Annotated in this window: 56 protein-coding genes (1 of these 56 only partly in view); 39 read left to right on the plus strand and 17 right to left on the minus strand. The window is 60.6% G+C overall.

The window, feature by feature from the left end; genetic code table 11:
* Window positions 1-49: 49 nt before the first annotated feature.
* On the minus strand, window positions 50-1,231 hold the full coding sequence (locus M5B43_RS12120) for a CaiB/BaiF CoA-transferase family protein (protein ID WP_248750338.1): 1,182 nt from the start codon (window positions 1,229-1,231) through the stop codon (window positions 50-52).
* 158 nt (window positions 1,232-1,389) lie between these two features.
* Between M5B43_RS12120 and tusD the strand changes: the two genes are divergently transcribed.
* The 6 genes from tusD (at window position 1,390) to M5B43_RS12150 (ending at window position 4,826) form a co-directional block, all read left to right on the plus strand.
* Complete coding sequence (tusD, locus tag M5B43_RS12125; RefSeq protein ID WP_248750339.1) at window positions 1,390-1,782, plus strand: sulfurtransferase complex subunit TusD; 393 nt, start codon at window positions 1,390-1,392, stop codon at window positions 1,780-1,782.
* A 1-nt stretch (window position 1,783) separates the two neighbouring features.
* The gene (tusC, locus tag M5B43_RS12130) at window positions 1,784-2,134 is read left to right on the plus strand and encodes a sulfurtransferase complex subunit TusC (protein WP_248750340.1); all 351 of its coding nucleotides are present in this window, start codon (window positions 1,784-1,786) and stop codon (window positions 2,132-2,134) included.
* The gene (gene tusB / locus M5B43_RS12135) at window positions 2,134-2,412 is read left to right on the plus strand and encodes a sulfurtransferase complex subunit TusB (protein WP_248750341.1); all 279 of its coding nucleotides are present in this window, start codon (window positions 2,134-2,136) and stop codon (window positions 2,410-2,412) included. The genes tusC and tusB overlap by 1 nt, the downstream gene beginning before the upstream one ends.
* A complete protein-coding gene (locus M5B43_RS12140) occupies window positions 2,409-2,744 on the plus strand; it encodes a TusE/DsrC/DsvC family sulfur relay protein (RefSeq protein WP_248750342.1) in 336 nt (111 codons plus the stop codon). Before tusB ends, M5B43_RS12140 begins: the two co-directional genes overlap by 4 nt.
* The gene (locus M5B43_RS12145; protein WP_248750343.1) at window positions 2,741-3,742 is read left to right on the plus strand and encodes a glycosyl transferase family protein; all 1,002 of its coding nucleotides are present in this window, start codon (window positions 2,741-2,743) and stop codon (window positions 3,740-3,742) included. Before M5B43_RS12140 ends, M5B43_RS12145 begins: the two co-directional genes overlap by 4 nt.
* 88 nt (window positions 3,743-3,830) lie before the next feature.
* Window positions 3,831-4,826, plus strand: coding sequence for a glutathione S-transferase family protein (locus M5B43_RS12150; RefSeq protein ID WP_248750344.1), 996 nt, complete (start codon window positions 3,831-3,833; stop codon window positions 4,824-4,826).
* Between the two features lie 23 nt (window positions 4,827-4,849).
* On the opposite strand, the gene M5B43_RS12155 is transcribed toward M5B43_RS12150, so the two are convergent.
* On the minus strand, window positions 4,850-5,623 hold the full coding sequence (locus M5B43_RS12155) for a helix-turn-helix transcriptional regulator (RefSeq protein WP_248750345.1): 774 nt from the start codon (window positions 5,621-5,623) through the stop codon (window positions 4,850-4,852).
* 74 nt (window positions 5,624-5,697) lie between these two features.
* Between M5B43_RS12155 and M5B43_RS12160 the strand changes: the two genes are divergently transcribed.
* Together M5B43_RS12160 and M5B43_RS12165 are read left to right on the plus strand one after the other, a co-directional pair.
* Window positions 5,698-6,858 (plus strand): cytochrome P450, encoded by a 1,161-nt coding sequence (locus tag M5B43_RS12160; protein ID WP_248750346.1) that lies wholly within the window; start codon window positions 5,698-5,700, stop codon window positions 6,856-6,858.
* Entirely contained in the window at window positions 6,855-7,202 is a 348-nt protein-coding gene (locus M5B43_RS12165) for an antibiotic biosynthesis monooxygenase (protein WP_248750347.1), read from the plus strand. Before M5B43_RS12160 ends, M5B43_RS12165 begins: the two co-directional genes overlap by 4 nt.
* 146 nt (window positions 7,203-7,348) lie before the next feature.
* On the opposite strand, the gene cysG is transcribed toward M5B43_RS12165, so the two are convergent.
* The 6 genes from cysG to M5B43_RS12195 are packed head-to-tail and all read right to left on the minus strand — an operon-like array spanning window position 7,349 to window position 14,851.
* Window positions 7,349-8,743: a siroheme synthase CysG gene (gene cysG / locus M5B43_RS12170; RefSeq protein WP_248750348.1), complete on the minus strand. Its 1,395-nt coding sequence runs from the start codon at window positions 8,741-8,743 to the stop codon at window positions 7,349-7,351.
* Window positions 8,744-10,024 carry a serine--tRNA ligase gene (gene serS / locus M5B43_RS12175; RefSeq protein WP_248750349.1) on the minus strand — a complete coding sequence of 427 codons (1,281 nt, stop codon included), beginning with the start codon at window positions 10,022-10,024 and terminating at the stop codon, window positions 8,744-8,746.
* A 16-nt stretch (window positions 10,025-10,040) separates the two neighbouring features.
* Window positions 10,041-10,415, minus strand: a complete 375-nt coding sequence (crcB, locus tag M5B43_RS12180; protein WP_248750350.1) for a fluoride efflux transporter CrcB — start codon at window positions 10,413-10,415, stop codon at window positions 10,041-10,043.
* On the minus strand, window positions 10,415-11,737 hold the full coding sequence (locus tag M5B43_RS12185) for a replication-associated recombination protein A (protein WP_248750351.1): 1,323 nt from the start codon (window positions 11,735-11,737) through the stop codon (window positions 10,415-10,417). The genes crcB and M5B43_RS12185 overlap by 1 nt, the downstream gene beginning before the upstream one ends.
* Window positions 11,738-11,764: 27 nt before the next feature.
* A complete protein-coding gene (gene lolA / locus M5B43_RS12190) occupies window positions 11,765-12,388 on the minus strand; it encodes an outer membrane lipoprotein chaperone LolA (RefSeq protein ID WP_248750352.1) in 624 nt (207 codons plus the stop codon).
* Between the two features lie 54 nt (window positions 12,389-12,442).
* Complete coding sequence (locus M5B43_RS12195) at window positions 12,443-14,851, minus strand: DNA translocase FtsK (protein ID WP_248750353.1); 2,409 nt, start codon at window positions 14,849-14,851, stop codon at window positions 12,443-12,445.
* 506 nt (window positions 14,852-15,357) lie between these two features.
* Here M5B43_RS12195 and aat point away from each other — a divergent pair.
* From aat to infA, 3 genes are all read left to right on the plus strand, one after another.
* Entirely contained in the window at window positions 15,358-16,038 is a 681-nt protein-coding gene (gene aat / locus M5B43_RS12200) for a leucyl/phenylalanyl-tRNA--protein transferase (RefSeq protein WP_248750354.1), read from the plus strand.
* Between the two features lie 56 nt (window positions 16,039-16,094).
* Window positions 16,095-16,802, plus strand: a complete 708-nt coding sequence (locus M5B43_RS12205; protein WP_248750355.1) for an arginyltransferase — start codon at window positions 16,095-16,097, stop codon at window positions 16,800-16,802.
* A 100-nt stretch (window positions 16,803-16,902) separates the two neighbouring features.
* The gene (infA, locus tag M5B43_RS12210) at window positions 16,903-17,121 is read left to right on the plus strand and encodes a translation initiation factor IF-1 (RefSeq protein ID WP_002553999.1); all 219 of its coding nucleotides are present in this window, start codon (window positions 16,903-16,905) and stop codon (window positions 17,119-17,121) included.
* A gap of 188 nt (window positions 17,122-17,309) precedes the next feature.
* Here infA and clpA read toward each other — a convergent pair whose 3' ends face one another.
* Both clpA and clpS read right to left on the minus strand, forming a co-directional pair.
* The gene (gene clpA / locus M5B43_RS12215) at window positions 17,310-19,580 is read right to left on the minus strand and encodes an ATP-dependent Clp protease ATP-binding subunit ClpA (protein WP_248750356.1); all 2,271 of its coding nucleotides are present in this window, start codon (window positions 19,578-19,580) and stop codon (window positions 17,310-17,312) included.
* Window positions 19,581-19,609: 29 nt separating this feature from the next.
* Complete coding sequence (clpS, locus tag M5B43_RS12220; protein WP_010567912.1) at window positions 19,610-19,978, minus strand: ATP-dependent Clp protease adapter ClpS; 369 nt, start codon at window positions 19,976-19,978, stop codon at window positions 19,610-19,612.
* A 218-nt stretch (window positions 19,979-20,196) separates the two neighbouring features.
* On the opposite strand from clpS, the gene cspD reads away from it, so the two are divergent.
* A complete protein-coding gene (gene cspD, locus M5B43_RS27255; RefSeq protein ID WP_283099462.1) occupies window positions 20,197-20,466 on the plus strand; it encodes a cold shock domain-containing protein CspD in 270 nt (89 codons plus the stop codon).
* Between the two features lie 76 nt (window positions 20,467-20,542).
* Here the strand turns inward: cspD and icd are convergent, their stop codons facing one another.
* Window positions 20,543-21,799, minus strand: a complete 1,257-nt coding sequence (icd, locus tag M5B43_RS12230) for an NADP-dependent isocitrate dehydrogenase (protein ID WP_248750357.1) — start codon at window positions 21,797-21,799, stop codon at window positions 20,543-20,545.
* Window positions 21,800-22,292: 493 nt separating this feature from the next.
* Here icd and M5B43_RS12235 point away from each other — a divergent pair, with 493 nt between their 5' ends.
* The 22 genes from M5B43_RS12235 to nuoN all read left to right on the plus strand — a co-directional run bounded on the left by M5B43_RS12235 (window position 22,293) and on the right by nuoN (window position 48,472).
* The gene (locus M5B43_RS12235; RefSeq protein ID WP_248750358.1) at window positions 22,293-24,518 is read left to right on the plus strand and encodes an NADP-dependent isocitrate dehydrogenase; all 2,226 of its coding nucleotides are present in this window, start codon (window positions 22,293-22,295) and stop codon (window positions 24,516-24,518) included.
* A gap of 143 nt (window positions 24,519-24,661) precedes the next feature.
* Entirely contained in the window at window positions 24,662-25,108 is a 447-nt protein-coding gene (locus M5B43_RS12240) for an NUDIX hydrolase (protein WP_248750359.1), read from the plus strand.
* A gap of 59 nt (window positions 25,109-25,167) precedes the next feature.
* Window positions 25,168-26,292 carry a tRNA 2-thiouridine(34) synthase MnmA gene (gene mnmA, locus M5B43_RS12245; protein ID WP_248750360.1) on the plus strand — a complete coding sequence of 375 codons (1,125 nt, stop codon included), beginning with the start codon at window positions 25,168-25,170 and terminating at the stop codon, window positions 26,290-26,292.
* Window positions 26,289-26,912, plus strand: coding sequence for a high frequency lysogenization protein HflD (hflD, locus tag M5B43_RS12250; RefSeq protein WP_248750361.1), 624 nt, complete (start codon window positions 26,289-26,291; stop codon window positions 26,910-26,912). Before mnmA ends, hflD begins: the two co-directional genes overlap by 4 nt.
* 125 nt (window positions 26,913-27,037) lie before the next feature.
* Complete coding sequence (purB, locus tag M5B43_RS12255; protein ID WP_248750362.1) at window positions 27,038-28,408, plus strand: adenylosuccinate lyase; 1,371 nt, start codon at window positions 27,038-27,040, stop codon at window positions 28,406-28,408.
* 84 nt (window positions 28,409-28,492) lie between these two features.
* Window positions 28,493-29,659: a cupin domain-containing protein gene (locus M5B43_RS12260; protein WP_248750363.1), complete on the plus strand. Its 1,167-nt coding sequence runs from the start codon at window positions 28,493-28,495 to the stop codon at window positions 29,657-29,659.
* Window positions 29,652-30,074 (plus strand): GNAT family N-acetyltransferase, encoded by a 423-nt coding sequence (locus tag M5B43_RS12265; RefSeq protein WP_248750364.1) that lies wholly within the window; start codon window positions 29,652-29,654, stop codon window positions 30,072-30,074. The genes M5B43_RS12260 and M5B43_RS12265 overlap by 8 nt, the downstream gene beginning before the upstream one ends.
* Window positions 30,075-30,307: 233 nt before the next feature.
* Complete coding sequence (locus M5B43_RS12270; protein ID WP_248750365.1) at window positions 30,308-31,045, plus strand: secretin N-terminal domain-containing protein; 738 nt, start codon at window positions 30,308-30,310, stop codon at window positions 31,043-31,045.
* A gap of 493 nt (window positions 31,046-31,538) precedes the next feature.
* Window positions 31,539-32,864, plus strand: a complete 1,326-nt coding sequence (gene aceA, locus M5B43_RS12275; RefSeq protein WP_016969250.1) for an isocitrate lyase — start codon at window positions 31,539-31,541, stop codon at window positions 32,862-32,864.
* Between the two features lie 658 nt (window positions 32,865-33,522).
* Entirely contained in the window at window positions 33,523-33,936 is a 414-nt protein-coding gene (locus tag M5B43_RS12280; protein WP_003219575.1) for an NADH-quinone oxidoreductase subunit A, read from the plus strand.
* Between the two features lie 10 nt (window positions 33,937-33,946).
* On the plus strand, window positions 33,947-34,621 hold the full coding sequence (locus tag M5B43_RS12285; RefSeq protein ID WP_012724951.1) for an NADH-quinone oxidoreductase subunit B: 675 nt from the start codon (window positions 33,947-33,949) through the stop codon (window positions 34,619-34,621).
* A 72-nt stretch (window positions 34,622-34,693) separates the two neighbouring features.
* A complete protein-coding gene (gene nuoC, locus M5B43_RS12290; protein ID WP_248750366.1) occupies window positions 34,694-36,478 on the plus strand; it encodes an NADH-quinone oxidoreductase subunit C/D in 1,785 nt (594 codons plus the stop codon).
* Window positions 36,479-36,480: 2 nt separating this feature from the next.
* Window positions 36,481-36,978, plus strand: a complete 498-nt coding sequence (gene nuoE, locus M5B43_RS12295; RefSeq protein WP_003174721.1) for an NADH-quinone oxidoreductase subunit NuoE — start codon at window positions 36,481-36,483, stop codon at window positions 36,976-36,978.
* The gene (gene nuoF, locus M5B43_RS12300; protein ID WP_248750367.1) at window positions 36,975-38,330 is read left to right on the plus strand and encodes an NADH-quinone oxidoreductase subunit NuoF; all 1,356 of its coding nucleotides are present in this window, start codon (window positions 36,975-36,977) and stop codon (window positions 38,328-38,330) included. The genes nuoE and nuoF overlap by 4 nt, the downstream gene beginning before the upstream one ends.
* 137 nt (window positions 38,331-38,467) lie before the next feature.
* Window positions 38,468-41,182 carry an NADH-quinone oxidoreductase subunit NuoG gene (gene nuoG / locus M5B43_RS12305; RefSeq protein WP_248750368.1) on the plus strand — a complete coding sequence of 905 codons (2,715 nt, stop codon included), beginning with the start codon at window positions 38,468-38,470 and terminating at the stop codon, window positions 41,180-41,182.
* Window positions 41,179-42,186 (plus strand): NADH-quinone oxidoreductase subunit NuoH, encoded by a 1,008-nt coding sequence (gene nuoH, locus M5B43_RS12310; RefSeq protein WP_248750369.1) that lies wholly within the window; start codon window positions 41,179-41,181, stop codon window positions 42,184-42,186. The genes nuoG and nuoH overlap by 4 nt, the downstream gene beginning before the upstream one ends.
* An 11-nt stretch (window positions 42,187-42,197) precedes the next feature.
* The gene (gene nuoI, locus M5B43_RS12315) at window positions 42,198-42,746 is read left to right on the plus strand and encodes an NADH-quinone oxidoreductase subunit NuoI (RefSeq protein WP_003174725.1); all 549 of its coding nucleotides are present in this window, start codon (window positions 42,198-42,200) and stop codon (window positions 42,744-42,746) included.
* Window positions 42,747-42,755: 9 nt separating this feature from the next.
* Complete coding sequence (gene nuoJ, locus M5B43_RS12320) at window positions 42,756-43,259, plus strand: NADH-quinone oxidoreductase subunit J (protein ID WP_017527176.1); 504 nt, start codon at window positions 42,756-42,758, stop codon at window positions 43,257-43,259.
* A 2-nt stretch (window positions 43,260-43,261) separates the two neighbouring features.
* Window positions 43,262-43,570 (plus strand): NADH-quinone oxidoreductase subunit NuoK, encoded by a 309-nt coding sequence (gene nuoK / locus M5B43_RS12325; RefSeq protein WP_003174727.1) that lies wholly within the window; start codon window positions 43,262-43,264, stop codon window positions 43,568-43,570.
* Entirely contained in the window at window positions 43,567-45,420 is a 1,854-nt protein-coding gene (gene nuoL / locus M5B43_RS12330; RefSeq protein WP_248750370.1) for an NADH-quinone oxidoreductase subunit L, read from the plus strand. Before nuoK ends, nuoL begins: the two co-directional genes overlap by 4 nt.
* A 48-nt stretch (window positions 45,421-45,468) precedes the next feature.
* A complete protein-coding gene (gene nuoM, locus M5B43_RS12335; protein ID WP_106579875.1) occupies window positions 45,469-47,001 on the plus strand; it encodes an NADH-quinone oxidoreductase subunit M in 1,533 nt (510 codons plus the stop codon).
* A gap of 7 nt (window positions 47,002-47,008) precedes the next feature.
* Window positions 47,009-48,472 carry an NADH-quinone oxidoreductase subunit NuoN gene (gene nuoN, locus M5B43_RS12340; RefSeq protein ID WP_003192122.1) on the plus strand — a complete coding sequence of 488 codons (1,464 nt, stop codon included), beginning with the start codon at window positions 47,009-47,011 and terminating at the stop codon, window positions 48,470-48,472.
* Between the two features lie 292 nt (window positions 48,473-48,764).
* Here the strand turns inward: nuoN and M5B43_RS12345 are convergent, their stop codons facing one another.
* A complete protein-coding gene (locus M5B43_RS12345; protein ID WP_248750371.1) occupies window positions 48,765-49,520 on the minus strand; it encodes an outer membrane beta-barrel protein in 756 nt (251 codons plus the stop codon).
* A gap of 125 nt (window positions 49,521-49,645) precedes the next feature.
* Window positions 49,646-50,479, minus strand: coding sequence for an arylamine N-acetyltransferase (locus M5B43_RS12350; RefSeq protein WP_248750372.1), 834 nt, complete (start codon window positions 50,477-50,479; stop codon window positions 49,646-49,648).
* A gap of 120 nt (window positions 50,480-50,599) precedes the next feature.
* Between M5B43_RS12350 and M5B43_RS12355 the strand changes: the two genes are divergently transcribed.
* Window positions 50,600-50,836, plus strand: a complete 237-nt coding sequence (locus tag M5B43_RS12355) for a DUF6555 family protein (RefSeq protein WP_248750373.1) — start codon at window positions 50,600-50,602, stop codon at window positions 50,834-50,836.
* 31 nt (window positions 50,837-50,867) lie between these two features.
* Here M5B43_RS12355 and M5B43_RS12360 read toward each other — a convergent pair whose 3' ends face one another.
* Window positions 50,868-51,062 carry a DUF6021 family protein gene (locus tag M5B43_RS12360; RefSeq protein WP_248750374.1) on the minus strand — a complete coding sequence of 65 codons (195 nt, stop codon included), beginning with the start codon at window positions 51,060-51,062 and terminating at the stop codon, window positions 50,868-50,870.
* 14 nt (window positions 51,063-51,076) lie between these two features.
* Window positions 51,077-51,256: a hypothetical protein gene (locus M5B43_RS12365; RefSeq protein WP_248750375.1), complete on the minus strand. Its 180-nt coding sequence runs from the start codon at window positions 51,254-51,256 to the stop codon at window positions 51,077-51,079.
* A gap of 126 nt (window positions 51,257-51,382) precedes the next feature.
* Between M5B43_RS12365 and M5B43_RS12370 the strand changes: the two genes are divergently transcribed.
* Window positions 51,383-51,904: a DUF3087 domain-containing protein gene (locus M5B43_RS12370; protein WP_248750376.1), complete on the plus strand. Its 522-nt coding sequence runs from the start codon at window positions 51,383-51,385 to the stop codon at window positions 51,902-51,904.
* A 31-nt stretch (window positions 51,905-51,935) separates the two neighbouring features.
* Here M5B43_RS12370 and M5B43_RS12375 read toward each other — a convergent pair whose 3' ends face one another.
* Complete coding sequence (locus M5B43_RS12375) at window positions 51,936-53,300, minus strand: MFS transporter (RefSeq protein ID WP_248750377.1); 1,365 nt, start codon at window positions 53,298-53,300, stop codon at window positions 51,936-51,938.
* Window positions 53,301-53,503: 203 nt separating this feature from the next.
* Between M5B43_RS12375 and M5B43_RS12380 the strand changes: the two genes are divergently transcribed.
* Both M5B43_RS12380 and M5B43_RS12385 read left to right on the plus strand, forming a co-directional pair.
* Window positions 53,504-54,226 carry a carbonic anhydrase gene (locus M5B43_RS12380; protein ID WP_248750378.1) on the plus strand — a complete coding sequence of 241 codons (723 nt, stop codon included), beginning with the start codon at window positions 53,504-53,506 and terminating at the stop codon, window positions 54,224-54,226.
* A gap of 227 nt (window positions 54,227-54,453) precedes the next feature.
* Entirely contained in the window at window positions 54,454-54,930 is a 477-nt protein-coding gene (locus M5B43_RS12385; RefSeq protein WP_248750379.1) for a hypothetical protein, read from the plus strand.
* A 107-nt stretch (window positions 54,931-55,037) separates the two neighbouring features.
* Here the strand turns inward: M5B43_RS12385 and M5B43_RS12390 are convergent, their stop codons facing one another.
* The gene (locus M5B43_RS12390; RefSeq protein ID WP_248750380.1) at window positions 55,038-55,913 is read right to left on the minus strand and encodes a Dyp-type peroxidase; all 876 of its coding nucleotides are present in this window, start codon (window positions 55,911-55,913) and stop codon (window positions 55,038-55,040) included.
* A 138-nt stretch (window positions 55,914-56,051) separates the two neighbouring features.
* Here M5B43_RS12390 and M5B43_RS12395 point away from each other — a divergent pair, with 138 nt between their 5' ends.
* On the plus strand, window positions 56,052-56,790 hold the 5' portion of the coding sequence (locus M5B43_RS12395; protein ID WP_248750381.1) for an NADP-dependent glyceraldehyde-3-phosphate dehydrogenase. It continues 878 nt past the right edge of the window; only the first 739 of its 1,617 coding nucleotides appear in the window; it begins with the start codon at window positions 56,052-56,054; the stop codon falls past the right edge of the window.

A 56,790-nucleotide genomic window follows, 5' to 3' on the forward strand; every position in this document is an offset into this window, starting at 1 on the left:
ACAGCGCTGCAGGTGAGGGAGCTTGCTCCCGATCACGTCCGCCCCGCCACTACATAATCACCTTGGCGCTGCGCAACGCGCTGATTCGCTGCGGGCTCACGCCCAACTCCGTCAGCACTTCATCGGTGTGCGCACCGACGGCAGCACCGATATGCCGAGGTTTTGGCAAACCTTCGGAAAATTTCAGCGGACAGGCGATTTGTGCCTGGGTCGAGCCATCGCCCCTGGGGACCTGGCTGACCAACTCCCGCGCTTTTAACTGTGGGTGCTCCAGCGCTTCGCTGAGGCTCAATACAGGCTCCACGCACGCATCCACCCCGGCAAACAGCGCGCACAGTTCATCAAAGCTGCGCTTTTCAAACTCAACCTGCAGCGCCAGCTTGAGGCTGTTTTGCTGCTCGGGTTGCGGTGACAGGCCCTGTGCCACCAACTCCGGCCGCCCTAATGCCGCGCATAATTGCTGCATGAAGGCCGGCTCCAGGCTGCCAACCGACATCCAGCGCCCATCACGGGTACGGTAGTAATCGTAGAAACTGCCGCCATTGAGCACATGGTTTTCGCGCTCCGGCTCTACCCCGCACGCCAAGTAACCCGCACCCGCCATGGCGTTAAGGCTGAACGAGCAGTCGGTCATGCTGACATCCAGGTATTGACCCACCCCGCTCTGCTGCCTGGCGATGACCGCGGCCAGCAAACCCACCACCGCATGCAACGAACCGCCGCCAACATCCGCCAGTTGCACCCCCAAGGGCAATGGCCCGCCGTCCCGACGGCCGGTGTGACTGGCTACGCCGGCCAACGCCAGGTAGTTGATGTCGTGCCCGGCGCGATCCTTATAGGGGCCGGTTTGGCCATAGCCGGTGATCGATACGTAGATCAGGCCAGGGTTGATCGCCTTCAACGCCTCATAGCCCAGGCCCAGGCGCGCCATCACCCCGGGACGGAATTGCTCCAGCACGATGTCGTAGTCCTTGACCAGCTCACGCACCAACTCCAACGCAGCGGCCTGCTTGAGGTCCAGCGCCAAACTGCGCTTGTTGCGATTGAGGTAGGCATGGCTGGCCGATGTGCCGTGATCATGGGGCGGAAGCACGCGCAACAGGTCCAGGCGCGTGGGCGATTCGATACGCAGCACTTCGGCGCCCATGTCCGCCAGCATCAAGGACGCAAACGGGCCGGGCAGCAAGGAGGAAAAATCCAGCACTTTGAGGGACGCCAAGGGACCTGACATGGAGACTCCGCTTCCGATTCGACTGGCCACAGCGTAGTCAGCCTTGTGCGGTTACGGCAATCGTCAGAACGATCATCCACAGTGACCGTTTTGATCACGGCGGGCTTTTTCGCGGCAGCGGCTTTATCATTGGCCCACGTTTGCTTGCAGAGTGTTCCATGAAGTTTGCAATTGCTTTGTTTTCCGCCGCCCATGCGCCCTCCTCGCGCCGCGCCTTGCTGTTCGCCCAGGCGCTGCTTGCCGGCGGGCACGAGATTGTGCGGCTGTTTTTTTATCAGGATGGCGTATACAGCGCCGCCAATAACGTCGTCACGCCCCAGGACGAACAAGACATCGCCCGCCAGTGGCGCGAGTTTGTAGACCAGCACCAGCTCGACGGTGTGGTCTGCATCGCCGCCGCGTTGCGCCGGGGCGTGCTCAACGGCGAAGAAGCTGCGCGCTATCAACGCAGCGCCGTCAACCTGGGCGCGCCCTGGGCATTGTCGGGCCTGGGCCAATTGCACGACGCGATCCAGGACGCCGACCGCCTGATCTGTTTTGGAGGGCCGTGACATGTCCAAATCCTTACTGGTGATCAGCCGCCAGGCTCCGTGGTCCGGGCCCGGTGCACGGGAAGCGCTGGATATCGTCCTGGCAGGTGGCGCGTTTGATCTGCCGATTGGCCTGCTGTTCCTCGATGACGGCGTGTTCCAGTTGGCGCCGCATCAGGACGCCAAGGCCCTGCAACAAAAGGACCTGAGCGCCAACCTGCAGGCACTGGGGCTGTTCGGCATTGACGAGGTGTTCGCCTGCCACCACAGCCTGGCCGAGCGCGGTCTGGCCGCCCCTGCCAGTGCCCAGTCGCTGAGCAGTGAGCAGATCTCCCAGCTGATTGACCGTTACGACCAGGTGATAACCCTCTGATGTCGACTTTACATATGGTGTCTCACTCCCCTTTTACCGATAGCCGCCTCGACAGTTGCCTGCGCCTGTGTGGCACCGAGGATGCAATCCTGCTCTGCGGCGACGGCGCGTATGGGCTGCGCCATGCGGCGCTGCAACTCAAGGGCATCAAGGTCTTTGTGCTGGCCGAAGACCTGCAGGCGCGCAACCTGCCACTGCCCGACTGGGCCGACTGTGTGGATTACCCAGGCTTCGTGCAGCTATCGATCGACTACGACAAGGTCAATACCTGGCTATGAACACCCTGACCGTCGGCGCACGCACCCTGGAGCTGGACAAAGACGGCTACCTCGTCGACCTCAATGACTGGTCCAGCGAGGTGGCCAACGCCCTCGCCGCTGCCGAGGCCCTGGAACTGACCCCGGATCACTGGGAAATCCTCGAGCTGCTGCGTGGCTTCTACAACGAGTTCCAGCTATCCCCGGCCACGCGCCCGCTGATCAAGTACACCGCCTTGAAGCTGGGCCCGGAAAAGGGCAACAGCCTGCACCTCAACAAACTGTTCAACGGCACTCCCGCCAAACTCGCCGCCAAGCTGGCGGGCCTGCCCAGGCCGACGAATTGCTTATGACCGACTTTGCCCCCCTGACCCTTGAAACCCCGGCCGAGCATCCGTTTGCGCAGTTCGTGCGCATCCTGGGCAAAGGCAAACGTGGCGCCCGCAACCTCACCCGCGAAGAAGCGCGCGAGGCCATGGGCATGCTGCTCGACGAAAAGGTTGAAGATACCCAGCTCGGCGCCTTCCTGATGCTGCTGCGCCACAAGGAAGAAAGCCCGGAAGAACTCGCCGGGTTCACCCAGGCCGTGCGCGAGCGCCTTGACGCGCCGGCGCTGAACGTGGATATCGATTGGCCGACCTACGCCGGCAAGAAACGCCACCTGCCGTGGTTTCTGCTGGCGGCCAAATGCCTGGCGCAAAACGGTGTGCGCATCCTGATGCATGGCGGCGGTGCCCACACGGCAGGTCGGCTCTACACCGAGCAATTGCTGGCGTCTTTGCAGATTCCCCTTTGCCGCAACTGGCAGCAAGTCGAAACGGCGTTCGAGCACGGCAACCTGGCGTTTATTCCGCTGGGCGACTGGGCACCGCAACTGCAACGCATGATCGACCTGCGCAACACCCTCGGCCTGCGCTCACCGATCCACTCGCTGGCACGCCTGCTCAACCCGCTGAATGCCCGCTGCGGCCTGCAAAGCATCTTCCACCCGGGTTACCAGGGTGTGCACCGTGACGCCAGCGGCTTGCTCGGCGACAACGTGATTGTGGTCAAGGGCGACGGTGGCGAAATCGAGATCAACCCCGACACGCTCAGTCACTTGTATGGCACCACCGGCGGCGAAAGCTGGGACGAAGAATGGCCGGCCCTCTCCGACCAGCGCCACGTCAAACCGGCAACGCTTGAGCCCGAACATCTGAAGGCGCTATGGCGCGGCGAGGTCGAGGACAGCTACCCACAACTGGCCCTGATCGCCACCATGGCCCTGGCCTTGCGCGGCCTCGGCCACCCGCGGCAACAGGCGTTCGAACTGGCGCAGCAATACTGGGCCGCGCGGGACAAATCGATTTAATCGATCATTCACGCCCGGTCTTTGCGCTTTTAGTTCGAACTCATCCGACTAGACTGGGCTCCAACGCTTATTAGCCAAGGAGCCCGCCATGGGTTTGCTGATCGAAGGGCACTGGAAAGACCAGTGGTACCAAAGTAGCGCAGATGGCGCTTTCCAACGCGAACAGGCGCAACGCCGCCACTGGGTGACCGCCGATGGCCAGCCCGGCCCCAGCGGCGAGGGAGGCTTCAAGGCCGAAGCAGGCCGTTATCACCTCTATGTCTCCCTTGCCTGCCCCTGGGCTCACCGCACCTTGATCATGCGCAAGCTCAAGGGCCTGGAAAGCCTGATCGACGTCTCGGTGGTCAGTTGGCTGATGCTGGAAAACGGCTGGACCTTCGACAAAACCCACGGCTCCACCGGCGACACGCTGGATGATTTCGCGTTCATGCATCAACGCTATACCGCCGACACGCCCGACTACACCGGTCGCGTTACCGTGCCGGTGCTGTGGGACAAGAAGCTCAAGCGCATCGTCAGCAATGAGTCGGCGGAGATCATCCGCATGTTCAACAGCGCGTTCGACGAACTGACGGGCAACACCCTGGATTTCTACCCCGAAGCACTGCGCCCGACCATCGACGCACTCAACGAGCGCATCTACCCAGCGGTGAACAACGGTGTGTACCGCGCAGGCTTCGCGACCTCGCAGCCAGCGTATGAAAGCGCCTTTGATGATGTGTTCAGCGAGCTGGAGCATTTGGAACAGCATCTGGGCAGCCACCGCTATCTGGCCGGTGAGTACCTGACCGAAGCCGATGTGCGACTGTTCACCACGCTGATTCGCTTTGACGCGGTGTACTACAGCCACTTCAAATGCAACCTGCGACGGATTGCCGATTATCCGAACTTATCGAACTGGTTGCGGGAGCTGTATCAGTGGCCGGGCGTGGCCGAGACGGTGGATTTTGCGCATATCAAGGGGCATTACTATGCGAGCCACCGGACCATCAACCCCACGGGGATTGTGCCGAAGGGGCCATTGCAGCAGTTTGATGCCCAGCACGATAGAGATCGGCTTAAAGGCAACGACGTCCGACATTGATCTGCTGGCATGAAGATCAATCGTTAGGGAACCGATAACGCAGGGGCGGCGAGTGGTGTTGAGTCGGCCCCAACGGCTTTCCCCATCGGGTTGTTGTCCAGCACGATGCCAAATCGGCCGTAGCACTCCTTGCGTCCCTTGGGTGTCAATGCAAGCGCCCTGCTGTCCAGGTCTTGGATAACCCACTTGCGGCTTAGGGTCATCTGTAGGAAAGCGGCTCCGAGCGCGCCACCAAGATGCGGGCGCCGCATGCTCCAATCCAGGCACGAGCACGCGAAACGACGCCGCTGCGCCCTGACCCTCTCGACCTCGATACCGAGACCGGACATCGCTTTTTCGCCACTCACCGTCAGCTGATAGGCGCTGTCCTCATCAACATTCGGCGTGATGAGCCACCCCGACGCCAGGAAATGGTCATGCAGTTGTACCGCCAAGGTACCGGCCATGTGGTCATAACAGGTGCGCGCAAACTGCAACCTGGATGGCGTCGTCGAAACGTAGCGGGTATCCGCCTTGTGACTGATCACCATCAGGGCCTCCATCGCCTGGGCCACGTGCGCATCCGCGAGGCTGTAGTAACGATGCCGGCCCTGAGTGTAGAGCCTTACCAGCCCGTCTTCTTTCAGCCGCGCCAGGTGTGCGCTCGCCGTGGATAAGCTCACGTCGGCGATGACGGCCATTTCAGTGCTGGTACGCGCATGGCCATCCATCAGCGAACACAGCATTTTCGTCCTGGCAGGTTCGGCAATGGCGCCGGCTACCCGCGAGATGGCAGTGTCATTGCTTTGAGCGTCCATATTTCGTTCCTGAGCGAATTGTCGGCCTGCGAGGTGTTCGATAGTAGCCGTTCTTTATGAACAGGACTCCTGGAATGACGCCCTTTGATGCCGCCACTCACACCGATCCCTATGCGTATTACGCCGCACTCAGGCGTCAAAACGGCCTTTCATTCGATACAGATCTGCGTTTATGGATTGCAAGCAGTGCCGACGCTGTCGACGCCATTCTGGGGCATCCCGATTGTCGGGTACGCCCACTGAATGAGCTGATCCCTCCTGCCATTGCGCAGGGTGCCTCAGGTACGGTGTTCGGTCGTTTGATGCGCATGAACGAAGGCCCGCAGCATCAGTGTCCCAGATTAGTCATTGAACCCGCCTTGGCCTCTGTCGAGACAGACAGCCTCACCGGCATCGTGGCACGCGTACTCAAGACCCTCGATAACCCCATCGAGAACCTGGATGAGCTGATGTTCACGCTACCGATTGGCGTGATTGCCAGCTTGATGGGTATCCCATCCAGCCGGCTACAGGCAGTGGCGAGGCTTACACGCGATTTCGTCGCCTGCCTGTCGCCGTTAAGCGATGCAGCCCAACACAATAAAGCTGATTGCGCCGCCACCGGCCTCAACCCGTTATTCAGCGCGCTATTGAGTGACGACCGTCAAGCCAGCCCCTTTTTGAGTCAGATCCACGCCGGATGCGCCGCAACCGCATGGGGCGAGACTGACGCGCTGATCGCGAACCTGATCGGCCTGTTGTCACAAACCTGCGAGGCCACCGCCGGGCTGATCGGCAATACCCTCGTAGCGCTGCAACGTGACCCTGATCTGATTGCAACCTTGCAATCAGCCCCGCTGCTCGTCACAGACCTGGTGGCGGAGGTCGCCCGCTATGACTCGCCGGTACAAAATACCCGGCGATTCGTTGCAAAACGATGCTGGGTCGGGGACTGCGTCCTTGAGGCGGGTGACACCGTTTTACTGTTACTCGCGTCAGCCAACAGAGACCCGTCTGCCAACCCGGCACCTGACCGTTTCCTGCTCAAACGAACGCAAAGAAAAACGTTCAGTTTTGGCTCGGGCAGGCACGAATGCCCGGGCCAGCGACTTGCCCTGACTATCGCCGCAGAGGCGATTTTAGCCTGGCTATTTCAGCCACCGCCTTGCACTCCTCGTTTTGAACGGTGGAGTTACCTTCCCTCCGTCAATGGCCGTATCCCGCAGTTCCATCGTCCTCAGGAGAGTCAGCAATGATCGCCGTTATTTTTGAAGCATGGCCGCACACAGAACAATACGAGCGCTATCTCGACCTGGCAGCCGAGCTGAAACCATTGCTGGCAGAGATTGAAGGGTTCATCTCGGTTGAGCGCTTCCAAAGCCTGAGTGAACCTGGAAAAGTTCTATCACTGTCGTTTTGGCGTGACGAAGAGGCGATCAAGCAGTGGCGCGGCCTGGAATTGCATCGCGCAGCCCAGCTTGCCGGTCGCAAGCAGGTCTTTGCCGACTACCACCTTCGCATTGCCCAGGTGGTGCGGGACTACAGTCTTGAGGACCGCGCTCAAGCGCCGGGTGATAGCCAGCAAGCGCATACGCAATGAGCGGACTTGCCTCACGTGGGGCAAGCCCTGATGCCAATCAGCTAAGAAGGAACACTATCACTGTGGCCCGCTCGCCACAGGTTACCGGTTGCTCGTTCTAGCGCTTAACTGACTGGCATTGGGGCTTGCCCCCGATGCTTTTAGCGTCAGACCTGAGCCTGGGCGCCCTCAAACCACTTCAATTTCTCGCGTAACACCACCACTTCACCCACGATCACCAGTGTCGGCGCATGCACTTCATGCTCCGCCACCATGCGCGGCAAGTCGGCCAGGGTGCCGGTAAACACGCGCTGGTTGGCGGTGGTGCCTTGCTGGATCAGCGCGGCCGGGGTATCCGCCGCACGCCCATGCTTGATCAGTTGCTCGCAGATGATCGGCAAGCCAATCAACCCCATGTAGAACACCAGGGTCTGCGAGGGCCCCACCAAGTCGTTCCAAGGCAGGTCAGACGTCCCGTCCTTCAAATGCCCGGTGATAAAACGTACCGATTGCGCATAGTCTCGGTGAGTCAGCGGGATCCCGGCGTATGCCGCGCAACCACTGGCCGCCGTGATACCCGGTACGACCTGGAACGGGATGCCATGGGCGGCCAGCTCTTCGATTTCTTCACCACCGCGGCCAAAGATGAACGGATCGCCCCCCTTCAGGCGCAGCACACGCTTGCCTTGCTTGGCCAGGTCTACCAGTTGCTGGTTGATCTGGTCCTGGGGCACGGCATGGTCAGCCCGACGCTTGCCGACGTACACGCGCTCGGCGTCGCGACGGCACAGTTCAAGTATCGCGGGTGCGACCAGGCGGTCGTACAGCACCACGTCCGCCTGCTGCATCAAACGCAAGGCACGGAAGGTCAACAGGTCCGGATCGCCCGGGCCTGCGCCCACCAGGTAAACCTCGCCCGGTGCATCGGGCGGTGCGCCGTTGACCTTTTCGATCAACAGGCGCTCGGCTTCCGCGCCCTGCCCGGCCAACTGGCGGTCGGCAATCGGGCCCTGGAACACGTCTTCCCAGAACGCCCGCCGCTGCTGCACATCCGGGTACAAGCCTTTGACCTGGGCACGAAAACGCGCCGCCAACCCGGCCAACTGACCGTAGGTGGACGGAATCCAGGTTTCCAGCTTGGCGCGGATCAAGCGCGCCAGCACCGGCGCATCGCCGCCGCTGGACACCGCGATCACCAACGGTGAACGGTCGACAATCGCCGGGAAGATCACGCTGCACAAGGCGGGCGCATCCACTACGTTGACCGGTACACAGCGACGCTTGGCATCACTGGACACGTGCGCATTCAGCGGCTCATCGTCGGTCGCCGCGATAATCAGGGTGCAATCATCCAGGTCGGCCTCCTGATAACCGCGCAAAATCAGTTCCCCGCCACTGCCCTGCACCAGTTCACGCAACTGGTCTTCGATCTGGGGAGCAACCACCCGCAGCAACGCACCGGCATCGGCCAGCAGCCGGGATTTGCGCAAGGCAATCTCCCCGCCACCGACGACCAACACACGACTGCCGCGCAGGTTATGAAACAGCGGCAGAAATTCCATTTAGCCGATGACCTCAACGCCCGCCATGTACGGCTTGAGCACTTCGGGTACGCGGATCGAACCGTCGGCCTGCTGGTAGTTTTCCAGCACAGCAACCAGGGTACGACCGACGGCCAGGCCCGAACCGTTGAGGGTGTGCACCAGTTCCGGCTTGCCGGTTTCCGGGTTACGGAAACGCGCCTGCATGCGACGAGCCTGGAAATCACCGCAGTTGGAGCACGACGAAATCTCGCGGTACTTGTCCTGGCTCGGCACCCACACTTCGAGGTCGTAGGTCTTGACGGCACTGAAGCCCATGTCGCCGGTGCACAGTGCCAGCACGCGATACGGCAGCTCCAGCAGTTGCAGGACGCGCTCGGCGTTGGCGGTCAAACCTTCCAGGGCTTCCATGGAAGTCGACGGCTCGACCACCTGCACCATCTCGACCTTGTCGAACTGGTGCTGGCGGATCATGCCGCGCGTGTCACGCCCCGATGCCCCGGCTTCACTGCGAAAGCACGGGCTATGGGCCACGAACTTGATCGGCAGTTGCTTGGCGTCGAGGATCTCACCGGCCACGATGTTGGTCAGCGACACTTCGGCGGTCGGGATCAGGTACAGATCGGCTTCGCCATCGCGGCTGATCTTGAACAGATCTTCCTCGAACTTCGGCAGCTGGCTGGTGCCCATCAGCGCCGGCGCCTGAACCAGGTACGGCGTGTAAGCCTCTTCGTAACCGTGTTCGCCGGTGTGCAGGTTGATCATGAACTGCGCCAGTGCACGGTGCATGCGCGCAATCGGGCCGCGCAACAAGGCAAAGCGTGCGCCCGACATCTTGGCGGCGGTTTCGAAATCCAGGCCACCGGTCAATTCGCCCAGGGCGACGTGGTCCCTGATCTCGAAATCGAAGGCTTTTGGCGTGCCCCAGCGGCGCACTTCGACGTTACCGTCTTCGTCTTCGCCAACCGGCACAGACTCATGCGGGATGTTGGGGATACCCAACAGGATCGAGTCCAGTTCGGACTGGATCTTCTCCAGCTCGACTTTACCGTCGGACAGCTCGGTGCCCATCCGCTCGACGTCCGCCATCAACGGCGCGATGTCTTCGCCGCGCTGCTTGGCCTGACCGATGGATTTGGAACGCGCATTACGCTCAGCCTGCAGTGCTTCGGTGCGGGTCTGGACGGTCTTGCGCTGTTCTTCCAGCGCTTCGATGCGCGCAACATCCAGAGCAAAGCCACGGGATGCCAGGCGGTCCGCTACGTCCTGAAGGTTGCTACGTAACAGTTTGGAATCGAGCATGTCGGTCTCTCGTTTATCAAAGTTTGGTCAAGGACAGGCCAGCCCAGGTGGCGAGCAGCCCGCCGAACACACTGATGCCCAGGTACCCGAAAGCGACCAGGGCCTGCCCGCTTTCCAGCAGGCGCAGCGTATCCAGTGAAAAGGATGAAAAGGTCGTCAGACCGCCTACAAAGCCGACAATCAAGCCGGCACGAATTTCAATCGGCACTTCCGGGCGCAACAGGAACCAGCCATACAGCAGCCCAATGATCAAGCAACCCACCAGGTTGACCGCCAGGGTCGCCGCATAAAAATGCCGCGGCCAGTTGGCGTTGACCCAAGTGCTGGTGGCGAAACGCAATAATGTACCAGCGATACCGGCGATGGACACGGCAAGAATCGTCTTGAGCACTACTTTCTCCGCTGTCTGGGGCTGAGGCGGTCGAGTTGGGCCAGATGGTTGAGCTTTTCACCGATCTTCAGCTCCAGCCCACGGGGCACCGGCTGGTAGAACGCCTGCGGCTCCAGCGCATCGGGGAAGTAATCTTCGCCGGCGGCATAAGCGTCCGGCTCATCATGGGCATAGCGGTATTCATCACCGTAGCCCAGTTGTTTCATCAACTTGGTCGGCGCATTGCGCAGGTGCAACGGCACTTCGAGGGAGCCATGTTCGGCGGCCGCACGCAGGGCGGATTTGAAGCCCATGTACACCGCGTTACTTTTCGGCGCGCAGGCCAGGTAGGTAATGGCCTGGGCCACCGCCAACTCGCCTTCGGGGCTGCCGAGGCGCTCCTGCACCTCCCACGCGGCCAGGCACAGGCTCAAGGCGCGCGGGTCGGCATTGCCGATGTCTTCGCTGGCCATGCGCACGACGCGGCGTGCCAGGTACAGCGGGTCGCAGCCGCCGTCGATCATGCGTGCAAACCAATACAACGCACCGTCGGGGTTGGAGCCGCGCACGGATTTATGCAGCGCCGAAATTTGGTCATAAAACGCTTCGCCGCCTTTGTCGAAACGTCGACGCGTGTCGCCCAGCAGGCTCTGCAACAGGTCGATGCCGATCTCGCTGCCGTCTTCGGCCAGGTCGGAGGCGTTCTCCAGCAAGTTGAGAAATCGGCGGCCGTCACCGTCGGCAGCGCTCAGCAGGATCTTGAAGCCCTCGTCGCTGACGCTCAGTTGGCGCTTGCCCAGGCCCTTGTCTTCGTTCAAGGCGCGCTGCAACAGCTTTTGCATCGCCCCTTCGTCCAGGCTCTTGAGCACGTAGACCCGCGCCCGCGACAGCAGGGCGTTGTTCAATTCGAAGGAAGGGTTTTCGGTGGTCGCGCCGATAAAAATCAGCGTGCCATCCTCGACATACGGCAGGAACGCATCCTGCTGCGACTTGTTGAAGCGGTGCACTTCGTCGACGAAGAGGATCGTGCGCTTGCCGTATTGCCCAGCCTGTTGCTTGGCGACTTCCACCGCCTGGCGGATCTCCTTGACCCCGGCGAGGACCGCCGAGACCGTTTCAAAGTGTGCATCCGAGACCTTGGCCAGCAGCCGCGCCAGGGTGGTTTTACCCACGCCCGGCGGGCCCCAGAAAATCATTGAATGCAGCGCACCCTGCTCCAGGGCTTCGCGCAAGGGCTTGCCGCGAGCGAGCAGGTGTTCCTGCCCGACGTACTCATCCAGGTTGGTCGAACGCAAGCGCGCCGCCAGGGGCTGAGCAATCGGGTCACTTCGAAACAGATCCATGGGCAGCGTTTGAAACCTCTAGGCAGGTTATTCCTGGATCACGTCGGCACCCTTGGGGATGACGAACTTGAACTTGGATGCATCCACAACGCCGTTGGCCTTGACGCCGGAAAACAGGATATCGGTGCGCTGGCCAACGCTGTCGATCAGGCGCATGTTATTGATCACACCATTGCCAAACGACAATTGCAGGCTGTCGAACAGCGTGTCCTTGGATTTTGGCTTGAGGGTGAACTCGATGACGTTGCTGGTCTGTTTGGAGGTGATGTCGAAGCTGTCATTGATTTTCGACACATCACCCGACAGCAGCAGTGCCGGGGTCTGGTTCAGGCGCGGGTCCAGTTTCTTGATGGTCGCCTGTTCCAGGTCCGGGTCCCACAACGTGACTTTCTGGCCGTCGGAAACGATGGTCTGCTCAGCCTTCCCTTCCGTATGCCAGTAGAACAGCCCCGGGCGCTGCACAGCCATTTCACCTTCGGTCTGCTGCAACCGGGTGCCGCCCGCATCCAGGGTCAATTGGGAGAAGCGCGCGGTCAGGGTTTGGGATTTGTCCAACAGGTTCTTCAGGCTGGCCACGGAAGCCGGATCAGCGTGAGCCGAAACAGCGGTCAGGGCCAGTGCCGGCAACAACAGCATGCGGATAAGACGCATGGGAGTCCTCATTGAGTCGTTAGGGCGCGCCGCGTGCTGCCACGCGGCACGGGATCAGTCGCGCATCTGCCCGGGGGCGATGACTTCACGCGAGCCGTTGGTGTTCATGGCGGTCACGACGCCTGCATTTTCCATGGCTTCGATCATGCGGGCGGCGCGGTTGTAGCCGATTTTCAGCTTGCGCTGCACCGCAGAGATCGAGGCACGGCGGCTCTCGAGCACGAAGGCTACGGCTTCGTCGTACAGCGCGTCGGTTTCAGCGTCATCGTCGCCACCACCGCTGCCGCCGTCGAAACCGCTACCGGCCTCTTCAACGCCTGCGAGGATGTCGTCGTTGTATTCCGGCGCACCGCGAAGCTTCCAGGCTTCCACTACGCGGTGCACTTCATCATCGGACACAAACGCACCGTGAACCCGGATCGGCAGGCTGGTGCCGGGCGGCATGTAGAGCATGTCACCGTGGCCCAGCAACTGCTCGGCGCCGCCCTGGTCGATGATGGTCCGTGAGTCGATCTTGCTGGAAACCTGGAACGCCATACGCGTCGGGATGTTGGCCTTGATCAGACCGGTAATCACGTCCACCGAAGGACGCTGGGTCGCGAGGATCAAGTGAATCCCGGCGGCACGGGCCTTCTGGGCAATACGCGCGATCAGTTCTTCAACCTTCTTGCCGACGATCATCATCATGTCGGCGAATTCGTCGACCACCACCACGATGGTCGGCAGCTTGGTCAGCAAGGGCGCTTCGTCGTGGATGCTTTCGCGCTTGTACAGCGGGTCGGTCAGTGGCGTACCGGCGTCCTGGGCTTCCTTGACCTTGGCGTTGAAGCCCGAGAGGTTGCGTACGCCCATCTTCGCCATCAGCTTGTAGCGGCGCTCCATCTCGGCAACGCTCCAACGCAGGGCGTTGGCAGCATCCTTCATGTCGGTCACGACCGGGCACAAGAGGTGCGGAATGCCTTCGTAGATCGACAGTTCCAACATTTTCGGGTCGATCATGATCAGCTTGGCGTCTTCCGGGCCGGACTTGAACAGGATCGACAGGATCATCGCGTTCACACCCACCGACTTACCGGAACCAGTGGTACCGGCAACCAGCAGGTGGGGCATTTTCGCCAGGTCGGTGATCACCGGCTTGCCGCCGATGTCATGACCGAGGGCCAAGGTAACCGGCGATTTGAAATTGTCGTATTCCGGCGTCGACAGCACTTCGGAGAACCGCACGATCTGGCGGTCTTCGTTGGGAATCTCGATACCCACGGTGGTCTTGCCCGGGATCACCTCCACCACACGTACGCTGGTCACGGCCAGGGAACGGGCCAGGTCCTTCGCCAGGTTGGCGATTCGGCTGACCTTGACGCCGGCTGCCGGCTGGATTTCATAACGGGTAATCACCGGGCCGGGGTGGATCGAGTCCACCGACACTTCGACGCCAAACTCCTTGAGCTTGATTTCCAGCAGATGGCCAACGGCCGCCAGGGATTCCGGGGAGTAATTGAGTTGTTTCTTTTCAGCCGGATCGAGAATCGAGATCGGCGGCAAGGTGCCTTCGACGGCGCTGTCGATAAACAACGGTGCCTGTTTCTCTTTTTGCACGCGATGGCTGGGCTCGGGGGCCTTGGGCGGCGCAGGCGCAATCACAGGTGGCACCTGCTTCTCACGTTCCGACATGTGTTTGCTCAGGGCTTGCTCGCGCTCGATCAACCGCTCCTTGACCTTGGCTTGCTCGCGTCGGTCCGGGGTACTCGGGGCCACCACTTCATTGACGCGGGTGTCCACCTCACGCAGTTGCGCAACCATGCGCTTGCGATCGACACGGGCGGCCCACCAGCGGTTGGCAGCACCCTGGAACAACTCGAACAGGTCGAGGGTGATCTTGCCGGTCACGTCCATCACCTTGAACCACGACAAGTCGGTGAACACCGTGAGGCCGAACAGGAACAGCGCAATAAACATCAGGGTACTGCCCTGGATATTCAGGGTTCGGCGCGCCAGGTCACCGAGGCTTTCGCCCAGCGCACCGCCCGCGCCCGCCGGCAGGCCGGTAGGTGCATGGAAATGAATATGGGCCAGCGCCGCACCGGACAACACCAGGAACACCAGGCCGATCAGCCGCCAGGAAAACAGCCAGCCACTCCACTGCCACGGTTCGTGACGCTGGCGGAAGATCTGCCAGGTCTTGATCGCCAGCAGCAACGGGAAGATATAGGCAAAGTAACCCAGCACCATGAACAGGATATCGGCGCTGTAGGAACCGGCGGGGCCACCGAAGTTCTGCACGTCTTCGATCTTGCTGTTGTGGCTCCAGCCCGGATCGTCCTTGCCATAGGTGAGCAAGGCCATCATCAGGAACAGGCACAGGGCACCGATGGCAATCAATGCACCTTCCTTGAGTCGGTAGTGCAGGTGCTGGCGCCAGGCCGGAACGACTGCTGCTTTAGGTGTTGCGGCGGATTTCTTCAAAACGGGTCTTTTCCTGCGCCTTTAGCGCGTCCATCTGTTGAATGACTGCACACTGCACGACCCTATCCCGAGCCCGAGCAGCTGAAAAATGAACACATGTTGCTGAATCTACTTTTAACACTGGGTGTTGCCTGGGTGAAATGGCGATAACGCCCCAATGGCCGCATTGTACGGGTTTGCGCGCGCGATGCCACGCACTTGCCAATCACCCCACAGCGTAGACAATTGAAGTATCACAGCGTGTTCAATTTGAGCATGCATTGTCTTTGCTGACAAAGGCTTATGCGCTGTTTTTACCAATCCAGGCAAGCTTGGCAAATGGCCTGCACCCGCCAGACCCGATTACGACCGCGCCTCGGGCGCAGAGTTGCAGCCCCCGCGCTCATGCTAATCCTGGCCGACCCTCTATTTGGGCTGGCCCCACGGCGCCACGTCGACAATAATCAGCGTTCGCGGGGCAGATGCCACACCTGCCACTCCCCTCCCCTTCCGTAAGCCTGGATGCCATGCTGACTTGGTTGCAACGCGACACCCTGACTTTTCCGCCATTGGCCAAGGCCATGCGCGAACCCAATGGCCTGCTCGCCGCCGGCGGCGATCTGTCGGCCGAACGCCTCATACAAGCCTATCGCCATGGCTGTTTTCCGTGGTTCTCGCAAGGCCAGCCCATCCTGTGGTGGTCGCCGGACCCACGCACGGTGATATTCCCCGACGAGCTGCATGTCTCGCGCAGTCTCGGCAAGCTATTGCGCCAGCAGCGCTATACCGTGACCTTCGACCAGGACTTCGCAGCCGTCATCCAAGCCTGCGCCGCGCCCCGAGCCTACGCAGACGGCACCTGGATCACCGAAGGCATCCAGCACGCCTACCTGGAGCTGCATCGGCGCGGCTACGCCCACTCCGTCGAGGTATGGGACCAAGGCGAACTGGTCGGCGGCCTGTATGGCCTGGCAATGGGCCAATTATTTTTTGGCGAATCCATGTTCAGTCGCGCCGACAACGCCTCGAAATTCGGCTTCGCGACGCTGACCCGGCAATTGCAAGCCTGGGGCTATGTGCTGATTGACTGCCAGATGCCCAATGATCACCTGCACAGCCTTGGCGCCCGCGCCATACCGCGCAGCGAGTTCACAGACTTCCTGCACAACCATTTGGACCAACCCAGCTCTGGACCGTGGGTTTCCTAGGCGACTTTCGCGCACCTGGCTTACACTTATTTCAAAGCTTATCCCGAGGGTTGATCATGACCGAGCTGGCGCGCTTGAAGTTTTATGCCACTCAAGCCCACTCTTGCAGCTATCTGCCCGACGAGCAGGCCACTACGCTGTTCCTCGACCCCAGCCAGCCAATGGACGTGCATGTGTACGCCGACCTTTCCGAGATGGGGTTTCGACGTAGCGGCGATCATCTGTACCGCCCCCATTGCCAGAACTGTAATGCCTGCGTCCCGGCGCGCATCCCGGTTGCGCAATTTTTGCCGGACCGCAATCAGAAACGCATTCTCAAGCGCAACGCCGACCTGACGGTGAAAGCGACCAAACCGCGATACAGCGAAGAATACTTCGACCTTTACCGACGCTACATCGAACAACGCCATGCCGACGGCGATATGTTCCCACCCAGCCGCGACCAGTTTTCCACGTTTCTGGTACGCGACCTGCCCTTCTCGCGCTTCTACGAGTTCCGCCTCGACGGTCGCCTGCTGGCCGTGGCCGTGACCGACCTGCTGCCCAACGGCCTGTCAGCGGTCTACACCTTTTATGAGCCGGCCGAGGAGCGCCGCAGCCTGGGACGCTTTGCCATCCTCTGGCAAATAGGCGAAGCCCTGCGCCAGGAACTGGAGGCGGTGTACCTCGGATACTGGATCAAGAACTGCAAAAAGATGAACTACAAGACCCAGTATCGGCCCATCGAGCTACTAATTAATCAAAGATGGGTCACGCTTAGCTAGAACCCCTTGGCTTAAACACCCTTTTTCGGGCACAATGCACGCCGCTTTTGCCTGGCGCAGTTGCACCGGGCCATTCACTGGATACCGAGGGCTTTACTGCATGTCGAAAGAAGACAGCTTCGAAATGGAAGGCACTGTCGTCGACACCCTGCCCAACACCATGTTTCGTGTGGAGTTGGAAAATGGGCACGTCGTAACCGCGCATATCTCCGGCAAGATGCGCAAGAACTACATTCGTATTCTTACCGGTGACAAAGTGCGCGTCGAGCTGACGCCCTATGACTTGAGCAAAGGGCGCATCACTTACCGCGCTCGCTAAGCAAGTCAATACAAAACGCCCGGTTATGCCGGGCGTTTTTGTGTGCATGTGTTATTTACCTGACACTCAATACCAATGTGGGAGGGGGCTTGCTCCCTCCCACATTTGATCTGCATTGCTTTGGCGATTGGGTTTCAAGCCAGCAAAAAGGCGCCTTTAGGCGCCTTTTGCAATGTTGCAGCTAACGATCAGGCCATTTCAGCCGTGGTTTCGAAGTCGAAGGTCAGCTCGCCATCCTTCAGATCCACATGCACCACGCCGCCATGGTCGGAGAGCTCGCCGAACAGGATCTCTTCAGCCAGCGGCCGCTTGATCTTGTCCTGGATCAGACGCGCCATTGGGCGAGCGCCCATTGCCGAATCGTAGCCGCCCTCTGCCAGCCAGTTGCGCGCCGCGTCCGTCACATCCAACTGCACGCGCTTGTCTTCCAACTGCGCCTGAAGCTCGGTGAGGAACTTGTCCACCACGCTCTTGATGACCTCATGACTGAGGCGACCAAACTGGATAATGGTGTCCAGACGGTTGCGGAACTCCGGCGTGAAGCTTTTCTTGATCACTTCCATCGCATCGGAAGAGTGATCCTGATGCGTAAAGCCGATAGAAGCCCGTGCAGCGGTTTCAGCGCCGGCGTTGGTGGTCATGATCACGATCACATTGCGGAAATCCGCCTTGCGCCCGTTGTTGTCGGTCAGGGTCCCGTGATCCATGACCTGCAACAGCAGGTTGAAGACTTCCGGATGGGCCTTCTCGATTTCATCAAGGAGCAATACGCAATGCGGCTGCTTGGTGATCGCCTCGGTCAACAGGCCGCCCTGATCGAAGCCGACATAGCCCGGAGGCGCACCGATCAGGCGCGACACGGTGTGACGCTCCATGTATTCGGACATGTCAAAACGCACCAGCTCAATCCCCATGGCCTTGGCCAACTGCCGCGCCGCTTCGGTCTTGCCGACGCCGGTCGGGCCTGCAAACAGGAACGAGCCGACTGGCTTGTCCGGCGACTTGAGGCCCGCACGGGACAGCTTGATCGCGGTGGACAACGAATCGATGGCCGCATCCTGGCCAAACACGGTGAGCTTGAGGTCACGCTCCAGGTTACGCAGCAGCTCCTTGTCGGAACTGGTGACGTGTTTTGGCGGAATCCGCGCGATCTTGGCCACAATGTCCTCGACCTGAGGCACGTCGATGCGCTTCACACGCTTCTCGACCGGTTGCAGGCGCTGGTAGGCACCCGCCTCGTCGATCACGTCGATCGCTTTGTCGGGCATGTGCCGATCATTGATGTAGCGTGACGCCAGCTCTGCCGCCGCCCGCAGGGCTTCATCGGTGTACTCGATGCCATGGTGCGCTTCGAAACGCCCCTTGAGCCCACGCAGGATGCCGATGGTGTCTTCTACCGAAGGCTCGGACACATCAACTTTCTGGAAGCGTCGCGCCAAGGCACGGTCTTTCTCGAAGATGCCACGGAATTCCTGGAACGTGGTCGAACCGATGCAGCGGATATCACCCGACGACAGCAGCGGCTTGAGCAGGTTCGAGGCATCCATCACACCGCCGGAGGCTGCACCCGCCCCAATGATGGTATGGATCTCGTCGATGAACAGGATCGCCTGCGGGCGTTTTTTCAGCTCACCGAGCAACGCCTTGAAGCGCTTCTCGAAATCGCCACGGTACTTGGTCCCGGCGAGCAGTGCGCCCAGGTCAAGGGAGTAGACGACGCTGTTGGCCAGCAGGTCAGGCACCTGGTTGTCGACGATGCGCTTGGCCAGGCCTTCGGCAATCGCGGTTTTACCCACGCCCGCCTCACCCACCAGCAACGGGTTGTTCTTGCGACGACGCGCAAGGATCTGCGCTACACGCTCAACCTCAAGCTCACGCCCGACCAGCGGATCAATCCGCCCCTGGCGTGCCAGTTCATTGAGGTTGCTGGCATAAGCATCCAGCGGGTTGCTTGAAGAAGAAGACTCACCGCCCTCGTCGTCCTGCATATCCTGCTCACCCTCGGAATGATCGCCGTGCCCAGGCACCTTGGAGATACCGTGGGCGATGTAGTTGACGACATCAATACGGGCAACGCTCTGCTGCTTGAGCAGGAACACTGCCTGGCTTTCCTGTTCGCTGAAAATCGCCACAAGCACATTGGCGCCTGTGACTTCACGCTTACCGGAGCTCTGTACGTGGAAGACAGCACGCTGCAATACCCGCTGAAAGCCCAGGGTTGGCTGGGTTTCACGGTCCTCGTCATGCACGGGGATCAGTGGCGTGGTGGAGTCGATGAACTCCTGCAGGTCATGCTTGAGTTTGTCGAGATTGGCGCCGCACGCACGCAGAACGGTGGCGGCAGCCTCATTATCCAAAAGTGCCAGCAGCAGGTGCTCGACGGTCATGAATTCATGACGCTTCGAACGAGCCTCCTTGAAGGCAAGATTGAGGGTGACTTCGAGCTCGCGGTTTAACATAGCTTCACCTCATACCCAAGTGGTCGGCGTTAACCGTCCTTCTCGATTTCACAGAGTAGCGGATGCTGGCTTTCCCTGGCGTACTGGTTGACCTGCATGGCCTTTGTCTCGGCGATGTCACGGGTAAACACTCCACATACTGCCCGTCCTTCTGTGTGAACGGCCAGCATTACCTTGGTCGCCAACTCGCGGTTCAGGTTGAAAAACACCTCGAGCACTTCGACGACGAAATCCATCGGTGTGTAGTCATCATTAAACAAAACCACCTTGTACATCGGCGGCGCCTGTAGAGCGGGCTTGGCCTCCTGAACAGCAATGCCTGCAGAACCGTCGTCATCGTGTTCGTGATCCGGTCGATCCTGATTGAATGTTAGTCGAATCTGGCTGATTGCATGCATGGAAAGAAAGGTTCGTCAGTGGTTCAAATACAGTGGTGGGGGCGACCTGTCAGAATTTCAACTCTGACCGTTCAGTCGCCTTGACTATCGGAAAATCGGTGTTACAACCAATAGAACCCACAGTGGGTAAAAAAGGTCCGCGCAGTCAACCTTATTTATTCGGGTTAGGACGGATAAACTGGATGATACTCCAGTGATGGAGTCTGGTGCAGAGGGATATGGGAATGGCGAGTGGCAAGGTCAAGTGGTTCAACAATGCCAAGGGTTACGGCTTCATTATTGAAGACGGCAAGGATGAAGACCTTTTTGTGCATTACTCCGCGATCAAAATGGACGGCTACAAGACACTTAAAGCGGGCCAGGCAGTGTCCTTTGAGATTATCCAGGGACCCAAGGGCAAGCATGCGGTGGAGATCAACGCGCCAATCACCATCGGCGCCGCCAAAAAGGAAGGCATTGCTCAAGAACCAAAAAAGCAACTGGCCTGATCAGCCACTGAGCAAGCTCCTGAACGCAAAAACCGGCCATCCTGAACCTCTGGAATGGCCGGTTTTTTTTGCCCTCTTACATGTGCTTGATCAACGCATCCCCAAAGCCCGACGATGACACCAGCGTCGCACCCTCCATCAGGCGCTCGAAGTCATAAGTCACCGTCTTGGCCGAAATAGCGCCGTTGGTGCCCTTGATGATCAGGTCGGCCGCCTCGGTCCAGCCCATGTGGCGCAGCATCATTTCGGCCGACAGAATCAATGAGCCCGGGTTGACCTGATCCTTGCCCGCATATTTAGGTGCCGTCCCGTGGGTCGCTTCGAACATGGCCACGGTGTCGGACAGGTTGGCTCCCGGCGCAATACCAATACCACCCACCTCCGCCGCCAGGGCGTCGGACAGGTAGTCACCGTTCAGGTTAAGCGTTGCGATCACATCATATTCAGCCGGACGCAGCAGGATCTGCTGGAGCATGGCGTCTGCGATAGCATCCTTGACCACGACCTTCTTGCCGGTCTTGGGGTTCTTGAATTGCATCCACGGCCCACCGTCGAGCAGTGTCGCGCCGAACTCCTGCGCCGCCACTTCGTAGGCCCACTCTTTGAAGGCTCCTTCGGTGAACTTCATGATGTTGCCTTTGTGCACAATCGTCAGCGAGTCGCGATCATTATCCACCACGTATTGCAGAGCCTTGCGCGCCAGGCGCTTGGTACCCTCGAGTGATACCGGCTTGACGCCGATGCCGCAGTCCTGGTCGAAACGGATCTTGGTGACCCCCATTTCCTCCTTGAGAAACTTGATCACCTTGTTCGCTTCCGGGGAACCGGCTTTCCACTCGATCCCGGCGTAAATGTCTTCGGAGTTCTCGCGAAAGATGGTCATGTCTACGTCGCCAGGCTTCTTCACCGGGCTCGGCACACCTTCGAACCAGCGCACCGGGCGCAGGCAAACATACAAGTCGAGCTGCTGACGCAGGGCCACGTTCAACGAACGGATGCCGCCACCGACCGGGGTGGTCAGCGGGCCCTTGATGGACACCACATAGTCCTTGACCGCATCCAGGGTTTCCTGGGGCAGCCAGGTGTCCTGGTCGTAGACCTGAGTGGCCTTCTCGCCGGCGTAAACCTCCATCCAGGAGATTTTGCGCTTGCCGCCATAAGCCTTTTCAACAGCTGCGTCGACCACCTTGATCATCACCGGGCTGATGTCGACGCCAATACCGTCACCTTCGATGTAGGGGATGATCGGTTGGTCAGGAACATTGAGAGAATGGTCTGGATTGACGGTGATTTTTTCGCCGACTGCCGGAACCTGAATCTTCTTGTATCCCATGCTGAACTCCATCTATGGATTGAACATCTGGCTGCGTTCGAGCCTACTCCAGATAAATGACGACTGAAACCTCACGCCATGCTCATTTGCATCGAAAACAGCATATTTGGTCGCCTACAAGCCTGAAAGCAAAGGCAAAATCGCCAATCTCGAGCACATCGTGCGACTTTGGTCGCAACCTGTGCCCTGCGACCTTTAGACCAATGGACGAGACACCTTTTGTATGAAGGCTCGGCGTAAGCATAGCGACCTATGTATAATGCCGCCGCTGACCCAAGAGTCACGACAGCTGACCGCTCTAGACAGTAGCCTTCAGCCAGAAAGCAGGGTTATTACAATAGCCCACCCGCTTGACGCTCGACTGATGCAACCCAACATCACCGCGAAGAAACCTCGACATTTCGCTCATGGATGACTTTGAACGAACGCGCTCTACCCGGCGCATCTCGAGTTTCTGCGCACGCTTTCAGCAAAGAAGAGAGTTAATCCGAATATGCCCACCCGCTCGAAGATCATCTACACCTTCACCGACGAAGCCCCAGCCCTCGCCACCTATTCACTGCTGCCTATCGTAGAGGCCTTCACCGCTTCCGCTGATATTGCTGTGGAAACCCGCGACATCTCCCTCGCCGGGCGCATCCTCGCAAGCTTCCCCGAGCAACTGGGCACCAAGGCTATCCCGGACCACCTCGCCGAACTGGGCGACCTGGCCGTAACCCCTGAAGCCAACATCATCAAGCTGCCTAACATCAGCGCCTCGACGCCTCAGCTGCAAGCCGCGATCAAGGAACTCCAGGCCCAGGGCTACGCCCTGCCGGACTACCCTGAAACCGTAACCACCGACGCGGAAAAAGAAACCCGTGCACGTTACGACAAGGTCAAGGGCAGCGCCGTGAACCCGGTACTGCGCGAAGGCAACTCCGACCGCCGCGCGCCGCTGTCGGTCAAGAACTACGCACGCAAGCACCCGCACAAAATGGGCGCCTGGGCTGCCGACTCCAAGTCCCACGTGGCTCACATGAGCAACGGCGACTTCTACGGCAGCGAGAAAGCCGTACAGATCGAAGCCGCTGACGCGGTCAAGATCGCACTGGTCACCCAAGACGGCACCACCACCGTCCTGAAAGAAAAGACCACCGTTCAAGCCGGCGAAATCATCGACACCGCCGTACTGAGCAAGAAAGCCCTGCGCAGCTTCATCGCCGCTGAAATCGAAGATGCCAAGAAACAAGGCGTACTGCTGTCGGTTCACTTGAAAGCCACCATGATGAAGGTCTCCGACCCGATCATGTTCGGCCAGATCGTTGCCGAGTTCTATAAAGACGCACTGGCCAAGCATGCAGTCGTGCTGGAGCAGATCGGCTTCAACCTGAACAACGGCATCGGCGACCTGTACGCTCGCATCAAGGCCCTGCCGGCCGAGCAACAGGCACAGATCGAAGCGGACATCCAGGCGGTCTACGCCGCTCGCCCTTCCCTGGCGATGGTCAACTCCGACAAAGGCATCACCAACCTGCACGTACCGAGCGACGTCATCGTCGACGCCTCGATGCCAGCCATGATCCGTGACTCCGGCAAGATGTGGGGCACCGACGGCCAGTTGCACGACACCAAGGCCGTGATCCCGGACCGCTGCTACGCCACCATCTACCAGGCGGTCATCGAAGACTGCAAGGCTAACGGCGCCTTCGATCCGACCACCATGGGCAGCGTGCCAAACGTTGGCCTGATGGCGAAGAAAGCCGAAGAATACGGCTCCCACGACAAGACCTTCCAGATCAAGGCTGACGGCGTCGTTCGCGTCACCGACAGCAAGGGCAACCTGCTGATGGAACAGAACGTCGAAGCCGGCGACATCTTCCGCATGTGCCAGACCAAAGATGCACCGATCCAGGACTGGGTCAAACTGGCCGTCAACCGCGCTCGCGCCAGCAACACCCCGGCCATTTTCTGGCTGGACCCACAGCGCGCCCACGACGGCGTAGTGGTCGAGAAAGTCCAGGCTTACCTGAAAGACCACAACACCGAAGGCCTGGACATCCGCATCATGTCGCCGGTCGACGCGATGAAGTTCACCCTGGAGCGTACCCGCAAGGGCCTGGACACCATCTCGGTGACCGGCAACGTCCTGCGTGACTACCTGACCGACCTGTTCCCGATCATGGAGCTGGGCACCAGCGCCAAGATGCTGTCGATCGTGCCACTGATGAACGGCGGCGGCTTGTTCGAAACCGGCGCCGGCGGTTCGGCGCCAAAGCACGTGCAACAGCTGCTGGAAGAAAACTTCCTGCGCTGGGACTCCCTGGGCGAGTTCCTGGCCCTGGCCGCGTCCCTTGAGCATTTGGGTGTGACGTACAACAACCCGAAAGCCCTGGTACTGTCCAAGACCCTGGACCAGGCCACCGGCCAGTTCCTCGACAACAACAAGTCGCCATCGCGTAAAGTCGGCAACATCGACAACCGCGGCAGCCACTTCTACCTGGCGCTGTACTGGGCCCAGGCCCTGGCCGCCCAGACTGAAGATGCAGCGCTGCAAGCGCAGTTCGGCGAACTGGCCAAGACCCTGGCTGCGAACGAAGCCACCATCGTTGCCGAGCTCAACGCCGTGCAGGGCAAGCCCGTGGACATCGGTGGCTACTACGCGCCGAACCCCGAGCTGACCAGCAAAGCCATGCGCCCAAGCAACACCCTCAACGCGGCGATTGCCAAGTTGAAGTAAGGTTGTAAGGATGCAAAGAAGCCCCGGCCCAGTGCCGGGGTTTCTGTTTCAGAACACTGAGATTTTGCTGAACAAACTGGATCAACATGTGCGGGCTGCAATCCTGCCCGAAGACACTGTCGCATCTTGAATCGAGGCTTTGAATGACCTGGCTCCCCCACATCACCGTCGCCACCATTGTCGAAGACAACGGCAAGTTCCTGATGGTCGAGGAACTCAAGGGCGGCCGCGCCGTGCTCAACCAGCCCGCCGGCCACCTGGACCCGAACGAAACCCTGACCGAAGCCGCCGTGCGCGAAACCCTGGAAGAAACCGGATGGGACGTGGAAGCTACCGGCATTGTCGGCATCTACCTGTACACCGCGCCGAGCAATGGCGTGACCTACCAACGGGTCTGTTTTATCGCCAAGGCATTGAAACACCACTCGGGCTACCAACTCGACGAAGGCATCCTGCGCGCCCGCTGGCTGACCCGCGACGAGCTGATGGCCTTGCGCGACGACTGGCGCAGCGAGCTGATCATCCGCTGTATCGACGATTATTTGAGCGGGCAGCACCATAGCCTGGAATTGATCCGCCCTTCTCTTTAGCCTTCGAGGCTGCGGCCTGATAGAATCGCGTCCTTTTTCAAGACACCCGTTGAAACCCTATGCGTGATCCAGCCCCTTCTGACACACAAAAGAAGCGCGTCATCGTCGGCATGTCCGGCGGCGTGGATTCTTCCGTTTCCGCCGTTCTGCTCATGGAGCAGGGTTATGAGGTGGAAGGCCTGTTCATGAAGAACTGGGAAGAAGACGATGGAACAGAATACTGCACTGCCATGGACGACCTGGCGGACGCCCAGGCTGTGTGCGACAAGATCGGCATCAAGCTGCACACCGCCAATTTCGCCGCCGAGTACTGGGACAACGTGTTCGAGCACTTCCTGGCCGAATACAAGGCCGGCCGCACGCCGAACCCGGACATCCTGTGTAACCGCGAGATCAAGTTCAAGGCGTTCCTCGACTACGCCATGATGCTCGGCGCCGACCTGATTGCCACTGGCCACTACGTGCGCCGTCGCGATATCGATGGCCGCACCGAACTGCTCAAGGGCCTGGACCCGAACAAAGACCAGAGCTACTTCCTGCACGCCGTCGGCGGTGAACAGATCGCCAAGACCCTGTTCCCGGTCGGCGAGCTGGAAAAACCCGAAGTGCGCAAGATCGCCGAGCAACACGGCCTGGCCACCGCCAAGAAAAAGGATTCCACCGGTATCTGCTTTATCGGCGAGCGCCGCTTCAGCGACTTCCTCAAGCAGTACCTGCCGGCACAACCGGGCGAGATCAAGACCACCGAGGGCGAGGTCATCGGCCGCCACCACGGCCTGATGTACCACACCATCGGCCAGCGCCAGGGCCTGGGCATCGGCGGCTTGAAAGACGCCGGCGAAGAGCCGTGGTACGTGCTGGTCAAGGACCTGGAACACAACGTGCTGATCGTTGGCCAAGGCAATGAGCATCCACTGCTGTTCTCGGGCGCCCTGCTCGCTTCGGAGATCTACTGGGTCAACCCAATCGACTTGAGCACGCCGCGCCGCCTCACCGCCAAAGTGCGCTATCGCCAGAGCGACCAGCCCTGCACGCTGGAAAAAACCGCCACCGGCTACCGCGCCACGTTCGATGACCCGCAACGCGCGGTCACCCCTGGCCAGTCCGTGGTGTTCTATGACGGCGAAATTTGCCTGGGCGGTGGTGTGATTGAAGTCGCCGAACCCTGGAGCCACCCGGCATGAGCCCGACCCAGGAGCAATTGACGGCACTGGGCGGCGTGTTTCTCGCCGCCGTGCTGGTGGACAAGATCGCCAAGACCGGCCAAGTCACCGAAGCCGGCCTGACCTGCATGCTCGGCAGCCTGCTGATCCGCGACCCCAAGGACACCCTGGAAGTCTACGGCGGTGACGACCTGGCGCTGCGCGAAGGTTACCGCGCACTGATCGGCGCCCTGGAGCGCGACCCCAGCACCTTGCAACGCGAGCCGTTGCGCTATGCCCTGTCGATGCTCGGCCTCGAGCGCCAACTGGCCAAGCGCGATGACATGCTGGAAATCATCGGCAAGCGCCTGCCGCAAATTCAGTCCCAGGTGGAACACTTCGGCCCGGCCCACGAAAACGTGATCGCAGCCTGCGGCGCGCTGTACCAGGACACCTTGAGCACCTTGCGCCAGCGCATCCAGGTGCACGGCGACATGCGCAACCTGCAGCAACCGAACAACGCCTCGAAAATCCGCGCCCTGTTGCTGGCCGGCATTCGTTCGGCGCGGCTGTGGCGGCAGTTGGGCGGTCACCGTTGGCAGCTGGTGATCAGCCGGCGCAAATTGCTCAAAGAGCTTTACCCGTTGATGCGCAGCGAATAAGTCGCAGCAACCGAGATTTTTTATAGCCTCACGCGTAATACGCCGGTCAGTTGGCAACGGACCGGCGGATTTTTTCATGTATGATACGCGCCCCATTTCGTTGCCCGACTGTCCGAGAACACCCCATGCAGCTCTCTTCGCTCACTGCGGTTTCCCCTGTTGACGGCCGCTACGCCGGCAAAACCCAGGCCCTGCGCCCTATTTTCAGCGAATACGGCCTGATCCGTGCTCGTGTACTGGTTGAAGTGCGCTGGCTCCAGCGCCTGGCCGCTCACCCCGCTATCAGCGAAGTGCCGGCGTTCTCCGCGCAAGCCAACGCTGTGCTCAACACCCTGGCGGAAAACTTCTCCCTGGAGCACGCCGAGCGTGTGAAAGAGATCGAGCGCACCACTAACCACGACGTCAAAGCCATCGAATACCTGCTCAAGGAGCAAGCGGCCAAGCTGCCGGAACTGGCCCAGGTCAGCGAGTTCATCCACTTTGCCTGCACCAGCGAGGACATCAACAACCTGTCCCACGCCCTGATGCTGCGCGAAGGCCGCGATGACGTGATGCTGCCACTGATGCGCCAGACCGCCGAAGCCATCCGCGAGCTGGCGATCCGCTTCGCTGACGTGCCAATGCTGTCGCGCACCCACGGCCAGCCGGCTTCGCCGACCACCCTGGGCAAAGAGCTGGCCAACGTGGTGTACCGCCTGGAGCGCCAGATCGCTCAAGTGGCGGCCGTGCCATTGCTGGGCAAGATCAACGGCGCCGTAGGCAACTACAACGCCCACCTGTCGGCCTACCCCGAGATCGACTGGGAAGCCAACGCCCGCGCCTTCATCGAAGACGAGCTGGGCCTGGGCTTCAACCCCTACACCACGCAGATCGAACCGCACGACTACATCGCCGAGCTGTTCGACGCCATTGCGCGCTTCAACACCATCCTGATCGACTTCGATCGCGATATCTGGGGCTACATCTCCCTGGGCTACTTCAAGCAGCGCACCATTGCCGGCGAAATCGGCTCGTCGACCATGCCGCACAAGGTCAACCCGATCGACTTCGAAAACTCCGAAGGCAACCTGGGCATCGCCAATGCGCTGTTCCAGCACCTGGCCAGCAAGCTGCCGATCTCCCGCTGGCAGCGCGACCTGACCGACTCCACCGTACTGCGCAACCTCGGCGTGGGCTTCGCCCACAGCGTGATCGCGTACGAAGCCAGCCTCAAAGGCATCAGCAAACTGGAACTCAACGAGCAGAAAATCGCCGCTGACCTGGATGCGTGCTGGGAAGTATTGGCCGAGCCGATCCAGACCGTGATGCGTCGCTACAACATCGAAAACCCCTACGAGAAGCTGAAGGAATTGACGCGCGGCAAGGGCATCAGCCCTGAAGCACTGCAAACTTTCATCGACGGCCTGGACATGCCAGCCGCTGCCAAGGCCGAGCTGAAACTGCTCACCCCGGCCAACTATATCGGTAACGCCGCGGCCCAAGCCAAGCGCATCTGATTAGCGCAAGCCCTCTTGAGACGCCCGGCCGCGCCGGGCGTTTTTATTCCAGTCTGAAAAGCGCTTTATTTCAATAGGTTACACATGAATCCTGACATTCCTCTTCAACTTCTTGGCGGCATCACGGCACGGGAATTCCTGCGCGACTACTGGCAGAAAAAACCCCTGCTGATCCGCCAGGCCATTCCTGACTTCGAAAGCCCAATCGACGCCGACGAACTGGCAGGCTTAGCCCTGGAAGAAGAAGTCGAATCACGCCTGGTGATCGAGCACGGCGAGCGCCCATGGGAGCTGCGTCGCGGCCCGTTCGCCGAAGACGCCTTCAGCACCCTGCCCGAGCGCGAGTGGACCCTGCTGGTGCAGGCGGTCGACCAGTTCGTACCGGAAGTGGCCGAACTGCTGGAACAATTCCGCTTCCTGCCAAGCTGGCGTATTGACGATGTGATGATCAGCTTTGCCGCACCGGGTGGCAGTGTCGGTCCGCACTTCGACAACTACGACGTATTCCTGCTGCAAGCCCAAGGCAAGCGCAACTGGAAGATCGGCCAGATGTGCAACTCCGAAAGCCCGCTGCTGCAACACGCTGACCTGCGCATCCTGGCTGAATTCGAAGAGAGCGCCGAGTGGGTACTGGAACCGGGCGACATGCTCTACCTGCCGCCGCGCCTGGCGCACTACGGCATTGCAGAAGATGACTGCATGACCTACTCGGTCGGCTTCCGTGCCCCAAGCGCCGCCGAAGTGCTGACCCACTTCACCGACTTCCTCAGCCAGTACCTGACCGACGAAGAGCGCTACACCGACGCCGACGCCCAACCGGTCAGCGACCCGCACCAGATCCAGGGCGACGCCCTGGACCGCCTCAAGAGCCTGCTGGCCGAACACATGAGCGACGAGCGCATGCTGCTGACCTGGTTCGGCCAGTTCATGACCGAACCGCGCTACCCCGAACTGGTGGCCGGCGAAGAGCTGGGCGAAGAAGACTTCATCAGCAGCCTGGAAAACGGCGCAATCCTCGTGCGCAACCCGAGCGCTCGCATGGCGTGGTCGGAAGTGGACGACGACGTGCTGCTGTTCGCCAGCGGCCAGAGCCGTTACCTGCCCGGCAAACTGCGCGAGCTGTTGAAACTGGTCTGCGCAGCCGATGCCCTGCACGCTGAAAACCTCGGCCCATGGCTGGCGGATGAAGATGGCCGCGACCTGCTGTGCGAGCTGGTCAAGCAAGGTAGCCTGGGGTTTGCGGATGAATAAGATTCACGTAAGTGTCGCGGACTGGCAAAAGGATATCGCCGAGATACGGCGCATTCGTGAAGCGGTATTTATCGCCGAACAATCGGTTCCACCTGAACTGGAGTGGGACGCAGACGACGCCGACGCGGTGCATTTCCTTGCATTCGAAGGCGATTTTCCAATTGGCACCGCCCGCCTGCTGCCCAGCGGCGAGATCGGGCGCGTGTCCGTCCTCAAGGACTGGCGCGGGCTGAAGGTCGGCGACAAGCTGATGGAAGCAGTGATTGGCGCGGCCGAGAAACGCGGTCAGACCCGACAGTTCCTCAGTGCGCAGGTCTATGCGGCACCGTTCTATGAGCGACTGGGCTTCAAGATCGTCAGTGAGGAATTCCTTGAAGTCGGGATTCCCCATGTCGATATGGTGCGCGAGGGCTGACAACCTGTGATGAGTGGGCCTGCTGTGGCGAGCGGGCTTGCCCCGCGCTGGGCTGCGTAGCGGCCCCCAAACCAGACGCCGCGTTCTTTCTGAAAGAACGCGGCGTTTTTTTTATTGGGGCTGCTGCGCAGCCCAACGCGGGGCAAGCCCGCTCACTACAACAGCCCGCTCACTACACCCCAGGCCGACAAACTGGCACTATCAAGTCCACATGACTCGCAGAGATAACGGATATGTCCCTACGCACCCTGCTCGCCGCCCTCCTCCTGACTGCCAGCGCTTCAGCCATGGCCGGCACCGAAGTCGTCAACCTGAGCAACCGCACCAGCGCCGACCTGCTGCCCGTGGCACAAAACTTCATCGGCAAGGACGGCACCGTCAGCGCCTATGGCAACCAGCTGATTGTTAACGCCGATCCCGGGAAGATCCAGGATCTGCGCGCACTGCTCTCTCAATTGGACACGCCCGCCAAACGCCTGCTGATCACCGTCGACACCAACGAAACCAACCAGCAAAACACGGGCGACAGCCAAACCCGCATCATCAGCTACGGCACCACCAGCCGCGACGGCGGCATCCAGCAGATCCAGGCCAGCGAAGGCGTGCCCGCGCTGATCCAGGTCGGCCAGAGCGTGCCACTGACCACCACTCAGCCCGATGCGTACGGTCGCCCACAGAACCAGACCCAGTATCGCAACGTCACCCAAGGCTTCTACGTGACCGCCAGCGTCACCGGCGAGACCGTTCACCTGGCGATCAGTACCAATCGTGACCGCATGAGCCAGGAACGTCCCGATGTAGTGAACGTCCAGAGTACCGACACAACTGTCAGCGGGCGCCTGGGTGAATGGATCTCGCTGGCCGGCGTCAATCGCGAGACCCAAGCCGACAAATCCTCTACAACCCGCAGCTACTCTACTCAGGGCCGTGATGACCAGACTTTGCGGGTCAAGGTCGATACCGTGAACTGAAGCACCAAAAACTGACTGGCAAGTCGCCTTAGACTAAAGATGTAGTGCCACAATAAAAGCACTACAAAACATTTGACGATCCCAAAAAGCATGGGCATGATGGCCTCGCTCCCGCTAATCAGAGGCCCTGGCAAGGGCCTTCGGATCGCCGCTCTAAGCTACCCACCTGAGCCGATTCGTGTCTGTACCGCCCACAAGGTGTGTTTGACGTTGGTTGCGACTGGAACGAAGTTGTCCCGAGGGACGGAAGCTAACCAGGTAACCCGGCTACACACTGATGGATCGTACCAAGGCCCACGACGCCCGAAGACCGTTCGCAGTTTGCCCTTACCTGCTCAATTCCCCCTTGAGCCCCATCGTTCATCCCGTCGCCTACCTCCGTCAGATTTGACTTGAACACCAACGCTTCTGGTCAGCGAGCAACCCTACCCAGGCAACGAATGCCGGGCTGGCAAACGGATACTTCAAACAAGACGCGACGAGGTTTTTCCCCATGGCACTGACACGCGAACAGCAAATTGCAGCCCTTGAAAAAGACTGGGCTGAAAACCCACGCTGGAAAGGCGTGACCCGCGCTTATTCCGCTGCTGACGTCGTCCGCCTGCGTGGCTCGGTTCAACCTGAGCACACCTTTGCAAAACTCGGCGCCGAGAAGCTGTGGAACCTGGTCACTCAAGGTGCCAAGCCTTCCTTCCGTCCCGACAAAGATTTCGTCAACTGCATGGGCGCCCTCACTGGCGGCCAGGCAGTCCAGCAGGTAAAAGCCGGTATCCAGGCGATCTACCTGTCCGGCTGGCAAGTGGCAGCGGACAACAACTCCGCTGAATCCATGTACCCCGACCAATCGCTGTACCCGGTGGACTCGGTGCCGACCGTGGTCAAGCGCATCAACAACTCGTTCCGTCGTGCCGACCAGATCCAATGGAAAGCCGGCAAGAACCCAGGTGACGAAGGCTACATCGACTACTTCGCGCCGATCGTGGCGGATGCCGAAGCCGGTTTCGGCGGCGTACTGAACGCCTACGAGCTGATGAAGAGCATGATCGAGGCAGGCGCTGCCGGCGTTCACTTCGAAGACCAGCTTGCCTCAGTGAAGAAATGCGGCCACATGGGCGGCAAGGTTCTGGTGCCCACCCAGGAAGCGGTACAGAAACTGACCGCTGCTCGCCTGGCAGCTGACGTGGCCGGTACGCCGACCATCATCCTGGCCCGTACCGATGCCAACGCGGCTGACCTGCTGACGTCGGATTGCGACCCGTACGACAAGCCATTCGTCACCGGCGAACGCACGCAGGAAGGCTTCTATAAAGTACGCGCCGGTCTCGACCAGGCTATCGCTCGCGGCCTGGCCTACGCACCGTATGCCGACTTGATCTGGTGTGAAACCGCCAAGCCGGACCTGGACGAAGCCCGTCGCTTCGCCGAAGCGATCAAGAAGGAATACCCGGACCAACTGCTGTCCTACAACTGCTCGCCTTCCTTCAACTGGAAGAAGAACCTGGACGACGCGACTATCGCCAAGTTCCAGCGCGAGCTGTCGGCAATGGGCTACAAGCACCAGTTCATCACCCTGGCCGGCATTCACAACATGTGGCACAGCATGTTCAACCTGGCGCACGACTATGCACGCAACGACATGACGGCCTACGTGAAGCTGCAGGAGCAGGAGTTCGCCGACGCCGCCAAGGGCTACACCTTTGTGGCGCACCAGCAGGAAGTGGGCACTGGCTACTTCGACGACATGACCACCGTGATCCAGGGCGGCACCTCGTCCGTGACCGCACTGACCGGTTCGACCGAAGAAGAACAGTTCCACTAAGTACCGCGTACACGGCCACTGCGGCCCCACGGAAGACCTAACCGCAGTGCCGCGCAACAATCACGCCCCGACTGGTTCGGGGCGTTTTTTCGCCCGGAAGAAAATCTTACTGGCACACAGCAGATCAAAATGTGGGAGCGGGCTTGCTCGCGAAAGCGGTGGGTCAGTTGGCAATTTTTTATCTGACAGACCGCTTTCGCGAGCAAGCCCGCTCCCACAATGGAACGCATTGCAGCCTGAGGGTTTTGCGCAAAACATTGATCCAGAGCGGTATCGACGCACATCCGATCCGCTAAAAGAACCGTTGCGACAACTAAGCGACACTCAAGCAAGTAACGCTAACTTCCCGCGCCACATGAGAAACACTCGCTTAAACCCCGCGCAAACAATATTCATTATCATTTGGCGCTTAAAAACTTCGTTACCGCTTAAACAAAACATATTTGATGAAAAGCCCGCTAATGCCCACACCACAAGGGCTACAGCCCCAAGAAGGTGCACTATGTGCTTATTCCACCGAATAATTTCGCCCTGGGAATTTTACTTGCCCGGTGTTTAGCCATAAAATCACCGCGATTGATTGCGCTGCGACATATCGTCACTGCATCGTTACTTTTTCGAGCTCAGAGACCTTTGCTCTCTGTTAAGGATTTCCAGCATGACCGAAGCGACAGGACTCATGGCCCACAACTGGGGCTTTGCCATTTTCCTCCTCGGTGTTGTCGGCCTTTGCGCCTTCATGCTCGGCGTCTCCAGCCTCCTCGGGTCAAAAGCCTGGGGCCGCAGCAAAAATGAACCGTTCGAGTCCGGCATGCTACCTACAGGTGGCGCCCGCTTGCGGCTCTCAGCCAAATTCTATCTGGTCGCGATGCTGTTCGTGATCTTCGATATCGAAGCCCTCTTTCTCTTTGCCTGGTCTGTGTCCGTCCGCGAAAGCGGCTGGACCGGATTCGTCGAAGCCCTCGTTTTCATAGCAATTCTGTTGGCAGGCCTTGTCTACCTATTCCGAGTGGGCGCCCTTGACTGGGCTCCGGAAGCTCGTCGTAAGCGGCAAGCGAAGCTGAAACAATGAGGCTTTGGCGATGCAATACAATCTCACCAGGATCGACCCGGATGCTCCTAACGATCAGTACCCTATCGGCGAACGGGAAACCGTTTCCGATCCGTTAGAAGATCAAGTCCACAAGAACATCTACATGGGCAAGCTGGAAGACGTGCTGAGTGGCGCGGTCAACTGGGGGCGTAAGAACTCCCTGTGGCCGTACAACTTCGGTCTTTCGTGCTGCTACGTGGAAATGACCACCGCCTTCACGGCGCCCCACGACATCGCGCGCTTTGGCGCCGAAGTTATCCGGGCATCACCGCGCCAGGCGGATTTCATGGTTATCGCCGGCACCTGCTTCATCAAGATGGCGCCGATCATCCAGCGTCTCTACGAGCAAATGCTCGAGCCAAAGTGGGTTATCTCCATGGGTTCGTGCGCCAACTCCGGTGGCATGTACGACATCTACTCCGTTGTTCAGGGGGTGGACAAGTTCCTGCCCGTGGACGTCTACGTGCCTGGCTGCCCGCCCCGCCCCGAAGCGTTCCTGCAAGGCTTGATGCTGTTGCAGGAATCGATTGGCAAGGAGCGTCGCCCGCTTTCCTGGGTGGTCGGTGATCAAGGCGTTTATCGCGCCGAGATGCCGTCTCAAAAGGAACAGCGCCGCGAACAGCGAATCGCAGTCACCAACCTGCGCAGCCCCGACGAAGTCTGATCCAGCCCCGCTTCTTTCTAAGAACGAAAACCTGGCCTCATTCTTTACGTTGACCGAAAGCGATAAAAAACCATGACTACAGGCAGTGCTCTGTATATCCCGCCTTATAAGGCAGACGACCAGGATGTGGTCGTCGAACTCAATAACCGTTTTGGCCCTGACGCCTTCACCGCCCAGGCCACACGCACCGGTATGCCGGTGCTGTGGGTGGCGCGCGCCAAGCTCGTCGAAGTCCTGACGTTCCTGCGTAACCTGCCCAAGCCGTACGTCATGCTCTATGACCTGCATGGCGTGGACGAGCGTCTGCGCACCAAGCGTCAGGGCCTGCCCAGCGGTGCCGATTTCACCGTGTTCTACCACTTGATGTCGCTGGAACGTAACAGCGACGTGATGATCAAGGTCGCGCTGTCCGAAGGCGACCTGAGCATCCCGACCGTGACCGGTATCTGGCCGAACGCCAGCTGGTACGAGCGTGAAGTCTGGGACATGTTCGGGATCGACTTCCCAGGCCACCCGCACCTGACGCGCATCATGATGCCGCCGACCTGGGAAGGTCACCCGCTGCGCAAGGACTACCCTGCGCGCGCCACCGAATTCGACCCGTTCAGCCTGACCCTCGCCAAGCAGCAGCTTGAGGAAGAGGCCGCACGCTTCCGTCCGGAAGACTGGGGCATGAAGCGTTCCGGCACCAACGAGGACTACATGTTCCTCAACCTGGGCCCGAACCACCCTTCGGCTCACGGTGCTTTCCGTATCATCCTGCAGCTGGATGGCGAAGAAATCGTCGACTGCGTACCGGACATCGGCTACCACCACCGTGGTGCCGAAAAAATGGCCGAGCGCCAGTCGTGGCACAGCTTCATCCCGTACACCGACCGTATCGACTACCTCGGCGGCGTGATGAACAACCTGCCGTACGTGCTGTCGGTCGAGAAGCTGGCCGGTATCAAGGTACCGGACCGCGTCGACACCATCCGCATCATGATGGCCGAGTTCTTCCGTATCACCAGCCACCTGCTGTTCCTGGGTACCTATATCCAGGACGTTGGCGCCATGACCCCGGTGTTCTTTACCTTCACCGACCGTCAGCGCGCCTACAAGGTCATCGAAGCCATCACCGGTTTCCGCCTGCACCCGGCCTGGTACCGCATCGGCGGTGTGGCGCACGACCTGCCGAACGGCTGGGACCGCCTGGTCAAGGAATTCATCGACTGGATGCCCAAGCGCCTGGACGAGTACCAGAAGGCCGCCCTGGACAACAGCATTCTCAAAGGCCGTACCATCGGCGTCGCCCAGTACAACACCAAAGAGGCCCTGGAATGGGGCGTCACCGGTGCTGGCCTGCGTTCGACCGGTTGCGATTTCGACCTGCGCAAGGCGCGCCCCTACTCCGGCTACGAGAACTTCGAATTCGAAGTCCCGCTGGCGGCCAATGGTGATGCCTACGACCGTTGCATCGTGCGCGTCGAAGAAATGCGCCAGAGCCTGAAGATCATCGAGCAGTGCATGCGCAACATGCCGGCCGGCCCGTACAAGGCGGATCACCCGCTGACCACGCCGCCGCCCAAAGAGCGCACGCTGCAGCACATCGAAACCCTGATCACTCACTTCCTGCAGGTTTCGTGGGGCCCGGTGATGCCGGCCAACGAATCCTTCCAGATGATCGAAGCGACCAAGGGTATCAACAGTTATTACCTGACGAGCGATGGCGGCACCATGAGCTACCGCACCCGGATTCGTACTCCAAGCTTTGCGCACTTGCAGCAGATCCCTTCGGTGATCAAAGGCGAGATGGTCGCGGACTTGATTGCGTACCTGGGTAGTATCGATTTCGTTATGGCCGACGTGGACCGCTAAGCATGAACAGCACGCTTATCCAGACAGACCGTTTCACCTTGAGTGAAACCGAGCGCTCGGCCATCGAGCACGAGCTGCATCACTACGAAGACCCGCGCGCGGCGTCGATCGAAGCCTTGAAGATCGTCCAGAAGGAACGTGGTTGGGTGCCGGACGGCGCCCTCTACGCCATCGGCGAGATCCTCGGCATCCCGGCCAGCGACGTTGAAGGCGTGGCCACGTTCTACAGCCAGATCTTCCGCCAGCCGGTCGGTCGCCACATCATTCGCGTGTGCGACAGCATGGTCTGCTACATCGGTGGCCACGAGTCCGTGGTCAGCGAGATCCAGAACAAGCTGGGCATTGGCCTGGGCCAAACCACCCCGGACGGCCGCTTCACGCTGCTGCCGGTGTGCTGCCTGGGCAACTGCGACAAGGCGCCGGCGTTGATGATCGACGACGACACATTCGGTGACGTGCAGCCTGCTGGCGTGACCCAATTGCTCGAGGGCTACCCATGACCCTGACTTCCTTCGGCCCGGCCAACCGCATCAAGCGGTCGCCCGAAACCCACCCGCTGACCTGGCGCCTGCGTGACGATGCCGAGCCGGTATGGCTCGACGAGTACCAGGCCAAGAACGGTTACGCGGCTGCGCGCAAAGCCTTCGCCGACATGGCCCAGGACGATATCGTCCAGACCGTGAAAGACGCCGGCCTCAAAGGCCGCGGCGGTGCCGGCTTCCCCACTGGCGTGAAGTGGGGCCTGATGCCCAAAGACGAATCCATCAACATCCGCTACCTGCTGTGCAACGCGGATGAAATGGAGCCCAACACCTGGAAAGACCGCATGCTGATGGAGCAACTGCCCCATCTGCTGATCGAAGGCATGCTGATCAGTGCCCGCGCGCTGAAAACCTACCGTGGCTACATCTTCCTGCGGGGTGAATACACCACCGCCGCCAAGCACCTCAACCGTGCCGTTGAAGAAGCCAAGGCCGCCGGCCTGTTGGGCAAGAACATCCTCGGTTCGGGCTTTGACTTCGAACTGTTCGTGCACACCGGCGCCGGGCGTTATATCTGCGGTGAAGAAACCGCACTGATCAACTCCCTCGAAGGCCGCCGCGCCAACCCGCGCTCCAAGCCGCCCTTCCCTGCCGCCGTTGGCGTGTGGGGCAAGCCGACGTGCGTGAACAACGTCGAGACCCTGTGCAACGTGCCGGCGATCATCGCCGACGGCGTGGACTGGTACAAATCGTTGGCCCGCGAAGGCAGCGAAGACATGGGCACCAAGCTCATGGGCTTCTCCGGCAAGGTCAAGAACCCCGGCCTGTGGGAACTGCCGTTCGGCGTGACCGCACGCGAGCTGTTCGAGGACTACGCCGGCGGCATGCGTGACGGCTACACCCTCAAGGCCTGGCAGCCAGGCGGCGCCGGTACCGGCTTCCTGCTCCCCGAGCACCTCGACGCACAGATGTATGCCGGCGGCATCGGCAAGGTCGGCACCCGGATGGGGACCGGCCTGGCGATGGCGGTGGATAACACCGTGAACATGGTGTCCTTGCTGCGCAACATGGAGCAGTTCTTCGCCCGTGAATCGTGCGGCTTCTGCACCCCATGCCGTGACGGTTTGCCGTGGAGCGTCAAGCTGCTGATGGCCCTGGAAAACGGCGAAGGCCGCGAGGGTGATATCGAAACCCTGCTCGGCCTGGTCGGTTTCCTCGGCCCAGGCAAGACCTTCTGTGCTCACGCACCGGGCGCCGTGGAGCCATTGGGCAGCGCAATCAAATACTTCCGCTCGGAGTTCGAAGCCGGCATCGCGCCTACCAGCGCCGCCGTCACGCCTCTGGCAAGGCCGATCGTAGTCGGCGCGTAACGCTTAAAAAAGGCGAAGGGTCCGTGCCCTTCGCCTTACTCATGTGCTGACGCCTTTATGGCTGTGTAGATGCACATGAATAACAAGATTCCATTAGCCACGCCCGCTGACAACGGGCCAACGAAGAACTTTGAACCATGGCCACTATCCACGTAGACGGCAAAGCGCTCGAAGTCGATGGGGCGGACAACCTGTTACAGGCGTGTCTGTCACTAGGCCTCGACATCCCTTATTTCTGCTGGCACCCCGCTCTCGGTAGCGTCGGTGCCTGTCGCCAGTGTGCGGTCAAGCAGTACACCGACGAAAACGACACCCGTGGTCGTATCGTCATGTCCTGCATGACCCCAGCCACCGACAACACCTGGATCTCCATCGACGATGAAGAATCCAAGGCGTTCCGCGCCAGTGTCGTCGAATGGCTGATGACCAACCACCCCCACGACTGCCCGGTCTGTGAGGAAGGCGGTCACTGCCACCTGCAAGACATGACGGTGATGACCGGCCACAACGAGCGCCGCTATCGCTTCACCAAGCGCACCCACCAGAACCAGGACCTCGGCCCGTTCATTTCCCATGAGATGAACCGCTGCATCGCCTGCTACCGCTGCGTGCGCTTCTATAAAGACTACGCCGGCGGCACTGACCTGGGCGTATTCGGCGCCCACGACAACGTGTACTTCGGTCGCGTTGAAGACGGTACCCTGGAAAGCGAGTTCTCCGGCAACCTCACCGAGGTCTGCCCGACCGGTGTGTTCACCGACAAGACCCACTCCGAGCGCTACAACCGTAAGTGGGACATGCAGTTTGCACCGAGCATCTGCCATGGCTGCTCCAGCGGTTGCAACATCTCCCCGGGCGAGCGCTACGGTGAACTGCGTCGGATCGAAAACCGCTTCAACGGTTCGGTCAACCAGTACTTCCTGTGCGACCGTGGCCGTTTCGGCTATGGCTACGTCAACCGCGAAGACCGCCCACGCCAACCACTGCTGGCCGGTGGCGCCAAGCTGAGCACCGACGCAGCGCTGGATAAAGCCGCCGACCTGCTGCGCGGTCGCAACATCGTGGGTATCGGGTCGCCACGCGCCAGCCTCGAAAGCAACTACGCGTTGCGCGAACTGGTCGGTGCCGAGCACTTCTACTCCGGTATCGAAGCCGGTGAGCTGGAGCGCATCCGCCTGGTCCTGCAAGTGCTGAACGACAGCCCGCTGCCCGTGCCGAACATGCGCGACATCGAAGACCACGATGCGATTTTCGTGCTCGGTGAAGACCTGACCCAGACCGCTGCGCGCATCGCCCTGTCCCTGCGCCAGTCGGTCAAAGGCAAGGCCGAAGAAATGGCCGACGCCATGCGTGTCCAGCCTTGGCTCGACGCTGCGGTGAAAAACATCGGTCAGCACGCGCTGAACCCGCTGTTCATCGCCAGCCTGGCAGAAACCAAGCTCGACGACATCGCTGAAGAATGCGTACACGCAGCGCCCGACGACCTGGCCCGCATCGGCTTCGCCGTAGCCCACGCCATGGACGCCAGCGCCCCTGCCGTCGAAGGCCTGGACGCTGAAGCCGTTGAACTGGCCAAGCGTATTGCCGACGCGCTGCTGGCAGCCAAGCGTCCGCTGATCATTGCCGGCACCTCGTTGGGCTCCAAGGCATTGATCGAGGCCGCCGCCAACATCGCCAAGGCCCTGAAGCTGCGCGACAAGAACGGTTCCATCAGCCTGGTCGTGCCGGAAGCCAACAGCCTTGGCCTGGCCATGCTCGGTGGCGAGTCCCTGGACGCGGCCCTGCAAGCGGTGACCGACGGCAAGGCCGACGCCATCGTGGTACTGGAAAACGACCTGTACACCCGTACTGATGCCGCCAAGGTTGACGCCGCACTGAGCGCTGCCAAAGTCCTGATCGTCGCCGACCATCAGAAGACCGCCACCAGCGAACGTGCCAACCTGGTGCTGCCAGCCGCCACCTTCGCCGAAGGCGACGGTACCCTGGTCAGCCAGGAAGGCCGCGCCCAGCGCTTCTTCCAGGTGTTCGACCCGAAATACATGGACGCCAGCATCCTGGTTCACGAAGGCTGGCGCTGGCTGCATGCCCTGCGTGCGACCCTGTTGAACCAGCCGATCGACTGGACGCAACTGGACCATGTGACCGCAGCCACAGCCGCCAGCGCACCGCAGCTTGCCCGGATTGTCGACGCCGCACCGTCTGCCGCGTTCCGCATCAAGGGCTTGAAACTGGCGCGTGAGCCGCTGCGTTACTCCGGCCGTACCGCCATGCGCGCCGACATCAGCGTGCACGAGCCGCGTACTCCGCAAGACAACGACACCGCGTTCGCCTTCTCCATGGAAGGTTACTCGGGTTCGGTCGAGCCACGTCAGCAGGTGCCATTTGCCTGGTCGCCGGGCTGGAACTCGCCGCAGGCCTGGAACAAGTTCCAGGACGAAGTCGGTGGTCATATCCGCGCTGGCGACCCGGGCACCCGCCTGATCGAACCCCAGGGCGATTCGCTGAACTGGTTCGCCGCGGTACCGCGTCCATTCAACCCGGCCCAGGGCACCTGGCAGGTCGTGCCGTTCTTCCACCTGTTCGGCAGCGAAGAGACCTCTTCCAAAGCCGCTCCGGTTCAAGAGCGCATCCCGGCCGCCTACGTGTCCGTCGCCAAGTCCGAAGCCGACCGCCTGGGCGTCAACGACGGCGCCCTGCTCAGCTTGAATGTTGCCGGCAAGACCCTGCGTCTGCCACTGCGCATCAACGAAGAACTGGGTGCGGGCCTGGTTGCACTGCCTAAGGGCCTCGCCGGTATTCCACCTGCGATCTTTGGCCAAACCGTTGACGGTCTGCAGGAGGCAGCGCAATGACCTGGTTCACCCCTGAAGTGATCGACGTGATCATCTCGGTCGTCAAGGCCATCGTGATCCTGTTGGCCGTGGTCGTCGCGGGCGCCCTGCTCAGCTTCGTCGAACGTCGCCTGCTGGGCTGGTGGCAGGACCGTTACGGTCCGAACCGCGTTGGCCCGTTCGGCATGTTCCAGATCGCGGCCGACATGCTGAAAATGTTCTTCAAGGAAGACTGGACCCCGCCGTTTGCCGACAAGGTGATCTTCACCCTGGCACCGGTCGTGGCCATGAGCGCCTTGCTGATCGCCTTCGCGATCATCCCGATCACCCCGACCTGGGGCGTGGCGGACCTGAACATCGGCTTGCTGTTCTTCTTCGCCATGGCCGGTCTGTCGGTCTATGCGGTGCTGTTCGCCGGTTGGTCGAGCAACAACAAGTTCGCCCTGCTGGGCAGCTTGCGCGCCTCGGCCCAGACCGTGTCCTACGAAGTGTTCATGGGCCTGGCGCTGATGGGCATCGTGGTGCAGGTCGGCTCGTTCAACATGCGCGACATCGTCGAGTACCAGGCGCAGAACCTGTGGTTCATCATTCCGCAGTTCTTTGGCTTCTGCACCTTCTTCATCGCTGGCGTCGCCGTGACTCACCGTCACCCGTTCGACCAGCCGGAAGCGGAACAGGAACTGGCCGACGGTTACCACATCGAATACGCCGGCATGAAATGGGGCATGTTCTTCGTCGGTGAGTACATCGGCATCATCTTGATCTCGGCCCTGCTGGTCACGCTGTTCTTCGGCGGCTGGCACGGTCCGTTCAACATCCTGCCGCAACTGGCTTTCTTCTGGTTCTTCTTGAAGACCGCGTTCTTCATCATGCTGTTCATCCTGCTGCGCGCGTCCATCCCGCGTCCACGGTACGACCAGGTGATGGATTTCAGCTGGAGATTCTGCCTGCCGCTGACCCTGATCAATTTGCTGGTGACGGCTGCCGTTGTGTTGTTGAACACGCCAGCCGGCGCGGTTCAGTGAGGATTTGACCCATGTTCAAATATATTGGCGACATCGTTAAGGGTACCGGTACCCAATTGCGAAGCCTGGTGATGGTGTTCGGTCACGGCTTTCGCAAACGCGACACCCTGCAATACCCGGAAGAAGCGGTGTACCTGCCGCCGCGTTATCGTGGCCGCATCGTCCTGACCCGCGACCCCGACGGCGAAGAGCGTTGCGTAGCCTGCAACCTGTGCGCCGTGGCGTGCCCGGTGGGTTGCATCTCCCTGCAGAAAGCTGAAACCGAAGACGGTCGCTGGTACCCGGACTTCTTCCGCATCAACTTCTCGCGCTGCATTTTCTGCGGCCTCTGCGAGGAAGCTTGCCCGACCACCGCGATCCAGCTCACGCCGGATTTCGAGATGGCCGAGTTCAAACGTCAGGACCTGGTGTACGAGAAAGAAGATCTGTTGATTTCCGGTCCCGGTAAAAACCCTGATTACAACTTCTATCGTGTTGCAGGTATGGCCGTTGCCGGTAAGCCAAAAGGCGCCGCACAAAACGAAGCCGAGCCGATCAACGTGAAGAGCTTGCTGCCTTAAGGAAGAAAGATGGAATTCGCTTTCTATTTCGCATCGGGTATTGCAGTGGTCTCCACGCTTCGCGTGATTACCAACACTAACCCCGTGCACGCCCTGCTCTACCTGATCATTTCGCTGATCGCCGTGGCCATGACCTTTTTCAGCCTCGGCGCACCGTTTGCCGGTGTCCTGGAAGTGATCGCCTACGCTGGCGCCATCATGGTGCTGTTCGTGTTTGTGGTGATGATGCTCAACCTGGGGCCGGCTTCGGTCGCCCAGGAGCGCGTCTGGCTCAAGCCCGGCATCTGGCTCGGCCCGGTTGTCCTCGCAGCCCTGCTGCTGGGTGAACTGCTGTATGTGCTGTTCGCTCACCAGAGCGGCCAGGCCATCGGCCACACCACCGTGGACGCGAAAGCCGTGGGCGTGAGCCTCTTCGGCCCGTACCTGCTGGTGGTCGAACTGGCTTCGATGCTGCTGCTCGCCGCAGCCATCACCGCCTTCCACTTGGGCCGCAACGAAGCCAAGGAGCAATGACGATGCCTGCTATCCCCTTGGAGCATGGTCTGGCGGTCGCCGGCATCCTGTTCTGCCTTGGCCTGGTCGGCCTGATGGTCCGCCGTAACATTCTGTTCGTGTTGATGAGCCTGGAAATCATGATGAACGCCGCTGCACTGGCGTTCATCGTTGCGGGTGCACGTTGGGGCCAGCCGGATGGACAAGTCATGTTCATCCTGGTGATCAGCCTGGCAGCCGCCGAGGCCAGTATTGGCCTGGCGATCCTGTTGCAACTGTATCGTCGCTTCCACACGCTTGATATCGACGCTGCCAGTGAGATGCGCGGATGAACATGATCTTTCTGACTTTCGTATTTCCCCTGATCGGTTTCCTGCTGCTGTCGTTCTCTCGTGGACGCTGGTCGGAAAACCTTTCTGCCCTGGTGGGTGTGGGTTCCATTGGCCTGTCGGCGATTGTCGCCGCCTATGTCATCTGGCAATTCAACGTGGCACCGCCGGAAGGCGGCCACTACACCCTGGTGCTGTGGCAATGGATGTCGGTGGAGGGCTTCAAGCCCAACTTCGCCCTCTACGTCGACGGCCTGTCGATCACCATGCTCGGCGTGGTGGTCGGCGTGGGCTTCCTGATCCACCTGTTCGCGTCCTGGTACATGCGCGGTGAAGCCGGTTACTCGCGCTTCTTCTCGTACACCAACCTGTTTATCGCCAGCATGCTGTTCCTGGTGCTCGGCGATAACCTGTTGTTCCTGTACTTCGGCTGGGAAGGCGTGGGCCTGTGCTCGTACCTGCTGATCGGTTTCTACTACAGCAACCGCAACAACGGTAACGCGGCACTCAAAGCCTTTATCGTCACCCGTATCGGCGACGTGTTCATGGCGATCGGCCTGTTCATCCTGTTCCAACAGGTGGGCACGCTGAACATCCAGGAACTGCTGGTGCTGGCACCGCAGAAATTCCAGGTCGGCGACTTCTGGATCACCCTGGCCACCCTGATGCTGCTGGGTGGCGCCGTGGGTAAATCCGCGCAACTGCCACTGCAAACCTGGCTGGCGGACGCAATGGCCGGCCCGACCCCGGTTTCGGCACTGATCCACGCCGCAACCATGGTGACCGCCGGTGTCTACCTGATCGCCCGTACCCACGGCCTGTTCACCCTGGCGCCGGAAATCCTGCACCTGGTGGGCCTGGTCGGCGGCGTGACCCTGGTGCTGGCCGGCTTCGCGGCCCTGGTGCAAACCGACATCAAGCGTATCCTCGCCTACTCGACCATGAGCCAGATCGGCTACATGTTCCTGGCCCTGGGCGTCGGCGCCTGGGACGCGGCGATCTTCCACCTGATGACCCACGCCTTCTTCAAGGCCCTGTTGTTCCTGGCTTCCGGTGCGGTGATCGTTGCCTGCCACCACGAGCAGAACATCTTCAAGATGGGTGGCCTGTGGAAGAAACTGCCGTTGGCCTACGCCAGCTTCATCGTCGGGGGTGCCGCCCTGGCTGCCCTGCCGCTGGTCACCGCCGGCTTCTACTCCAAGGACGAAATCCTCTGGGAAGCCTTCGCCAGCGGTAACCAGAACCTGCTCTACGCGGGCCTGGTGGGTGCATTCATGACCTCGCTGTACACCTTCCGCCTGATCTTCATCACCTTCCACGGTGAAGCCAAGACCGAAGCACACGCAGGCCATGGCATCTCCCACTGGTTGCCATTGTCGGTGCTGATCATCCTGTCGACCTTCATCGGCGCCATGATCACTCCGCCTCTGCACGGTGTACTGCCACAAAGCGTCGGCCATGCCGGCGGCGAAGCCAAGCACAGCCTGGAACTCGCCTCGGGTGCCATTGCCATCGCCGGTATCCTGCTGGCGGCCTTGCTGTTTCTCGGTAAGCGTCGCTTCGTCACCGCCGTTGCCAACAGTGGCATTGGCCGCTTCCTTTCGGCCTGGTGGTTCGCCGCCTGGGGCTTCGACTGGATCTACGACAAACTGTTCGTCAAGCCTTACCTTGCGATCAGCCATGTACTGCGCAAAGACCCGCTCGACCAGACCATCGGTTTGATCCCGCGTGCAGCCAAAGGCGGTCACACCGCCCTGAGCCGCAGCGAGACTGGCCAATTGCGTTGGTATGCAGCCTCCATGGCGGCCGGTGCCGTGCTGGTGATCGGCGCCATCGTGGTGGTAGCGGTCTGATATGAACCTTGCGAACTGTACGAACCTGCGAAAGGAAACGAGCCCGTCATGATTCTGCCCTGGCTAATCCTGATCCCCTTTATCGGCGGCCTGCTCTGCTGGATGGGTGAACGCTTCGGCGCCACCCTCCCCCGCTGGATCGCGTTGCTGACCATGTCCCTGGAACTCGCTCTCGGCCTCTGGCTGTGGGCCCATGGTGACTATTCATTCGCTCCGGCACCGGGTGTCGATCCAACCTTCGCGCTTGAGTTCAAGCACGTGTGGATCCAGCGCTTCGGCATCAACGTGCATCTGGCCCTCGACGGCCTGTCGCTGTTGATGATCCTGCTGACCGGCCTGCTGGGTATCCTCTCGGTACTCTGCTCCTGGAAAGAGATCCAGCGTCACGTGGGCTTCTTCCACCTGAACCTGATGTGGATCCTGGGCGGCGTCGTCGGCGTGTTCCTCGCCCTCGACCTGTTCATGTTCTTCTTCTTCTGGGAAATGATGCTGGTGCCGATGTACTTCCTCATCGCGCTCTGGGGTCACAGCTCTTCGGACGGCAAGAAAACCCGGATCTACGCGGCGACCAAGTTCTTCATCTTCACCCAGGCTTCCGGCCTGATCATGTTGGTGGCGATCCTGGGCCTGGTACTGGTCAACTTCAACAACACCGGCGTGATTACCTTCAACTACGCCGACCTGTTGAAGACCAAGATGTCCCTGACCACCGAGTACATCCTGATGCTGGGCTTCTTCATCGCGTTCGCGGTGAAGCTGCCGGTGGTGCCGTTCCACTCCTGGCTGCCTGACGCTCACGCCCAGGCACCGACCGCAGGTTCCGTGGACCTGGCCGGTATCCTCTTGAAGACAGCGGCCTACGGCCTGTTGCGCTTCGCCCTGCCGCTGTTCCCGAACGCCTCGGCCGAGTTCGCGCCGATCGCCATGACCCTCGGCCTGATCGGGATCTTCTACGGTGCGTTCCTCGCCTTCGCGCAAACCGACATCAAGCGTCTGATTGCCTTCTCGTCCGTTTCCCACATGGGCTTCGTACTGATCGGCATCTACTCCGGCAGCCAGCTGGCGCTGCAGGGCGCGGTGATCCAGATGTTGGCCCACGGTGTTTCGGCCGCTGCCCTCTTTATCCTGAGTGGCCAGCTGTACGAGCGCCTGCACACCCGTGACATGCGTGAAATGGGTGGCGTGTGGTCGCGCATCGCCTACCTGCCGGCAATCAGCCTGTTCTTCGCCGCCGCGTCCCTGGGCTTGCCAGGCACCGGTAACTTCATCGGCGAGTTCCTGATCCTGATGGGTTCGTTCGTGCACACGCCATGGATCAGCGCCATCGCTACCTCCGGCCTGGTGTTCGGTTCGGTCTACTCGCTGATCATGATCCACCGCGCGTACTTCGGCCCGGCCAAGTCCGACACCGTGCTGCACGGGATGGATGCTCGCGAACTGATCATGGTGCTCGGCCTTGCAGTACTGCTGATCTACATCGGCGTGTACCCGCAACCGTTCCTGGACACTTCTGCCGCAACGATGCATGGCGTGCAGCAGTGGTTCGGCACCGCCTTCACTCAACTCGCTTCGGCCCGGTAAGAGCGCTATGGAATTCACGATCCAACACTTTATCGCGCTTGCGCCGCTGCTGATCACCAGCCTCACCATCGTGGTGGTGATGCTGGCGATCGCCTGGCGCCGCAATCACTCGCAAACGTTCCTGCTGTCCTGCGCCGGGCTGAACCTGGCCTTGCTGTCGATCATCCCGGCCCTCAAGGTCGCGCCATTGGCGGTCACACCGCTGATGATGGTCGATGACTTCGCGCTGCTGTATATCGCGTTGATCCTCGTTGCCACCCTGGCCTGCGTCACCCTCGCCCACGCCTACCTCGGCGAAGGCGGCACTGGCTACCCAGGCAACAAGGAAGAGTTGTACCTGCTGATTCTGCTGGCTGCGGCCGGTGGCATCGTGCTGGTCAGCGCTCAGCACCTGGCCGGCTTGTTCATCGGCCTGGAACTGCTGTCGATCCCGACTTACGGTCTGGTGGCCTACGCCTTCTTCAACAAGCGCTCCCTGGAAGCCGGCATCAAGTACATGGTGCTGTCGGCGGCCGGTTCCGCGTTCCTGTTGTTCGGTATGGCCCTGCTCTACGCCGAAGCCGGCAGCCTGAGCTTCACCGGTATCGGCCACGCCCTGGCCGCTACCAACAGCCCTGCGCCGATTGCCCAACTGGGCCTGGCCATGATGCTGATCGGCCTGGCGTTCAAGCTGTCGTTGGTGCCGTTCCACTTGTGGACCCCGGACGTGTACGAAGGCGCCCCGGCGCCGGTGGCCGCGTTCCTGGCCACAGCGTCGAAGGTTGCCGTGTTTGCCGTGATGGTGCGCCTGTTCCAGATCTCGCCTGCGGCCAACACCGGCGTGCTGAGCAACGTGCTGACCGTGATCGCCATTGCGTCGATCCTGTTCGGTAACCTGCTGGCGCTGACCCAGAACAACCTCAAGCGTTTGCTGGGTTACTCGTCCATCGCTCACTTCGGCTACCTGCTGATCGCCCTGGTGGCGAGCAAAGGGCTGGCTGTCGAAGCCATTGGCGTGTACCTGGTCACCTACGTGATCACCAGCCTCGGCGCGTTCGGCGTGATTACCTTGATGTCCTCGCCTTACAAAGGCCGTGACGCCGACGCCCTGTACGAATACCGCGGCCTGTTCTGGCGCCGTCCGTACCTGACCGCCGTGCTCACCGTGATGATGCTGTCCCTGGCCGGTATTCCGCTGACCGCGGGCTTTATCGGCAAGTTCTACATCGTCGCGACCGGTGTCGAAGCCCACGAATGGTGGCTCGTTGCGTCCCTGGTACTGGGTAGCGCCATCGGCGTGTTCTACTACCTGCGCGTGATGGTCACCCTGTACCTGATCGAGCCAAACCTGCGCCGTGTGGACGCCGAGCTGCACTGGGAACAGAAAGCCGGTGGCGTCATGCTGCTGGCCATTGCCCTGCTCGCCTTCTTCCTGGGCGTGTACCCACAACCGTTGCTCACCCTGGTGCAGCACGCGGTGTTGGGCGTTTGATCGCCTAGCGGGATGCAAGTACACAAAACGGCGCCTTAGGCGCCGTTTTGTGTTTAAGCAGGCCAGTCAGTGTGCAGCAGAACCTTAGAGACAGCCCTTTCAAGTTTTTTGTGCCAAAGCCTCTAACTGCAGTGAGTCAGAGATAAAACAGGCGACACGTAAACAGTGGCGAGGGAGCGTGCTCCGGCTGGACTGCGGCAAAGCGCAAGGCCGCTTCGCGCCCCAACGGGAGCAAGCTAGCTCGCCACAGACAGTGCTCACCCGTCGCTGGCGGGTACTAAAGGCATGGATCTTAGAACGCGATACCGACCTTGAAACCATACTCATCACGCTTGAGCTTGGTGTTGTCGGCCACATAGGAGTCGCCGTCGAGCTTGTACTCGGTACGGGTGTAGTACAGGCCCGCCATCACCGGCAGGTCGCCCTTCTGGTTCATCAACAGGCTGACTTCGGCGTATGGGTTGGTGCGGTCCTTGAGGTCCACGGTGTCGCTGCCCAGGCCATCGACCTTGAGCTTGGCGCGACCGTCGATGGTGCGGCGGGCGCCAGCTTCGACGCGCAGGGTCATGTCATCGAACTGGTGGTTGTAACCCAGGGCCGCCTTGGCGAACGGCGACTTCTTGTTGGTGAGCTTGACGTCGTAATCGTTCGTGTCCGGCTCGTAGCGGGTCCAGCTGTAGCCACCGCCGACAATCACATCGACGAAGTTGCGCGCATCCAGCGCAGCACGCCAGCCAAGGTCCAGGTCGGCCTGGCCTTCCTTGAGCTTGTTGTCGCTTTTTTCGCCGAACTTGGCTTCGACACCGGCTTGGTAGATAAAACCGGACTCAGCGGTGAGCTTGTTGCCGAAGTTGTAGAACAGGCCCGCTTCAGGCATGTGGTCCTTGTCACTTGCACTGCCGCCTTCCAGTTTGAAGTCGTTGTAGCTGCCCAAGAGACCGAAGGTGGAAATCGGCCCCGTGGACGGTGCGGCGAACACCACGGCAGGCGCGGTGGCCAGGGCCAGCAGCGAGGCACTCTTGAGGAATTTTCCGAATAGTTTGGACATCGTTTCACATCTCCATTTTCAGGTGGGCAAAATATTCAGGAATCGGTTCGAACCTTGGCCGGCGCGAAAGGTTCGAATTAATTTGCCCCGATCTGGAGAAAAAACGGTTCAGCGAAGGCTCTATCTCAACGTTCTTGTGAATCAGCCTGCACCAGGCCGTCCAATGCCTCGCGAAGTTGCGGATGTGCCGGCAGGCGGATGCCGAACGTGTCGCGCAATAAAGTGAGCAGTTCATCGCCACTCTCGATCGTGCGCTTTTCACTCGGTCGATCCAGATAGTGAGTCGCATAATTGGCGTTTTGCAGCGTATGGCGTTTGCCCGGCGCCAACCGCGCGACCTTCAACTGCCCCACGAAGACGGAGGTCGGGTACGTGGAGACATACCAGTTGCCGATGACGTAGTCGACGTCTGCCTGCACCAGCAGGTCGAACACATACAGACCACGCCACTCCCCATTCACCTGGGCCCACAGGGTGTAGTCGGTGCCATTGAAGGTCAGGCGATAGGGTTCGTGGGCGGTGGCCTGGGGCTCCTGCGTCTCCAACCGCAAAGGGCTGCTCGGCACCATGCCGCCGAAGCCGACGTCGCTGATATAGCGCACGCCATCCAATGTGACCAGGCTCAGGCGATGGGTACGGCCGGTACGCGCCTCAGGTGGCCCGCCCATCACCACCCAGCCCATGAGGCCGCGTGCGTCGAACCCCAGTTCCTGCAACAGCGCCAGGAACAGATGGTTCAGCTCGAAGCAATAACCCCCGCGCCCGTCCAGCAGCACTTTTTGCTCAATGCTCGGCAAGTCGATGGGCACCGGCGCGCGCAACAGGGTCGACAGGCTTTCAAAGGCGAAGGTGCACACATGGCGCAGCTGTAAATCCCGCAGGGTTTGCAGGGTAGGCGGCGGTGGCGAGTCGTAGCCCAGGCGTTGCAGATATAGGCGGCTATGGGTGAGCTGGGACATGGCGCGATCCTTTAGCGCATGGTGAGGGCATCACTATGCCGCGCCAGCGAGTGAGTTGTCATTTTGAATGAACCTTTTTGAACGCCAACCTATCCATTTATAACAAGACAGGGAGGCAACATGAGTACCGCAAAAATCTACACCATCCACTACCAACTGCACGGTCAACCGAAGTCCTTTGTGGTGCGCGCCGAGGTGATGAACAACGCCGAAGCGTGGCACTGGGCAGCGGTCGACGCCGACATCGCCCATGTCAGCCGTATTGGGCGCGTAGGTCACGAGCAGGTCAAAAAAACCACCCGGCCATGGGCGGAGAAGTTCGGCATTACCGATGTCACTTGGCTCCCGCCCAAATAAACACAAGCCCCGCAAAACAGCGGGGCTTGGTTCACCTCTTCAAGTCGCCCAACGGATCGTAGGGCGGCTTTTTTTGCGGCTGTTTTTTCTTGTCCAGCGGTGCGATCGCTGGGCCGATGGGGTCGACCTGCGGGTCGCTGACGTCGGGCGAATCCGGGTCGAAGCCCAGTTCATCCTTGCCGCTGGAATGTTCGTTGGAACGCGGGCCTTTGGGGGGATGGCTCACGGCGACCTCCTTATTTAAAGCGGGCGGGCCTTGTCATGAAGGTTTTCAAGCTCTTGCTCGACTTGCGCCACATCATCGTCGTCCTGACGCTGCGCCGGGTCATTGGGGCGCAACGCGTCGTTGTCGCGCTCCTCCTCCCCGGGTGTGCGGTCAGGGTCTGGCGTTCCAGGCGGCGGTTGTGTGTATTCGGACATGATGGTTCACCTCACAGCAGTTGGTGGCCTACAGAGCGTTAGAGAAAGCCTGCGCAACCATCGTTCAACTTGATTGCGCAAAGCGTGCGAAGATGCCCCACCGCTTTCGCCTGAGACCTGCCCTGGATGTTCGAGCTCAAACCCTGCGACCCCGCGACCTACCGCCAACAAACCCGCCGCAGCACGCTGATCGTCGCCGTGTTGTTCATCGCCCTGGCCATGCTGCTGTCGAGCCTGGCGGTGATGCTGTTCGGTGAGCCCGGCGGTGACAATTTTCGCTTCAATGTCGGTGGCGTATTGGCCGGGGTCTTGATCACCGTTGCGCTGGTGCGTGGCCCGTTCTGGACCCAGCCGTGGCTTGCGCCGGCGGTGTATGGCTGGCAGCTCAAGCGCAGCCTGATGAGCGTGACCAACGTGATGCACACGGTCACCGAGCGGGTGCAGGCCAACGACCCGACGGCGATCAAGGTGTTGCGCTTCTATCACCTGGGGCTGACGCAAATGCATGAACTGGACGCCAATTCCAGCGCACAGGCGCAACTGGTAGGCGAGATCGAGACGCACAAGGCGAAAATGCAGGCGCTGGGCATCGACACCGAACAAACCCGGCTTGATCCAGCTTGGCTGGCGGGTTTCAAAAACGCTTGAGCCAACAGCGGTGTTTCACGACGCCTCTTTTTTACGCCTTTTTGCTATAGGGCAACAAACGCAAAGCGCTGGCCACGGCACCCACCAGGGCAAACACACAACCGAGCCACAACGCGTATTGCGGACCATCGCCCAACGACAGGTGGAAACAAAAAGCCACCAACGACGCCCCCAACGTCTGCCCCAGCAACCGCGAAATCGCCACGATGCCGCTGGCCCCGCCGCTGCGCGCAAGCGGGGCGCTGGTCATCAACGCCTTGAGGTTGGGGGATTGGAAGAACCCAAAACCGGCGCCACACAACGCCATGCGCCAGCCGATATCAAAGGCCGATGCACCACTGCCCAGGGTCGCCAGCGCGGCCATGCCCACGCTGAGCAGCAGCAAGCCGATGCCACACAACAGGCCCAGGGACACACGGTCGGCCAGGCGCCCCGCCACCAGCGCCATGACCGCCACCACCGCCGGCCAGGGTGTCATCAGAAAACCGGTTTCCACCTGGCTATGGCCCAGCACCGCCTGTAACAGAAACGGCAACGACACAAACGCCAGGCCCTGGGCGCTGAAAGCACAAATCGCGGTGAGCGAAGACAAGGCAAACACCGGAAGCTTGAACAGATCCACCGCCAACATTGGCGCGGGGTGCCCGGTCTCGCGCCGCAACAACAAAGCACCGCACACCAGCGCTACCACCACCAGCCCCAGGGTCAACATGCCTTGCGCGCCATGCACGGCCGCGCCCAACCCCAGCACCAACGCAGCAAACAGCCCCGCACAAAGCAGCGCCGCCAGGCGGTCGAAGGCGTGGCCGGTGATCGGCAGCCTCGGTAACGAGCGCACACCCAGGCCCAGGGCCAACAAGCCCAGCGGCACGTTGATCAAGTACAGCCAGTGCCAAGTCGCCACCGACAGGATCGCCGACGCAGCAGTGGGCCCGAGGGTGAACGCCAGCCCCACCACCAGGGAGTTATACCCAAGCCCGCGCCCAAGCATTTTGGAGGGATAGATATGCCGCAGCAACGCGGTGTTAACGCTCATCACTGCCGCCGCCCCCAGGCCCTGCGCCACGCGTGCGGCGGTCAGGGTCAGCAGTGAACCGGCCAGCCCGCAAAACAGCGATGAGAGGATGAACAACAGCAAACCGCCGAGGTACACCCGACGGTGCCCCAGCACATCGCTCAGCGAAGCAAACGGCAGCACCGTGGCGATGATGGCCAACTGATAGGCGTTGACCACCCAGATCACCGAGGCCGAATCGGTACCAATGCCTTCGGCCAGCGTGGGCAGTGCGGTGTTGACGATCGCTGTATCCAGCGTCGCCATGCCGATCCCCAACGACAGGGCGATCACGGCCGGCAGGCGTTTATTGAGGGGCAACCCATCGGCAACAGAAGACATGAACAATCCGCGCAGGTGACAAAGGCTTCTAGATTACGGGCAGCCGCGTTTTTTTTCAGCGGCCGATTGCCCGGCTGTCAGAATTTTCATGTTGCCAGCCCCGTGCTCCGTCCAGGAAAACCGGAAACCGCTTACATATTTTCCAGCCCATCATTAGCACCCTTGGCACTTTCCTCTCTCAACCAGCCAGAGAACCTTTGCCAATGTGCGACCGCCCCTCCCACATCAACGAACGTCGAAGTTTCCTGCGCCTGGCCGCCATCAGTGCCGGCGCAACGATGCTGGCCGGCACGCTGCCCTCCCTCGCGCACGCGATGCCGTCGCCCAAACCCGCCAACGACCTCAACCCGCAACAGGCGCTGACGCGGTTGATGGCGGGCAACCAGCGCTATGCCGAAGGTGTGACCAAGCGCCATGACTTTATGAGCGAACGCGAGTTATTGGCCGGTGGGCAGAACCCATTCGTTGCGATACTGAGCTGCGCCGACTCGAGGATCGCCCCGGAGTATGCCTTCGACACCGCCCTCGGTGATCTCTTTGCGGTGCGGGTGGCCGGCAATTTCGTTACCGATGAAGGGCTCGCCAGCCTCGAATACGCCGTGGCCGTACTGGGCACGCCGCTGATTCTGGTCTTGGGGCACGACAGCTGCGGCGCCATCGCGGCGGGGGTCAAGGCCGTCAAGGACAACGCCCGGTTCCCCGGCAAGATCCAGGGCCTGGCCGACACCTTCAAACCTTCGGTGAACAAAGTCTTGAAAGCGCCCGGCGACCTGCTCGAGAACGCCATTGCACAAAATGTCACCGACACCGTGATGCGGCTCAAGGCCGAATCAAGCCTGTTGGCTGATGCCGTCTCGGCAGGAAAACTGCAGATTGTCGGCGGGGTCTACAAACTGCGCAGTGGCAACGTGAAGCTGATCGGCTAAGCATCGGCCCAGCCACACCCGCCTGGCTCACCGCCATCACGCACGCGTGGTCGTGCAGGAAGCCGGGAAAACCTTGGGTGATAGGGCGGTCCATTTCACGACGTGCGCACGCCGTAATCTCGCACACAGCCAAAATACCCTGACCGCACGGAACTGAAATAGACGCGATGGACACGTAAGAAAAAACACGCCTAATCCCCGGTCACTCGACATGAAAGGACCCGCCTATGTTTCCTATTTTTGCTGCCATGGGAGCTGCGCTAGCCGCCGCCGTGCCCGTCGCCAAGGCCGCGGCCCTGGGGGTAGTGAGCGCTGGGGCGATCTACGGTACAACCAAAGCGATAGAAGCCATCGAAGGCAGTAAGTCAGCGCCTGACAAACCCTCGGAAAAGAAACCGGATGCGCCTGAAACGGCAGCGAACAAACCCCAATTGCCGACAGCCTCACAAAAAACCGTGGCACCGCCCACCGCACCGGCTACGTCACTGAAGCCAACCTGGGCGACGTTACAAAACGAAGTGCCTGCCCATTTACGCACGCCGGAAAAACCAGCGGCCAACAAGGCCGCGCCAGTGGAGCCGCCATTGCAGGCAGCCGACCTACCCCAGGAGAAGGCACCGGCAGTCGTCGGCACAGCCGTCCAGCCTGCGCCGGTTCTGCCCCTTCTTCCGCCGGCGTCCCCATCCGCGGTCATACACCTGTAACCCTGATCGACGATACCGCAAGCGGCGCGCAGAACATCAACCGCCATCAATGCCGGTCCGTCGTCACGCCCCTCACCTACCCACCGGTAGAACAAGCCCAGTCCGTTTCAGAAGGGTGAAGCCTTAAAAACCGAGCTCACGTCCAGGCGCCCGTCCTTGACCGGCGGGCACCAGTAGTAACCCCCAGTCAGCGGTGTGCTGATGCGGTACAGGCCATCGACAATTCCGTCTTCCAGCCCGCTCATCCTGCGCAGTTGCGCTTCAAATGCATCGAAGGAATGGCCAAATGCGAGGAACATCAGCCCCGCCTGGCCGTTCTCGGCCCACGGCATCGAGCGGCGTACCACGAAGGCTTCCGGGGTGAAGCTTTCCTGGGCGGTGCGCTTGGTATGGGCAGACTCGGGGGCGTCGTCGAGTTCTTCATTGTCGCCGTGGCGGCGGCCAATGATGTGATCGCGCTCCTGGGCAGGCAACGCGGCGAAACCGTCGAGATCGTGCTGCCATTGCTGGATTGCGGCGAAGCTGGCACCGCTGTCGGTCAAGGCGGCGTCTACCGCGGCATCGTCGTGAGGGTTTTCGGTGCCGTCTTCGTAGTCGGTCAGGTCAAAACCGCTCTTGTAGCGGAAGCCTTCGGTCGATTGCACCAGGCGAAAAGCTGGAGCCAGGGCTTTTTCAACCGCGCGGCTGCGCAGCAGTAACTCACCGCGGTCTATGCCGTGCAACCAGACCCACAGCGCCTGCTGGGTGGACGGGTTGTGCGCGCCTGGGCCGCTGACGGCGGGGAAAGTGCGCAGCCCTTCAACCTCAGCACCCAATGCCTTTACCAGCGGTTCGCCAAAACCGACCACTGCCGCCGAGTCCGTCAACTGCACCAGCGCGTCCAGCGCAGCCGGCACGGCTTGCAGGGAATCAATGGCAAAAAACAAATGGCGTGCCTGCAAAGGCACCGGTGCGGCAAGAATGCCCGGCTGGTACTGACTCATGTGAACTCCTTCCAGAAAGCCACGCAGTTTACCCGGCACACGCGACGCTGCGAACAAGAATGCGCGCAAGCCTTGCCTTGGAGCCGCTAGTTGGGTGACTCTCTAGTCATGTTTTGCAACTATTCCAGGGGTAGCGACATGACCACCAGCAACCTGCTCGCCCAGCTGTTTCCCACTTGCGTCGCCCAGATTCCTGAACAATTTCGCCTGGCGGCGCCCATTGAACAGCGTGATTACCTGGTCGATGGCCAGTTGCAGGTGTGGAACGGCCCGCTCGCCCGGGTCCAAAGCCCGGTGCAACTGGGCGATGAGCGCGTGCATATCGGCAGCACGCCGCTGCTGGATGCCGACACCGCCCTTACCGCCCTCGACGCTGCCGTGCGCGCCTATGACCGTGGCCAGGGTGAATGGCCGACGATGCGCGTGGCCGAACGCATCCAGCATGTGGAAGCGTTCTTGCGGCGCATGCGCGAGCAACGTGATGCCGTGGTCAAGCTGCTGATGTGGGAAATCGGTAAGAACCTCAAGGATTCGCAGAAAGAATTCGACCGGACCTGCGACTACATCACCGACACCATCAATGCCCTTAAAGAACTCGACCGCCGCAGCAGCCGCTTCGAGCTGGAGCAGGACACCCTCGGGCAAATCCGCCGCGTCCCCCTGGGCGTGGCACTGTGCATGGGCCCTTACAACTACCCGCTGAACGAGACCTTCACCACACTGATCCCGGCGTTGATCATGGGCAACACCGTGGTGTTCAAGCCGGCCAAGCTCGGCGTGCTGTTGATCCGCCCTTTGCTGGAGGCGTTCCGCGACAGCTTCCCGGCTGGGGTGATCAACGTGATCTACGGCAGCGGCCGCGAAACCGTGAGCGCGC

Origin of the sequence: Pseudomonas sp. MWU15-20650 (assembly GCF_023242475.1) — a bacterium.
GTDB lineage: Bacteria > Pseudomonadota > Gammaproteobacteria > Pseudomonadales > Pseudomonadaceae > Aquipseudomonas.

Coding starts and splice junctions, on each gene's coding strand:
- M5B43_RS12370 (WP_248750376.1), top strand. CDS start 51,383: ATGTTCGAGCTCAAACCCTGCGACCCCGCGACCTACCGCCAACAAACC.
- clpS (WP_010567912.1), bottom strand. CDS start 19,978: ATGCATGCAATCAGCCAGATTCGACTAACATTCAATCAGGATCGACCG.
- M5B43_RS12140 (WP_248750342.1), top strand. CDS start 2,409: ATGAACACCCTGACCGTCGGCGCACGCACCCTGGAGCTGGACAAAGAC.
- M5B43_RS12270 (WP_248750365.1), top strand. CDS start 30,308: ATGTCCCTACGCACCCTGCTCGCCGCCCTCCTCCTGACTGCCAGCGCT.
- aceA (WP_016969250.1), top strand. CDS start 31,539: ATGGCACTGACACGCGAACAGCAAATTGCAGCCCTTGAAAAAGACTGG.
- M5B43_RS12155 (WP_248750345.1), bottom strand. CDS start 5,623: ATGGACGCTCAAAGCAATGACACTGCCATCTCGCGGGTAGCCGGCGCC.
- nuoK (WP_003174727.1), top strand. CDS start 43,262: ATGCCTGCTATCCCCTTGGAGCATGGTCTGGCGGTCGCCGGCATCCTG.
- tusC (WP_248750340.1), top strand. CDS start 1,784: ATGTCCAAATCCTTACTGGTGATCAGCCGCCAGGCTCCGTGGTCCGGG.
- M5B43_RS12365 (WP_248750375.1), bottom strand. CDS start 51,256: ATGTCCGAATACACACAACCGCCGCCTGGAACGCCAGACCCTGACCGC.
- cspD (WP_283099462.1), top strand. CDS start 20,197: ATGGGAATGGCGAGTGGCAAGGTCAAGTGGTTCAACAATGCCAAGGGT.
- nuoH (WP_248750369.1), top strand. CDS start 41,179: ATGACCTGGTTCACCCCTGAAGTGATCGACGTGATCATCTCGGTCGTC.
- M5B43_RS12390 (WP_248750380.1), bottom strand. CDS start 55,913: ATGAGTCAGTACCAGCCGGGCATTCTTGCCGCACCGGTGCCTTTGCAG.
- clpA (WP_248750356.1), bottom strand. CDS start 19,580: ATGTTAAACCGCGAGCTCGAAGTCACCCTCAATCTTGCCTTCAAGGAG.
- tusD (WP_248750339.1), top strand. CDS start 1,390: ATGAAGTTTGCAATTGCTTTGTTTTCCGCCGCCCATGCGCCCTCCTCG.
- M5B43_RS12385 (WP_248750379.1), top strand. CDS start 54,454: ATGTTTCCTATTTTTGCTGCCATGGGAGCTGCGCTAGCCGCCGCCGTG.
- M5B43_RS12380 (WP_248750378.1), top strand. CDS start 53,504: ATGTGCGACCGCCCCTCCCACATCAACGAACGTCGAAGTTTCCTGCGC.
- M5B43_RS12235 (WP_248750358.1), top strand. CDS start 22,293: ATGCCCACCCGCTCGAAGATCATCTACACCTTCACCGACGAAGCCCCA.
- M5B43_RS12240 (WP_248750359.1), top strand. CDS start 24,662: ATGACCTGGCTCCCCCACATCACCGTCGCCACCATTGTCGAAGACAAC.
- nuoI (WP_003174725.1), top strand. CDS start 42,198: ATGTTCAAATATATTGGCGACATCGTTAAGGGTACCGGTACCCAATTG.
- M5B43_RS12185 (WP_248750351.1), bottom strand. CDS start 11,737: ATGGATCTGTTTCGAAGTGACCCGATTGCTCAGCCCCTGGCGGCGCGC.
- tusB (WP_248750341.1), top strand. CDS start 2,134: ATGTCGACTTTACATATGGTGTCTCACTCCCCTTTTACCGATAGCCGC.
- nuoE (WP_003174721.1), top strand. CDS start 36,481: ATGAACAGCACGCTTATCCAGACAGACCGTTTCACCTTGAGTGAAACC.
- M5B43_RS12350 (WP_248750372.1), bottom strand. CDS start 50,479: ATGTCCCAGCTCACCCATAGCCGCCTATATCTGCAACGCCTGGGCTAC.
- M5B43_RS12265 (WP_248750364.1), top strand. CDS start 29,652: ATGAATAAGATTCACGTAAGTGTCGCGGACTGGCAAAAGGATATCGCC.
- lolA (WP_248750352.1), bottom strand. CDS start 12,388: ATGCGTCTTATCCGCATGCTGTTGTTGCCGGCACTGGCCCTGACCGCT.
- cysG (WP_248750348.1), bottom strand. CDS start 8,743: ATGGAATTTCTGCCGCTGTTTCATAACCTGCGCGGCAGTCGTGTGTTG.
- M5B43_RS12280 (WP_003219575.1), top strand. CDS start 33,523: ATGACCGAAGCGACAGGACTCATGGCCCACAACTGGGGCTTTGCCATT.
- M5B43_RS12375 (WP_248750377.1), bottom strand. CDS start 53,300: ATGTCTTCTGTTGCCGATGGGTTGCCCCTCAATAAACGCCTGCCGGCC.
- nuoG (WP_248750368.1), top strand. CDS start 38,468: ATGGCCACTATCCACGTAGACGGCAAAGCGCTCGAAGTCGATGGGGCG.
- M5B43_RS12285 (WP_012724951.1), top strand. CDS start 33,947: ATGCAATACAATCTCACCAGGATCGACCCGGATGCTCCTAACGATCAG.
- hflD (WP_248750361.1), top strand. CDS start 26,289: ATGAGCCCGACCCAGGAGCAATTGACGGCACTGGGCGGCGTGTTTCTC.
- M5B43_RS12205 (WP_248750355.1), top strand. CDS start 16,095: ATGACCGAGCTGGCGCGCTTGAAGTTTTATGCCACTCAAGCCCACTCT.
- serS (WP_248750349.1), bottom strand. CDS start 10,024: ATGCTCGATTCCAAACTGTTACGTAGCAACCTTCAGGACGTAGCGGAC.
- nuoL (WP_248750370.1), top strand. CDS start 43,567: ATGAACATGATCTTTCTGACTTTCGTATTTCCCCTGATCGGTTTCCTG.
- M5B43_RS12165 (WP_248750347.1), top strand. CDS start 6,855: ATGATCGCCGTTATTTTTGAAGCATGGCCGCACACAGAACAATACGAG.
- M5B43_RS12355 (WP_248750373.1), top strand. CDS start 50,600: ATGAGTACCGCAAAAATCTACACCATCCACTACCAACTGCACGGTCAA.
- nuoN (WP_003192122.1), top strand. CDS start 47,009: ATGGAATTCACGATCCAACACTTTATCGCGCTTGCGCCGCTGCTGATC.
- M5B43_RS12160 (WP_248750346.1), top strand. CDS start 5,698: ATGACGCCCTTTGATGCCGCCACTCACACCGATCCCTATGCGTATTAC.
- M5B43_RS12120 (WP_248750338.1), bottom strand. CDS start 1,231: ATGTCAGGTCCCTTGGCGTCCCTCAAAGTGCTGGATTTTTCCTCCTTG.
- icd (WP_248750357.1), bottom strand. CDS start 21,799: ATGGGATACAAGAAGATTCAGGTTCCGGCAGTCGGCGAAAAAATCACC.
- mnmA (WP_248750360.1), top strand. CDS start 25,168: ATGCGTGATCCAGCCCCTTCTGACACACAAAAGAAGCGCGTCATCGTC.
- nuoC (WP_248750366.1), top strand. CDS start 34,694: ATGACTACAGGCAGTGCTCTGTATATCCCGCCTTATAAGGCAGACGAC.
- nuoM (WP_106579875.1), top strand. CDS start 45,469: ATGATTCTGCCCTGGCTAATCCTGATCCCCTTTATCGGCGGCCTGCTC.
- M5B43_RS12150 (WP_248750344.1), top strand. CDS start 3,831: ATGGGTTTGCTGATCGAAGGGCACTGGAAAGACCAGTGGTACCAAAGT.
- M5B43_RS12260 (WP_248750363.1), top strand. CDS start 28,493: ATGAATCCTGACATTCCTCTTCAACTTCTTGGCGGCATCACGGCACGG.
- nuoF (WP_248750367.1), top strand. CDS start 36,975: ATGACCCTGACTTCCTTCGGCCCGGCCAACCGCATCAAGCGGTCGCCC.
- purB (WP_248750362.1), top strand. CDS start 27,038: ATGCAGCTCTCTTCGCTCACTGCGGTTTCCCCTGTTGACGGCCGCTAC.
- M5B43_RS12145 (WP_248750343.1), top strand. CDS start 2,741: ATGACCGACTTTGCCCCCCTGACCCTTGAAACCCCGGCCGAGCATCCG.
- infA (WP_002553999.1), top strand. CDS start 16,903: ATGTCGAAAGAAGACAGCTTCGAAATGGAAGGCACTGTCGTCGACACC.
- nuoJ (WP_017527176.1), top strand. CDS start 42,756: ATGGAATTCGCTTTCTATTTCGCATCGGGTATTGCAGTGGTCTCCACG.
- M5B43_RS12345 (WP_248750371.1), bottom strand. CDS start 49,520: ATGTCCAAACTATTCGGAAAATTCCTCAAGAGTGCCTCGCTGCTGGCC.
- aat (WP_248750354.1), top strand. CDS start 15,358: ATGCTGACTTGGTTGCAACGCGACACCCTGACTTTTCCGCCATTGGCC.